A 56064-nucleotide genomic window follows, 5' to 3' on the forward strand; every position below is an offset into this window, starting at 1 on the left:
CAGGTATTTGAGAGACACGCCCTAGGAGCGCTCGGGGAACTTGCCCTCTTCGCTGATGCGCTTGTTCAACTCCCGCATGTATTCCTCTTCGTCGAAGTCGAGCGGAACTTCCCGTCCGGTCCAGCTGGAGAGGTGGATGGCGTTGGCCAGGCGGACGCCGTTGATGCCGTCCGAGCCCGGGGCCAGCAGCGGGGTGCCGTCAAGGATATTGGCCGCGAAGTTCTCCAGCACGCCTGCGTGCTGGCCGCCCCAGGCCGACTCGAACTCGATGACCTCGGTGCTGTAGTACTGCTCCGGCTTCAGCTGTCCCATAAAGAGCTTGCGGACGTCGTCCATGTCCATGGCGTCGCTGAGTTCACGCTCCGGCCGGGTCAGCCGGGTGACGGTGGCGGTCTTGGAATTTTCGACCACGATCTTGCCCTGGTCGCCGAGGATCTCGAACCTGTCGGTGCCCACGATGTCGTGCGTGGCCGTCACGAAAACGCCCGTGGCGCCGTCGCCGTAATCCACCACGGCGGTGACCTCATCCTCGACGGCGATGTCCCGGCGGAAGCCGTAGGCCACCTTGGAGTACACCGATTTGGGTGCCCCGCAGATCCACTGCCACAGGTCCAGCTGGTGCGGGGCCTGGTTGACCAGCACGCCGCCGCCTTCGCCGCCCCACGTGGCGCGCCACTCGCTGGAGTTGTAGTAGCCCTGCGGCCGCCACCAGTTGGTGATGATCCAGTTGGTCCGGCGGATGGCGCCGATCTCGCCGTTGTCGACGATTTCCTTGAGCTTCTTGTACAGCGGGTTGTTGCGCTGGTTGAACATGATGCCGAAGGAAAGCTCGGGTCTGGACGCCGCGAACTCGTTCAGTTCCTTCACCTGCTTGGTGTAGACACCCGCCGGCTTTTCCACTAGCGCGTGGATGTTGCGCTTGAGCGATTCGATGCCCATTTCGGGGTGGAGGTAGTGCGGTACACACGTGACCACGGCGTCGATGTCGCCGCTTTCGAGCATCGCGATGTAGTCGTCGTAGAAGGGCACGTCCGGATACGAGGCAGCCGCCAGTTCCTTTTTCGCAGGATCGATATCCGTGATGGCACCGATCTCCATGTTCGGGACGAGGCCGTCGGTGATGAACTTGGCGTAAGCGCCGCCCTGCTGCCCCAGGCCGATGATGCCCAGGCGTACTTTCTGACTCACAGTTGTTGATCCTTCGTCGTTGATTGAGCTTGTCGAAACCCGGTTGGAAGAAGCCGGCTAGAAGAGGTCGCCGTGGCCCATGGCCACGAGGTTGTCGTACGAGGTCTGCAGCGCGTCCCATACCGTGCGGCCGTACAGTTCGTCCTGCTCCACGAGGAGGTACCGGGCACCCGCGGCCTGGGCGGCAGGGATGATGGAGGGGAAGTCCAGGTTGCCCTCGCCTACTTCGGCGAACTGCACCACGTTCTTGAATTCCGCCATGAATCCAGCGAAATCGCCGGACTCCAGGAGGCTGAACGAGGATGCCGGCAGCTGTCCGATCCGGTAGTCCTTCAGGTGCACCATGGCGGTCCGTCCCGCGTACTTCTGCAGGGTCCGGACCGGGTCCAGGCCGCCGCGCTGGGCCCAGTGCACGTCGATTTCCATGCCCATGGCCGGCGAGTTGTCCGCGATGATGTCCAGCATGTACGCGCCGTCGAACTTGGCGAACTCGATGTGGTGGTTGTGGTAGTACAGGCTGATTCCGTGTTCCTGCAGCCGCTCGGCGTACCCGTTGGCCTGCTTCGCGAAATCGATCACGGCGTCAAGGGACTTCATGGCCCCGAACGGCAGCATCCCGATCCGCAGCAGCGATGTGTCCAGCCGTTTGGCATCGTCCACGATCTTGTCGAAGTTGTCCGCCAGAGATTCCACCGGCATTCCCTTGCGGCCCTCAATATTGACGGAGAGAGCGGCAATGTCCATGCCCAGTTCGGTGCGGGAACGTTCCAGCTCTGCCACGTTCCCGGGGGACATGGGAATCTGGGATATTTCGACGGCGTTGTAACCGATCGCGTTGACCTTGCGGAGCGTTTCAAACGCTCCCACGTCCGCGAAGCTGTCCTTGAGCATCATCGCTTGTACGCCTATTTTGGCCACTGGTTTCCTCCGTGGTGTTCCGGCCGGTGACGGCCATTGGGTGTGTGCTGGGGGCGGCCGCTAAGCCGCAGCGCCTGCCTGTTCAGTCTGTTGCCGCTGTGCTTCCAGCAGCTGGTGCCGTTCCGCCCGGCGCTGTTCCTGCCGGTCCGGATCCGGCACCGGGGATGCGAGCAGGAGCCGTTGGGTGTACGGGTGTTCGGGGTCGGTGGTGACGACGTCGGCGGGGCCCTGTTCCACAATCCCGCCCCGGTACATCACGGCCACGCGGTGGCTGATGTGCCGGACCACGTCCAGGTCATGCGAGACAAAGAGGTACGAAACCCCGGTGTCCTTCTGGATCTGCAGGAACAGGTCCAGGACGCGGGCCTGGGTGGAGAGGTCCAGCGCGCTGACCGGCTCATCGCAGACGATCAGTTTGGGGGACAAGGCCAGGGCCCGGGCAATCGCGACGCGCTGCCTCTGGCCGCCGCTGAACTCCCGCGGCAGCCGGTGGATCGCGTCAGTCGGCAGCCCCACCTGGTCCAGCAGTTCCTTGACGCGTTTTCTCGCGGCCGTGGCGTCCATGCCCTGCACGCCCAGCGGCTCGGCGAGGATGTCGCCGATTTCCAGTGCGGGATTCAGCGAGGTGTAGGGGTCCTGGAACACCACCTGCAGGTCCCGGCTCAGCGTGCGGCGCTCCCTGCGGCTGGCATTGCTGATGTCGTTGCTCTCGAAGATGATCCTGCCCTTGGTGACGGGGGCCAGGCCCAGGACAGCGCGGCCCAGCGTGGTCTTGCCGGAGCCGGACTCCCCCACCAGGCCGAGGGTTTCGCCCTGGCCGATGGTGATGTTGATGTCCGTCAGCGCCCGGAACGGCTTGGCGCGGAACCTCTTGCTGGGGTACTCCACCACCAGGTTCTCGACTGACAGCAGCGGGGTGTTCTGTACTGCGCTCATGCCACCGGTTCCTTTTCTGCGGCTGCATCCTGCCCTGCCGGAACAGTGCTTCCGGATTCGTGGGAAACGGGTCCCTCCGGCGGGGAAACCAGCATAGTCATGGGAGTCTTTCCTTCCAGCATGGAGCCCAGGAGGGTTTGGGTGTACTTCTCTTTCGGGTTGCGGAGGATCTCGCGGACTGTTCCTTCTTCCACGAGCCGGCCGTTCTGCATGACCACCACGCGGTCGCACAGATCGGCGACAACACCGAAGTTGTGGGTCACCAGGATGACGCCGATGTTCAGGCGCTGCTGAAGTTCACGCAACAGGTCCAGCACATCGGCCTGCACGGTGACATCCAGCGCCGTGGTGGGTTCGTCCGCGATCACCAGGTCCGGTTCGCAGCTGATGGCACCGGCAATCAGCACCCGCTGGGCCATGCCGCCGGAGACCTCATGCGGGTAGGCCTGGAAAGTCCGCTCCGGGTTGGCGATCCCGACGTCGGCCAGCAGCTTCAGTGCACGCTTCCTGGCCTCCGCCTTAGTAATGCCCAGGACGCGCACCATCGGCGTGACCAGCTGGTAGCCGATGGTGAAGGCGGGGTCCAGGTTGCTCATCGGTTCCTGCGGGATATAGGAGATGCGCTTGCCGCGCAGTTTGGACAGCCTGTTCTGGTTCACGCGGTCCTCACCCGGCGCCACGGTGTAGTTGCCGTCGAACTGGATGGAGCCTGCCACGATGCGGGCATTGTCCGGCAGCAGTCCCAGGATGGAGAACGCAGTCTGGGACTTGCCCGATCCCGATTCGCCCACGATGCCCAGGATCTCGCCGCGGTCCACGTGGAAGGAGACGTCGTCCACCACCTTCCTGACCGAACCGTCAGCCTGCGGGTAACCGACGCCGAGGTTGGTTACCTTCACGAGGTGGTGCTCGGTGCCGCTTTCCACGGCGGCCACGGACTTACGCGACTGGCGCGCGTTGGCAGGTTCCGCCGTCGTACTTCCTGTGGAAGTACCCGCAACAGGAGTCCGCTGACGGCGGTGCTTGATTTTTTCGCCGTCTTCCAGGGCATCGCGGACGGCGTTGCCCAGCAGGACCAAACCGCCGATGGTCAGCGCCATGGCAAGTGCCGGCCACAACAGCAGGCTGGGGGTCAGGTAGACGTTTTTGAAGCCTTCGGACAGCATCACGCCCCAGGTCGCCCTGGTGGGATCGCCCAGGCCCAAAAACTCCAGGCCGGACTGGATGGCGATGGCAACACCGGCGATAGCCGCGGTCTGGATGATGATGGGCGCGCGGACCACGGAGAAGATGTGGCGGGCGATGATGGTCCAGTCCGAAAGGCCCGAAACCCTTGCCGCGTCGACGTAGAGCTCGTTCCGCACCGACTGCACTGCGGTCCGGGTGAGCCGGAAGTAGGACGGGCTGATCAGGACGCCGAAGGCAATCATGGAGATCCACACCGACGGGCCGAAGGCTGCTCGGATGGTGAGGAGCACGATCAGGCCGGGCAGGCTCATCAGGATGCTGACCACCCAGTTCGACACAGCTTCGAACTTGCCTCCGTAGTAGCCGGCAATCAGGCCTGCGGGCAGGCCGATCGCGATGGCGACCCCGGCGCACAGCAACGCGGAAAGGAGCGTCAGTTGCGCACCGAAGAGCAGGCGGCTCCAGTTATCGCGGCCGGCGCTGTCAGTGCCCAGGATGTTGACTGAATCGGGTGCTGCGAGGGTCTTGGCGATGTTGGCGAAGTTCTCCTCGAAGGGCGCCAGGACGGGGGCGAAAATGGCCAGCAGCGCGATGCTCCCAAGGATCACAATTGACGCGATGCCGAGGGGGTTTTTGATGAGGCGGCGCATCACGGTGGAACGGACCACCGTGCCGCTCTGCCCGGAGGGAACCGGTGCTGCTATGGCCGCTGTTTCTACGGAATCGCTCATGACACACGCACTTTCGGGTTGAGCCAACCATTGAGGATGTCCACCAGGAGGTTCACCACGATGACCACCACCACGGTGTACATCACCACGCCCATCACCACGGGAAGGTCTGTTTGGCCGGTGGCCGTGACAGCGAGTGGTCCCATGCCTGGCAGGGCAAAGATCTGTTCGATGATCACCACGCCGCCGAGCATGCCGATCAGCTGCAGGCTCAATACGGTGAGGCCTGCGGGAGCCGCGCTGCGCAGCACATGCTTGAAGAGGATCTCCCGTTCCCCGATGCCGCGGCTGCGCAGCGTCCGGACGTAGTCGCGCTCGAGCTGCTTGATCACGGCGCTGCGGATCTGCTGGGCACCGCCGGTCACGCCGTTGATCAGCAAGGCGATCACGGGAAGGGTCATGGAGTACACCCAGGCCTCGGGACCCACGCCGGGAGAGATGGTGCTGGTGGCCGGGAAGAAGCCCAGCTGGATGGCCAGGAGCGTCACCAGGAACACACCGATCACGTATCCCGGGATGGAATCGCCAACGATGGCACCCACCTGGACTACCCGGTCCACCCAGCCGCGCTTGACCGCTGCGGCAACACCGATCAGTGTTGCGCAGATAGCGATCAGGATCATTGCGGCGAAAACCATGGTCATGGTCACGGGAATCCGGGTGGCCAGGGAATTGGCCACCGGTTCCGAGGTGAACCAGGATGCTCCCAGGTTTCCGCCCAGGGCGTCGCCCAGCCAGGCGAGGTAGCGGGTCACGAGGGGCTGGTCGAGTCCCAGCTCCTGCTCCTTCAGCGCCACCTGTTCAGGGGTGGCCTGGTCGCCCAGGATGTTCCGGGCGATGCTTCCGCTGGCGGTATACAGCAGGGTGAAGGTGAGTGCCGAGACAACGAGCAACACCACCAGCCCGCTGCCCAGCCTTCTTGCAATGAACCTGATCATGGTGTCCTACTTGGCAGGCGAGTAGTTGTAAATGGACGGGACGGCCTGCTGGACCTGCGGCGTCACGTTGACTTTGTCGTTGTGGTAGTACATCTGGTTCACGCGGAACAGCGGGGCGAACCACGCCTGCTCCACCACATACTTGTTGACTTCCTGGGCCAGCTTGCCGGCATCCTCACCGCCTGTGCGGACGGCCTGGATCTTGGCGTCGAGCTCGGGAGTGGCGTTCTTGAACGGGTTGTACAGGGCCTTGGTGGACACGATCTGGTCAATCGCCACCGTAGGCTCACCCTGGAACAGGTTGAAGAACAGGGCGTGGTACTTCTGGGCTGCAACGTCCGCCGTGAAGGTGTTGGTGATGGCTGCGCCCGGGTTCAGGGTGACACCGACATCTGCCAGCTGCTGCTTCAGGACGGAGATCAGGGTTTCGGCACCCGGGAGTGTGGGAACGTCGATGGTCACGTTGCCTTCAAAGCCGGATTCCTTCAGCAGCTGCTTGGCCTTGGCGGGATCGTAGCTGTAGTAGTTCTCCAGCTCTTCGCTCCAGGCGCCGCTGTCCTTGCCGAACGGCTGTGACGTGGGCGTGCCCTGGCCAAGCATGACCTGGTCCAGGATGGTCTTGCGGTCGAAGGCGTAGTTGATGGCCTGGCGGACCTTGACGTCGGCCAGGGCGGGGTTCTTGGTGCCGTCCCGGTCCAGCAGGAGCAGCCCGGACCAGTCAACCTGGTTGGTTTCCAGTTTCATCTTGGCGCCCTCGGCCTGCTTCCCGTTTTTGGGATCCAGGAGCGTGGCGTCAATCTGGCCGGAGACCAGGGCGTTGGTGCGCGCCGTCGGGTCGGTGAGGATCTTCAAGGTCAGCTTCTGGTACTTCTGGAGATCATTGTTCCAGTAGTCCTTGCGGGCATTAAAGACCGTCTGGCTGTCCTTGACCGTTGCAGCCTTGTCCATCACATACGGCCCGGACCCCACGGGCTCGGTTTTGATGGCGTCAGTGCCCAGGGCCTTGGGGCTACCCATGAGGCCCGCCGCCTGGCTCAGGAAATATTCGAGGGCAGGTTCCGCCGCGCTCAGGTTGATGTCGATCGTGTCCGCGTCCACCACGGCGACGTCGGAGACCGAGGCCAGCTGGGCCATCTGCGGGCCATTGGCCTTCTTGAAGTGGTCCAGGTTGGCCTTCGCAGCTTCCGCATCGAACTTGGCGCCGTCGCTGAAGGTAACGTCCGTCCGGAGGTCCACGGTGAGCTTGGTGTTGGTGTCGTTGTACTTCCACTCAGTAGCCAGCATGGGGCTGAGCTTGCCGTCAGGTTCGCGCAGGATCAGGCTGTCATACGCGGCCTGGTACGGCTGCAGGGCGTGGCCCACGTGGGCCTGTGCCGGATCCCAGGAGGTGATGTCCCGGAGCGTACCCAGCGTCAGCGCGGTGACGGTTTTCCCGCCGGCGGCGGTGGAACCTGCACCGGCGCTGCCGCCACCACAAGCGGTGAGTGCCAGCGAGGCGCTCAGTACAAGGGCGGCAGCTGCCGCCTTGGGACCTAACTTCATTGTCGGCTCCTTGAAACTTTTGTCGAACGAGGGAGTTGGAAAGGAAAGCATTGTGGCGTGGACCACATTTACCTTGTGACGTTCACAGTACGCATCGCAGCCATCTTTGGCAACCGGTTGTCTAAAATTGTTGCAAAGTGCACTACCCTCATCAGAAAGCTAGCAATAGCAATTGGATTTGCTGTAACAATCGGTTGCCAGCTATCGCTAGGAGACGCGGGTAACAGCGTCCGGATAGCTCTGCCGGTAGACGTCCTTGATGATGCGCAGGGACTTTTCAGCTTCCGCCGGACTGATCCAGAACGGCTCTGCGTCATCCAGCAGGCCGTAGAAATCGTTAATCAACAGCTCATGCGAGACGCCCCAGTAGGACCTGCCGCCCGTGTCGCTCCTGCGTTCGGGAATCACCTCCACCCGCCCGTTTCCGTAAGTGACGGTAAGGTCCCCGCGCAGGCTCAGGACGGCCTTTTCAGTGACCACTTCAAGGGTCACCGGCGCGTTGCAGGCATGGCCGAGCGTGGCGTAGAAAACGCTCCTGGCACCGCCGGCGTGTTCGGCAAGGAACTCCGCGGTGTCTTCCACCTCGATGGTCCCGCCCAGGAAGCGGGTGGCGGCATTACCTCGCACTTCAACGACGTCGCCCACCAGCCATTGCAGCAGGTCCACGGTGTGGATGGCCTGGTTCATCAGGAGCCCGCCCCCGCCGCCTTCCCAGGAACCGCGCCAGGGCCGGCCCCGGTAGTAGTCCGGCGAACGATGCCACATGACGCTTGCGGCCGCCCCCACCACCGCGCCGAGTTCACCGGTTGCGAGGAGGGAGTGCATGGCCTGGGATGTCGCGTTGTAGCGGTTCTGGAAGCAGACGGCGATTTTTGCCTTACCCTTGGATGCTGCGTCAACCAGGCGTCGCCCTTCCGCCAGCGTGTGGGCCAGCGGCTTTTCAACGATGACGTTAACGCCCTGCTCCAGGCAGTCAGCGGCGATCGAGGCGTGCTGGTTGTGCGGCGTGCAGATGTGCACCACCTCGGGCCGGACGGCGTCGAGCAGGCTTTGATGGTCAGTAAAGCCGGGCACACCGTAAAGTTCGGCGGCGGCAGCCAGCCGCTCGGAATGGGGGTCGCAGACGCCCACCAGCTCGGCGCCGTCGAGCTTTGCCACCGCCTCGAAGTGCACGGTGGAGACGTCGCCGCAGCCGATCACGGCAGCCCGGATGCTCAAGAGAGCTCAACCCCGTTTTTAGCAGCCAGTGCCCCGAAGGCGCGAGCAGCGACCCCGAAGGCCACCGGCCCGGAAAAGCCGCCGAGCTCGTGGGCGCTGGCAAGATGGGGCTCCAGGGAGGCGAAACCGCCGTACCCGTCGGCCTTGAGTGCGGCGATGGTGGCGTCCAGTTCGCCGTCGCCCTCACCGGAGGGAACCACTTCCCCCGTGGTGGACAGCGCATCCTTCACTTGGAAGTACTCAAGGTACGGGCGCAGCATGGCGTACCCGTCCGTGTACGGCTTCACGCCTACCTGCACAAAGTTGGCATTGTCCCAGGCAACGCGCAGGGCCGGGGAGTTGACGGACTCCATGATGTCCAGCACGCGATGCGGAGTGTCCCCGTAGATGTCCTTTTCGTTCTCATGCAGCAGCACGACGCCGGATTCCCCGGCGAATGCCGCCAGCGCACGCATGCGGACCAGGACGTCGTCGCGGATGTCCTCCGGACTTTGGCCGTCGGCCCGGTAGAAGGAGAAGATCCGGACGTACTTTGTGTCCAGACCATTCGCTACGGAGATGATCCGGCGCAGCCGCTCCAGTTCGTGCTCAACAGGCAGGCTCACATCCACCTTGCCAATGGGGCTGGCAACAGCCGAGACCTTCAGGCCCTTGGCGTCCAGGATGCCCTTGAGGTCTGTTACCTGGGACGGGGTCAATTCGGAGACGTTCGTTCCCCAGGCGCTCCTGACTTCGATATGGCTGGCACCCAGCGCCAAGAGCACCGCGGCCTGAATGGCGGGGTCAGGATCGATTTCGTCGCCGAATCCCGAGAGCTGCCAGGTTGTTTGTGGTGCGTGGGTCAACGGAATCTCCTTGCTAGGACCCCGCGGCAGGGCAGCCTTCGATTCCAGCTACGTCGCGTGGGTGACTTGGTTCACAGAAAAGGTACTCCCGAAAGTCTAGGCAGCCTGCCAACTTTTGACAACCGGTTGCCACATATTCGCAAACTGTGGCATCCTTGTTGATGAAGCTGTGGCAACGGTCACAGCTTCCCGTCATTCCGTTCAGAGAGGAGCGCCGATGGCGATGCAAGCAGCAGGAACAGACCGTCCTGCCACCATCCACGACATCGCCGCCCTGTGCGGTGTCGCCGCATCCACTGTTTCGCGCGCCCTGTCAACGCCGGACCGGGTGAATATCCGTACCCGCGAGCGCATCCAGGCGGCTGCGGCGGAGCTGAACTACCTGCCCAACAGCCAGGCGAAAGCGTTGAGTTCGGGGCGTACGGGAGCGGTGGGCGTGCTGGTTCCCGACATCACCAACCCGTTCTACTTTGACTTGATCCGGGGAACCCAGCTCCAGCTCAAGGCGGCGGGTTACACCCAGCTGCTGGTGGACACCGAGGAATCAGACGAGGTTGAGGCCAGCACGCTGGAACAGCTGCGGAAGACGGCCGACGGCGTCATCGTCGCAGCCTCCCGGCTCACCGATGACGCGCTGCTGGCAGCTGCCGGCAAGGCGCCCCTCGTGACCATTAATCGTGACGTGGCCGGTGTGCCCGCCGTCATCATTGATACCCCGTCCGCCACCAGCCAGGCGCTTGACCACCTGATTTCGCTCGGCCATACGCGCGTTGCCTACATCGCCGGGCCGTTGACGTCCCAATCCAGCGAACGGCGCTGGACTGCCTTGTCCGAGGCGGCCCAGGACCGTGGCGTGGAGGTGCGCAGCCTGGGTCCGTTTGCCCCCAAGACCCAATCCGGCGCGGCTGCCGCCGACGCCGCCGTACATAGTGGTGTCACTGCCTGTATTGCCTTTAACGACCTGATCGCCATCGGTATGCTCCAGCGCCTGCGCGAACGCGGCATCCGGGTACCGGAGGAGATGAGCATCGTAGGGTGCGATGACATTTTTGGCGCCGACTTCTGCAATCCCCCGTTGACCACCATGGCTTCACCGATTGAACAGGCCGGCCGGGTGGCAGTTTCCATGCTGCTGGCCAAACTGAATCCGCTGGCCGGAGGCGGCATCCGCACCCGTTCCGTGATGCCCACGCACCTGACTGTGCGGGGCTCCACGGCTGCGGCGCCCGCCCCATCGACTGCTCCGTAGCTGCCGTTTTCAAGGGTCTAAAAGGCAGGAGCGGAGCAGTCGATGAGTGCTGTTAGAGCCGGTCCGTTTTGTCCTCGCCCTTGTGGCCCGCTCCGCGAAGGTTCTCCTGGACTTTGCCGAACAGGTCCTTGATGGTGGACTCCGCATTGGTGATCACGTCCACCGGCACGTAGACATCGTGCGTGATCGGCAGATCGTATTCGTCCTTCAGGTGCGTGCCGTTTCCCACCCCGGTCAGGGACAGGTAGACCATGGCCTCGGTGCGGGCGATTCCGGCAAGCTTTCCAAAGACGGTGGTGAACTCGTTGGGCTGGAAGCTGATGGTCTGGCCGATATGGCTGCGGCCAAGTTCTCCAGCGGGAACAGCCTTTTCTGACTGGCTTCCGGTGTATTCCATAACTACTCCTCAGGGTCGCCTGGCATCTACGCCTGCAGTCTAGCGCCGCCCGAACGGCCCGGTACACCTCCCCACCGTGACGCGAAGTGTTGGAGCGCTGCACAAAGTCCGGGCGCCGGCCGTGGCCACTCCTCCATTGAGCGGCGCCGCCCCGGCCGGGTTTGATGGAGGGACCGGCACAACCGACCGGACCATCCGTGATCTTCAACCTCAGAAAGAAGCGTGACTTCGATGGCGAATCGCGTCAAAGGCCCGGGCAGCTGGGAAGACGTGCAGGTGGGCGAACCCGTGGAACTCAGCAGGGACGGCCGGACAACCTATGCGGGCCTGGTGGATGACCGCACCGCGGACGGCGAAGTCGTGTGGGTCACGACTCCCGTTGGCGGCCGCCGCCTCTTCCACATCTCCGACGGGTACGACCTCGCGGCAGCAGGGTCATAACGGGCTTGGGCGCAGCGCCGCGGGCTGCAAGACTGGGTGCCAGCCAGCAGTAACACCACCAGGAGCCTGCCAATGACCGCCCAGCACCTTCCTTCCGTCAACTCCAGCAGGCTCACCGAACTATTGGGCATAGACGTACCAGTGGTTCTCGGACCGTTCGGCGGCGTATCGTCGGTGGCCCTGACGGCGGCAGTGAGCGACGGCGGCGGGCTGGGTTCCTTCGGTCTGTACGGGTACGACGGCGGCGCCATCAGGAAGACGGCAGCCGACCTGCGGGAAGCAACGGCCAAGCCGTTCGCCCTCAACCTGTGGGTGCCCAACGGCACTGAAACGACATCCCTCCCGGCCGGGGAGTACGAAAAATACACCGCTGCCCTGAAGCCGTATTTCGAGGAACTGGGCATTCCGCTGCCCGCCATGCCGGGCCGGTACATGCCGGACTACGGCGAGCAGGTGGAGGCCGCGCTCGAGGCGCGTCCCGCCGTCGTCAGCTTTGTCTTCGGCGTGCCGGCGGCCGGCGTCGTGGAGGAAGCCCACCGCCGCGGCATCAAGGTCATGGGTACCGCCACCACCGTCGCCGAAGCAGTGGCGCTGGAGGCGGGCGGTGTTGATGCGGTGGTGGCCAGCGGGATGGAGTCCGGCGGCCACCGGGTGTCCTTCCTGAAGCCCGCCGAAGAATCGCTGGTGGGTACGTTCGCACTGGTCCCCCAGGTGGCCGACGCCGTGTCCGTCCCGGTGATCGCCGCCGGTGGCATCGCGGACCGCCGGGGTTTCGCTGCCGCCATGGTGCTGGGCGCTGATGGCGTGCAGGTGGGCACGGCGTTCCTGGCCACCCGTGAATCCGCCGCCGTGCCGGCCTACCGTGAGGTGCTGCACAGCCCCGCCGCCGCCCACACCGTGCTCACCCGCACCCTTAGCGGCCGGCTGGCCCGCGGCATACCCAACCGGATCATCACCGAGCTTGAAGAAGCCGGCACGGCGGCCCCGTTCCCGGTGCAGAACTGGCTGACCGGCCGGTTCCGGCCCCAGGCAGCCGCCCGGGGAAACACGGACCTGATGTCCCTGTGGGCCGGCCAGTCGGCGCCGCTGCTCCGGCACCACACCGCGGCAGAGGTGCTTGCCGGGCTGCTGGACGGAGCCTGACCAGGCCTGGATCACCGGTAGAATCTGAACGTTGTCCGACCCGCGCCGCCTGCCCGCGCCAGGTTCCGGAACCGGGAAGGGAGGGTCCGTGCGAACGCAGCGTCCCCGCGCGCCCTTCCATCTCCTCCGGGCATCCTCCGTAGCCGCCGTCATCCTCACGCTTGCCTCCGGCGCCCACCTTGCCGGCGGCGGACAACTGCCCGCCCCGGCCATCCTGCTCGCGGTCCTGGCACTGACAACACTCGGCAGCACTACGGCCACGCGCCTGCGGCTGGGGTTTCCCGCCTTGGCAGTCCTGCTGGGCGGCGGGCAGCTGGCGCTGCACGAGATGTTTACCGCTTTTGGTTCCCCCGGCGCCGCGGCTCCAGGTGCAGCATCGCCGCATACCGCACACCTGGCGGGTGCTGACGTGCTGGCCCCGGCGGCGGGCCACCTGCACCCAACGGACACCGCTTCCGGGCCCCTGATGCTGGCCGCACACACCCTGGCAACGCTGGCCTGCGCACTACTCCTGGCAAGAGGCGAGGCAGCCCTGTGGGCACTCGCCGCCTGGCTTAGGCCACTGGCTGCCCTCCCTTGCGCGGCGGTGATCGACGCCGTACCGCCCGCTTCCGTTTCCTTCCCCACCGCGGCGGCGCCACCGCGTCCCTGGCGGAACCTTCGGCAAGACAGCCGCCGCGGCCCGCCGCCCGCCGTCGTTCTTTTCCGCTAGAACCGCGCCGCACCCGCGGCGGCGTCACCCCATACTTTTGCGCGCCCGATTCCGGGCTCCGGAGGGCGCGCGCCGGAAAGGCAACCACATGAACACTTCAGTACTCCGCCGTACCCTGCAGGCAGCCGCCGCCACCGGAGGCGCTGCAGCCCTGCTGCTCGCCGTTGCCAGCGGGGCGTCGGCGCATGTCGGCGTGACGCCGGACAAGACCGAGGCCAACTCGTACGCCCTGCTCACCTTCGCGGTTCCGCACGGCTGTGACACCTCGGGCACCACGAAGGTGGCCATCACGCTGCCGCAGGAACTCAACGACGCCCAGCCCACGGTCAATCCCAACTGGACGGTGGAGAAGGTCACCGAACAGCTCGCCGGGCCGAAGAAACTGGCCGACGGCACGTCCATCACCAAGCGGACCAGCCAGATCGTCTACACCGCCAAAGCGCCGCTGGCCCATGAGCTGCGCGATGCCCTGGTGCTCTCCGTGAAGCTCCCGGACGCCGCCGGCAGCACACTGTACTTCCCTACCCTGCAGAGCTGCGAAACCGGGCAGACGGACTGGTCGGAGATCGCCAAGGACGGCGAGGACCCGCACTCGCTGAAGGCTCCGGCTCCCTCGATCACGGTCACCGCGCCAGCCGGCACGGGACACGGCGATACTGCTGCAGCGTCGGATGCACACAGCGCTTCCTTATCTGCCGAGCAAGCCGCGGTGACGGACAGCGGGGCGGACGCCCGCAGCTGGGCCGGCCTGGCGGCAGGCATCGGCGGCCTGGTGCTCGGCGGCGCGGCCTTCTTCCGCAGCGGACGCCGCAAGCCCGGGACGGACCGGGCAGCAAAGTAGGGCAATGACTTTGATGCCCGGATCATCACGATCCGGGCGTCAAATTGCCGCGCCACCTCGCCGCATCGTTGACGCGGCCCACCGCTGCCACGAAGGTGGTGCCATGAGGTCTCAGCGAATTTCACACGGGTTTGCCATTACGACGGCGGCTGCAGCCGCCGCACTGCTGCTCAGCGGGTGCGGCCCCAGCCAACCGCAATCATCAACGACGACACCACCGGGCACCGGTTCTGCCAGCCCCGGCGCAACGTCCGCTTCGCCCCGCCCGTCCGGTCCGACGTCGGACTCGCCGTCGGCGACCGCCCCGGCACCCGCGCCCCCGGCGGGACCGGCGCTGTGCAAGGCGGGCGGCCTCTCCGCCGCCACGGATGCATCCGGCGGCGGGGCCGCGGGAAGCGTCTACATGAAGCTCAACCTCACCAACACCGGTTCCGAACCCTGCCTGCTGCGGGGCTTCGCCGGCGTATCCCTGGCCGCCGATGCCGCCGGTGCCCCCATCGGAGCTCCCGCCACCCGCGACGAAAGCACCGCACCGGCCGACGTCCTGCTGGCACCCGGGCAAACCGGTTCAGCCGTCCTGCGCTACACCCAGGCCGGCAACTATCCCGACTGCGCCATGGTGGACGCCGCCGGCTACCGGATCTATCCGCCGGAGGACACGGCGTCGCTGTTCCTGCCCCAGCCCACCAAGGCCTGCAGCAACGCCGCAATCACCCTGCTCACCATCGGAGCGTTCCAGCCCGCCTAGCGGCTGGGAACTTTCGGCACAAACAACTGCAGGCGGTCCGGCAAGGTGCCGGGCCGCCTGCAGTTTGGTTGCGTTTGCTAGTGGGCGGTGGTGGTACGTCCGGCACGCGCGGTGCCGCGGGACAGTGCCACGCCCAGGCCGATCATGCCTACGCCCAGGACAAAGTGCAGCCAGTTGTCCGCCGTGTTCACCGGGACGAAGTTGGCCGGGGTGTCGTGGCCGATCAGCAGGCCGTAGAGCCAGAGGACAAGGTAGATGGCGCCACCGACGATCAGGTAGTTCCGCGACTGTCCGGCGTCGCGGGCCAGGGCGATGCCGGCTGCGCCAAACAGCAGGTGGACGATGTTGTGCAGTACTGACACCTGGAAGATACCCAGGAGCAGGGCCTCAGATTCATGGCCGGCGAACCCCAGGGTTTCGTATTTGGCGGTGATGCCGGGGATGAACCCCAGGACGCCCACCAGGAGGAACACCGCGCCCACTGCGAGCGCAGCTTTCTGGATGTTAGTACGGCCTACGGTGCGACCGTTCGGACTTGTGCTTGTCATGATCACTCCTGCTGTTGTCGTTCCGTTTACATCATGGCTGCCGGGTTGCGCCTGACCATAGACTTAAACACCGACATCATAAGTATACTTATCACCTACGCCACGCATAGATCACGGTCTATAACGGACCCATCACAAACGGCCCGCCAGGGCCCGGACCAAAGGCAGGCTGAACTGGGATGACGTCGATTTGGTTGGACAACCGGGAAGCATTCGCTTCGGATCCGTTCGAGCCGGGAGGCACCTACGACACCGTGGTGGCAGGGGCGGGGCTCACAGGCTTGGTCACGGCGTTGCTTCTGGCCCGGTCCGGACAGAACGTCCTGGTGCTGGAGGCGCGGTTCCCCGGTGCGGTAACTACCGGCAACACCACCGCCAAAGTGACGCTGCTTCAGGGCACTTTCCTGTCCCAGCTGGCCCGCCAGTACTCGCAGAAGCAGGTGCAGGCGTACGTGGACGGGAACCGCGAGGGCCAGGCCTGGCTTCTGCGGTACCTCGACGAGCACAGCGTGCCGTACCAGACACGGGATGCCTATACCTATGCAGCTTCCGCGCAGGGGACCGAGAAACTCCGGGAGGAGGTCAGCGCCGCCACCACCGCCGGGCTGGATGTGGAATACGTGCGCGACGCCGGCCTGCCCTTCCCCGTGCACGGCGCCATACGCCTTGCCGGCCAGGCGCAGATCCACCCTGTCGATGTGCTGGACACGCTGGTGGCCGACCTCCGCAGCCGCGGCGGATCCGTGGTGGGCGGGGTCCGGCTGCAGGACGTCACCGGCGGCCGCCCGGCCACTGTCCACACGGACCGCGGCACCGTCACCGCAAACAACGTGGTGCTCGCTACCGGCATCCCCGTCCTGGACCGCGGGTTGTACTTCGCCAAGCTCAAGCCCAGCCGGTCCTACGCGGCAGCATTGCAGCTGCAGGAGGACCAGGCCCCGCCCCCGGGCATGTACATTTCGGTGGAACAGCCCACCCATTCCTTGCGGGACTACGAGAAGGACAGCCGCCGGCTGTTGCTGGTGGGCGGGCACGGCCACCACGTGGGCCGGGCAAGGTCGGAAAAACACCACCTCGGCAGCCTCCTGGACTGGGCCGCCCAGCAGTACCCCGGCTCGCAAGTGACGCACACCTGGTCTGCGCAGGACTACATGGCCGTCAACCTGATGCCCTTCTTCGGCAAGCTGCCGCGGGGCAGAGGCCACGTCTACTTCGGCACGGGCTACAACAAGTGGGGCATGACCAACGCCGTCGCCGCGTCCTTGGGGATTGCCGCGGACATCCTGGGCGGGCAGGTGCCCTGGGCGGACACCATCCACCACCGCATCACGTCCCCCTCCGGCGCCTTCTCCGCCGTTTCCCTCAACGCCGGGGTGGCGGCCAAGCTGGCTTCCGGCTGGGGGCAGCTTGCCGCCGAAGGGCTCAAAACCGAAGGCGCCAAGGTGCTGAGGAAGGACAAGGACCAGCTGCCCGCACCGGCCGCCCCGGTTGTCCCGGACGAAGGGCAAGGGCAGGTGTACCGTGAGGGCAGCCGCCCGGTCGCCGCCTCCACCGTGGACGGAACCACCTGCAAGCTGTCCGCCGTCTGCACCCACCTGGGCGGCATCGTGCACTGGAACGACAACGAAAAGACCTGGGACTGCCCGCTCCACGGCTCCCGCTTCACCAATGAGGGAGTGCTCCTGGAGGGCCCTGCCACCAGGAACCTTCCCGCTGCAGGGAAGGCTTGAACGGCCGCCCGCGCCAAGGCCAGCCCAAGCCCGGGTGGGCTGTCAGTGGGTTAGGGCATGATGGAGGCATGCAGCAGGAACAGGGCTCCGCCCCGGGCGGGACGTCAGTCTCCACCACGGCCATGGGGCAGTTCAGCAGCCCCACGCGGGAGTGGTTCCTCGGTGCCTTTTCGGAGCCCACTCCCGCCCAGGACGGGGCGTGGCAGGCCATTTCGTCCGGCTCGCACGCCCTGGTGGTCGCACCCACCGGCTCGGGCAAAACCCTGGCTGCGTTCCTCTGGGCGCTGGACCGGCTGCTGGTGTCAGGATCCGCCGCGCCGGAAACCCCGGTTCCGGCGCCGGAGGCACCCGCCAAGGGAAGGCGTCCCCGGGCGCCCAAACGCAAAACCCGTGTCCTGTACATTTCACCCCTGAAAGCGCTCGGCGTGGACGTGGAGCGGAACCTGCGCTCCCCGCTCATCGGCATCACCCAGACCGCCAAGCGGCTCGGGCTGCCCGCCCCGCTGATCACCGTGGGCGTCCGGTCCGGGGACACCACCACGGCGGACCGGCGCGCCCTGCTGAGCAATCCGCCGGACATCCTGATCACCACGCCGGAATCACTGTTCCTGATGCTCACCTCCCGCGCCCGTGAAACGCTCACGGAGGTGGACACCATCATCATCGATGAAGTCCACGCGGTGGCCGGAACCAAGCGCGGCGCGCACCTGGCCGTCTCTCTGGAACGGCTGGATGCGCTGCTGCCCAAACCGGCACAGCGGATCGGGCTCTCCGCCACCGTTGAGCCCCGGGAACTGGTGGCCCAATTCCTGGCCGGCACCGCGCCGGTGGAAATCGTTGCCCCGCCGGCGAAGAAGAACTGGGACCTTACCGTTTCCGTCCCTGTCGAGGACATGTCAGACCTCCAGGGTGCTGCGGGGGCCTTCGATTCCGGTCCTGCGTCCGGGCTGCAGCCCCAGGCCTCCATCTGGCCGCACGTGGAGGAAAAGATCGTGGACCTGGTGCTGGCCAACCAGTCCACCATCGTTTTTGCCAACTCCCGCCGCCTGTCCGAAAGGCTCACGGCCCGGCTCAACGAAATCTACGCGGAACGGCAACTGGTGGCGGCCGGCGGCGGCTGGGACGATCCCGGGCCGCAGCAGGCCGGCGTTCCCGCCTCCACGGCCACTCCGGCGCACATGATGGCGCAGGCGGGAAGCTCGGCCGGTGCGGATCCGGTGCTGGCCCGCGCCCACCATGGTTCCGTCTCCAAGGACCAGCGGGCGCTGATCGAGGACGACCTCAAGTCCGGCCGGCTGCGCTGCGTTGTGGCCACCTCCTCACTGGAACTCGGCATCGACATGGGTGCCGTGGACCTGGTGGTGCAGGTGGAATCGCCGCCGTCCGTAGCCAGCGGGCTGCAGCGCGTGGGCCGCGCCGGCCACCAGGTAGGCGAAGTGTCCCAGGGTGTCCTCTTCCCGAAGCACCGGGCAGACCTGGTGCACACGGCCATCACCGTGGAGCGTATGCTGACGGGAAAAATCGAGCGGCTCAGCATTCCGGCCAACCCGCTGGACATCCTTGCCCAGCAGACCGTGGCCGCAACCGCCCTGGGCAGCATCGATGTTGAGGAGTGGTTCGCCACCGTCCGCCGTTCAGCCCCGTTCGCGTCCCTCCCCCGGTCAGCATTCGAGGCCACCCTGGACCTGCTGGCCGGCCGCTACCCGTCGGACGAGTTTGCCGAGCTGCGCCCCCGGATTATCTGGGACCGCAATGCGGGCACCATCGAAGGCAGGCCGGGGGCCCAACGTTTGGCGGTCACCTCGGGCGGCACCATTCCGGACCGCGGCCTCTTCGGCGTCTACATCATTGGCACCGAGGTGGAGGGAACCGCATCCCCTTCAACCGACGGTAAACCCGCGCCTGCGCCCAAGGGCGGCCGGCGGGTGGGCGAGCTGGACGAGGAGATGGTGTACGAATCACGTGTTGGCGACGTCTTCGCCCTGGGTGCCACCAGCTGGAAAATCGAGGACATCACCCATGACCGCGTGCTGGTCTCCCCCGCGTTCGGCCAGCCCGGAAAGCTGCCCTTCTGGAAAGGCGATTCCCTCGGCCGCCCCGTGGACCTGGGCCGCGCGCTGGGCGCGTTCGTCCGCGAACTGTCAGCGTCCGACGCCGGGCCTGCCACCGAGCGCTGCAAGGCCAGTGGCCTGGACGACTTCGCTGCCAACAACCTCATCCAATACCTCAGCGAGCAGAAATTGGCCACCGAGGTGGTCCCCAACGACACCACGCTGGTGGTGGAACGGTTCCACGACGAACTGGGCGACTGGCGGGTAATCCTGCACAGCCCCTTCGGCATGCCCGTCCACGCGCCCTGGGCGCTGGCGGTGGGCCAGCGGCTGCACCAGCGGTACGGCATGGACGGCTCGGCCATGGCGGCCGACGACGGCATCGTGCTGCGGGTGCCCATGATGGAGGACGAGCCGCCCGGCGCCGAACTGTTCCTGTTCGATCCGGAGGAACTGGAGCAGATCGTCACGGCGGAAGTGGGCGGCAGTGCGCTGTTCGCCTCCCGCTTCCGTGAGTGCGCGGCTCGCGCCTTGCTGCTGCCGCGGCAGACTCCCGGCAAGCGGCAGCCGCTGTGGCAGCAGCGGCAGAGGTCCGCCCAGTTGCTGGACGTGGCCCGGAAGTACCCCACGTTCCCCATCGTGCTGGAAACGGTGCGGGAATGCCTGCAGGACGTCTACGATCTGCCCGCGCTGAAGGACATTGCGGCGTCCGTGGAGCGGCGCGAGCTGCGGATCGTGCAGACCACCACCTCGCAGCCCTCACCGTTCGCCAAGTCCCTCCTGTTCGGATACGTTGCCCAGTTCCTGTACGAGGGTGATTCACCGCTCGCGGAGCGGCGGGCTGCGGCGCTGGCCCTGGACTCCACGCTCCTGAACGAGCTGCTGGGCCGGGTTGAACTGCGGGAGCTGCTGGACGCGAAGGTCATCGAGGCCACCGAGCGGGAGCTGCAGCGCCTGGCGCCGGACCGGCGTGCACGCGGGCTTGAGGGCGTGGCGGACCTGCTGCGGCTCCTCGGACCGCTGGCACCGGAGGAAGCCGCCGCGAGGCTGGAGCCGCCGGTGGGTGAGCCGGTCGAAACCGGGCCCGCCGAAACCCTGGTGGGTGAGCCGGTCGAACCCGGGCCCGCCGACATGGCTGAGCCCGTCGATACCATCCATGCCGGCACCGAAACAGCCACCGCCCATCTGGTGGCGCTGCAGCGGGCCAACCGCGCCATCAAGGTGAACATTGGCGGCGTGGAACGGTACGCGGCGGTTGAGGATGCCGCCCGCCTTCGTGATGCTATCGGCGTGCCCCTGCCCATGGGGGTCCCGCTGGCGTTCATCGAGCCCGTGGCTGATCCTTTGGGCGACCTGGTCTCCCGGTACGCCCGGACGCGCGGACCTTTCACGGCGTCCGAAGCGGCAGCACGCCTGGGCCTGGGGGTGGCCGTGGTAACCACCGCCTTGAAACGCCTCGCTGCGGACGGCCGGGTGGTGGAAGGCGAATTCCGGCCGCACGCCGTCGAAACAGCGGCACCCGACGTACCGGCCGTGGATGCACCAGCACCTGAGGCAGAGCAACCGGCCGCTCCAACCCCGGAAGCCCAGAGCCACCTCCCCGTCAGTGAATGGTGTGATGCGGAGGTGCTCCGCAAGCTGCGGCGGCGGTCGCTGGCTGCGCTCCGCGCCGAAGTGGAACCGGTGGACGCATCCGCCTATGGCCGGTTCCTGCCGGCCTGGCAGCACGTCCGGACCCCCGGCGGCGGCCGCGGCCAGCCGTCGCTGCGGGGACTGGACGGCATCGTTACCGCCATTGACCAGCTCTCCGGAGTGCCCGTTCCGGCCTCCGCCTGGGAACCCCTGGTCCTGGCCAGCCGCGTGTCCAACTACCAGCCCGCCATGCTCGACGAGCTGATGGCCGCCGGCGAGGTGCTCTGGTCCGGGGCGGGAGCCCTGCCGGGGAATGACGGCTGGATCAGCCTTCATCTGGCCGACTCGGCGGAGCTCACCCTGAATCCGGCCATCGATTACGAACCTGGCGACGCCCAGCTGCGCCTCCTGGAGCACCTGCGCACCAACGGCGGCGGTTACTTCTTCCGGCAACTGACGGACGTGGCCGGTGGCATGGACTCCGTCCTCAGCGATCAGGAAGTGGTGACTGCCCTGTGGGACCTGGCATGGGCGGGCCGGATCACCGGTGACACGTTCTCGCCGGTCCGGGCACTGATCGCCGGGGGCCACACCGCCCACCGGCAGGTTGCCCGCGCACCGCGTGCGCGGGCCCCGCGCCTGAGCCGGCTGGGCCGTTCCCATGGGACGGGACTGATGGGTTCTGCCGGTCCGGGCAGCGGCCGGTATGGCGGGACCACGGCAGCAGCAGCCACGCCTCCCATGGCGGCAGGCCGCTGGTCCGCACTTCCGCAGCCGGAGCTGGACGCCACGATCCACGCCCGCGCCACCGCTGAGCTTTTGCTGGACCGCTACGGTGTGGTCACCCGTGGTTCGGTGATGGCGGAACAGATCCTGGGCGGTTTCGGCCTGATGTACAAAGTCCTGGCCCGGCTGGAGGAAGCCGGTCGCTGCCGTCGCGGCTACTTCATCGAACACCTGGGCGCGGCCCAGTTCGCCGTTCCTGCCACGGTGGACCGGCTGCGGTCGTATTCGGAGGACACCCAGCTCGCCAAGCCGGAACCTGTTGCCCTCGCCCTGGCTGCCACCGATCCTGCCAACCCGTACGGCGCCGCCCTTCCGTGGCCCGCCCAGCACGACGACGCCGGAACCGGGCACCGGCCCGGGCGGAAGGCCGGTGCCCTGGTGGTGCTGGTGGACGGGGCACTGGTCCTCTATGTGGAACGGGGCGGCAAAACCCTGCTTGCCTTCAGCGACGACGAGGGCATCCTGGCCGCAGCGGGTTCCGCCCTGGCGGGCGTGGTGACGCGCGGCGCCGTGGACAAGTTGATCATGGAGAAAGTGAACGGCCACGAGATCCTGGATACGCCGGTCGCCGCCGCCCTCAGCGCCGCGGGCGCCTACTCCACACCCAAAGGATTGAGGATCCGTGCCTGAGGGGGATTCCGTCTGGCGGGCGGCCAACCAGCTGCATCAGGCCCTGGCCGGGCAGAAGCTGATTGCCTCGGACTTCCGTGTTCCCCGCTTCGCCACCCTGAACCTTGCCGGCTGGACCGTGGCCGAAGTGGTCCCCCGCGGCAAGCACCTGCTGATGCGGGTGGTGGGGCCGGAGGACAAAAAGCTCACCATCCACTCACACCTGAAAATGGAGGGCACCTGGCAGGTTTATCCGCCGGGCGGCAGGTGGCGGAAACCGGGCTATACCGCCCGCTGCGTGCTGCGCACCCCGGTAGCGGACGCCATCGGCTTTTCCCTGGGGATCGTTGAGGTCGTGGCCACGGCAGACGAAGACTCCATTGTCGGGTTCCTCGGCCCGGACCTGCTGGGCCCGGACTGGGACCTGGACGAAGCGGAGCGGCGGGTCCGGGCGGCCCCGGACGTCCCCATCGGGGTGGCACTCCTGGACCAGCGAAACCTGGCCGGGGTCGGCAACATCTACCGCTGCGAAACCTGCTTCCTGTCCGGCGTACATCCGGCGTCGCCCGTTTCCGCCGTGGAGGATGTCCGCACCCTGATGACCGACGCCAAGCAGCTGCTCGAAGTCAACCTGGGCCCGGGCCGCCGCGTCACTATCCTCAACCCCAAAGGGATGCCGGTGGGCAGGATGGCCGGGCGCCCGGGCTACTGGGTTTACCGCAGGGAGCACCAGCCCTGCCTCAAGTGCGGCACACCCATCCGGCGCGGCACCCTCGGCAAGCCCAACGGCGAGGAGGAACGGGACATCTACTTCTGCCCGCACTGCCAGCCGTTGCCAGGCTAAGCCCCGCTCTTGGCAGTCGAAGCAGCGCCGGCGGCAGCGGGCTTGCGCTCCCGCGCGTCGGGGTCAGCATCGGGGTCAGCGTCGGCATCGGCGGGCAGGGCCGCGGGCACCATAAACAACGGGAGCAGCAACTGGACCAGCGGGCCAATGGCCAGGGCGTAAATAACGGTGCCCACCCCCACGGACCCGCCCAGGAGCCAGCCTGCCCCGAGCACCACAACCTCAATCAGGGTCCGGGAAACCCTCACAGACCACCCGGTCCGCCGGGCCAGCCCGGTCATCAGTCCGTCCCGGGCACCGGGACCGAACCGGGCGCCGATGTAGCAGGCGGAGGCGATTCCGTTGAGCAGGACGGCGCCCGCCAGCATGCCGATCTGGCCGCCCAGGTGCGAGAACATCGGGATCAGGGCGAGGCCGATGTCCGCGAAGACGCCCACCAGCACGGCGTTGCACAGTGTACCGAACCCTGGCCGCTGCCGCAGCGGGATCCACAGGAGCAGCACCAGGAAGCTGACGATAATCACCACCACGCCGATGCTGAGCCCGGTCCTGCCGGCCACACCCTGGTGGAAGACATCCCACGGGTCCAGGCCGAGTCCGGCGCGGATAAACAGCGCAAGGGAAATGCCGTACATGGCGAGGCCGATAAAGAGCTGGACGAGTCTGCGGGTCAACATGCGCTTAACTCTGCCGGAGAACTGGCCTTGAAATACATAGCCAGTTTGAGATACTGGCCTGATGTCCCCGCTTACCGCTTCAGCCCTTGCCCGCCTCCTGGGCGCGTGGAACCTGGGCGCCTCGCCCGCCTACCGCGAGCTGGCCGACGTCGTACGCCTGCTGGTGCTGGACGGCAGGGTGGCGCTGGATACCGCACTGCCCAGTGAGCGTGCCCTGGCCGAAGCCCTGGCCGTCAGCCGGACCACCGTCACGGCGGCCTACGGCCTGCTCCGCGACCAGGGATTCCTCAGCAGCGGACAGGGCAGCAGGAGCCGGACCAGGATTCCGCGCCCGACGGCGGCAGGCATCACAGCGCTCAGCGGACCGCTGCCCGGTGGTTTGGATCCGGCAGGAACAGGACTTGCGGCTGCGGGGCTGGAACCGGGACTCGCCGCGCCCGGCCTGGCAGCACCGGCGGGACTGATCGACCTCGCGTATTCGTCGCTGCCGGCCAGCGGTGAACTCGTACACCGGGCGTTTGCCGCGGCCCTCACCGAGCTTCCCGCCCTGCTCCCCGGCTTCGGGTACGACGCGATGGGCTTGCTGCCCCTGCGGGAAGCGGTGGCAGCACGCTACTCAGCAGCCGGTGTACCCACCACGGCGGACCAGGTCCTGGTGACGTCCGGGGCACAGCACGCCCTGAACATCGTCCTCCGGGCCCTCACCGGCCGGCATGACAAGGTGCTGGTGGAGCACCCGAGCTACCCCAACGCCCTGGACGCGATCCGCGCGGCGGGTTGCCGTGCGGTTCCGGTGGCTTTCGCGGCGCCCGTCGTCACCAAACCGGAGGGCCGGACAACCGTTACCTGGGACCTGCCCGGACTCCAGGCCGCACTGGCGCAGCAGCGGCCCAAGCTGGCGTATCTGGTGCCGGACTTCCACAACCCGACGGGCCAGCTGATGCCCGACCTCCAGCGCCGCCAGCTGGTCCGGGCTGCCGCGGCGGCCGGGACCATCCTGGTGGCGGACGAGACCCTGCGGGAGCTGAATCTCGACGGCGCCGGCACCACCCCCATGGCTGCGTTCAGTCCCTCGGTGGTCACCATCGGCACGCTCAGCAAGTCCCACTGGGGCGGCCTGCGCACGGGGTGGATCCGCGCTTCGCAGGAGCTGGTCCAACAGTTCGCGGCGGCCCGGACGTCCCTGGATCTTGGCGGGCCGGTGATGGAACAACTGGCCGCCGCGCATCTGGTCCGGGCCATGGACGAGCCGCTCCACGCACGGCTTGCCGCCCTCCGGGACAACCGGGAAGCCCTGCTGGAACTCCTCGCCGGACACTTGCCGGAATGGGAAACGCTCTACCCCTCCGGCGGTTTGTCCGCGTGGTGCAAACTTCCGGCACCCATCAGCACTGCCCTGACGGTCATCGCCCCGGACTTTGGCATCCGGCTGGCGGCAGGGCCGCGGTTCGGGGTTGGCGGCGCGTTCGAACGCTACCTCCGGGTGCCGTTCACCCTGCCCCCGGAAAAGCTGGAAACCGCGGTCCTGGCGCTGCGGTCAGCCCAGGACAGGCTGGATGCTGCCCCACAGCTGCGGCGGAGCCTCAAGAACGCGCCCGCTGTTGCTATTGCCTGACGGGCGATGACTGCCTGCCAAACCGGCCCATCCGCTGCTTGGCGGTATTGGTCCCGGCCCCCACCGGAACATGGGCCGTGGCTTTGGCCAGCCCAAAAAGCGGCATCCCGTTGTAAATGACTTCAATCCCGGCGGCAGGCACCTGGTACGTCTCATGCCAGACGCCCACGTCGCCACTGCCTGCTGTCTCCTTCATAAACCGCCGCCACGGCTCCAGATGGGGGGACTCCCGGTCCGCGGCAAATTTCCGCAGGTGCTCCGGGCTTTCCCAGTAGCTGAGCAGCATGGTGGTCCGGCCGAACCACTGCTCGAACCCCAGCATCCCTGACGTGGGGTCCGCGGCCAGGTGCTGGAGCATCCGGGGCATGGCGCTTGCCACCTTGCCTACCGTTCCCAGCTTCCACCACCTGTTGGCCCGCATGCCGATCAGGAAGACAGTCACTGATTCCCGGCCGGGATCGGCGGTGAACCGGCCCGAAAAGACACTGTGCGCCATGGGAAGCTCCTTGGGTTGTGGCAAAACCGTTTTGTAACAGCGTTACGAAACAAGGTTATGAAACAATGAAGCCTATGGCAAGACCTGTAATCCATAACGACTCCCTGCGGCAGGAACTGCTGGCGGTGAGCGCCGAGCTAGTGGATCGGGACGGACCGGCCAAAGTGACCCTGCGCGATGTGGCGTCGGCAGCGGGGACCTCCACCACTGCCGTCTATTCCCTCTTCGGCGGCAAGTCCCAGCTCCTCACCGCGGTGGTGGACCACGGCTTCGAATCCTTCCGGGACTCACAGGTGGCCGCGGCCCCCGGGGGCCTTCAGGAACTCGGCATGGCCTACCGGGCCTGGGCGCTGGAGCACCGGGCGCTCTACCGGCTGATGTTCGGCGGGGCGCTGGCCGCGTACGTGGACTGCCAGCCGAGCCCGGAAGTAGCCGCCGGGGCCATGGAGCCGCTGATGGAAGCGGTGGCTTCCGCCCAGGCGGCCGGCACCCTGCGGAATGAACCGGTGGAAAGGGTGGCCGTCACCATCTGGGGCCAGGTGCACGGGCTGGTGAGCCTGGAGCTGGCGCAGGTGGGCCCGCCGGACGCCGACTGGGCCGCCGCCTACAACTCCGCCCTGGCCGCAGTGGCCCGCGGCTGGGCCGCCTGACCGCACCACTTTTCGACGCGCGTGTTCCTGCGCGACACGCAAAATACCTGGCGCGGCGGATATATCCGCAGCGCCAGGTATTTTGCGAGTCGATCTGTATTTTGCGCGTCGCTGCCCGGACAAGACGCATCACTGCCGAGCCAAAGCCGCTTAGGCGTACACCTTCTCCAGGAAGTTGCCCCAGGCCTTGGCGGTGGTTTCGGTGTCGCCGGACCCGCTGAAATCGTGGACGGTCATCCCCACTGGCGCACCAAAGGCGTTGCGGCCGAAGAACCGGTACAGTGCATCGGAAGTGCGGATCCCCAGGAAGTGCTCGTTGGAGAAGTCCACTTCACCGCTCAGCCGTCCCACGCCGTCGAGCTCCAGCTCCACCTGCGACCCCTGCCCTGACGATTCCACGCCCAGGGCCCGGCGCAGCTGGGCAAAACCGGCGGCAGCCTGCGATGCCGCGGGCGCCTGGATATCCGTGAAGACCACGGGGCGGCCGTCGAAGTACTGCAGGTACTGACCCAGGGTGTGCAGGTAGAACTCGGTGTGGCGGGAGGCGCCGTCGTACTGCTCGTCCCAGTTGTCCGCGAAGATGCCGCTGTGCACGTAGTGCAGCCGGGCGCGGCCGCCCTCGAGGGGCTCCAAAACGTGCTCGAGCTGGTTGAACCAGCCGTCCGGGCCGTCCATCCGGGACACGAGGTGGGTGGGGTATTCCTGGACCGTTTTGACGTCCGGCCACTGGTCCGTGGGGAACATCCAGGCCGGCGTCCCGGCAGTGACCGCCTCCCACACCCGCTCCGGCGTGCCGGGCAGCTCGGTGTCGTAGACGATTTCGAATTCGCGCTTGTCAGTCATTGTCCTGCTCCTTTGCTGTAGGGCTTTCCGGGCTTTCCGGAGTCTCCTTGGTTGTCTTGGGGGTGCTTGCCTTGAGGACGGGGTGCAGTGCCACCACCAGCCGGTGCCGCCTGCCGCCCGGCGCCCCGGCAGCCGGCCGGGCACCGCCGTCGTGATACTTATCCACCAGCCGCGTGACCGCCACGCCCAGCTCCTCAGCGAAGGCGGCGCGGTCAGCTGCGGTCCGGAAGGTGATCTCGCCGTCGATCGCGAAGGTGGCCAGCTTTTGCCGGGCAGCGGCGGCGCCGGCGATGAGCTTGCCCATCTCCTGGACCATCCGGCCGGCAAGCGCCAGCAGCCAGAAGGCGGAGAAGCGGTCTGAGAACCGGTGCGGATCCGGCGACACCGAGGACAGCGCCTGCGGGGAAATCAGGTAGGAGGCCGCGGTGGCCTGCAGCACCCGCTCGGTCACATTGCCCTTGCGCCGCTCCTCCACCAGCTCCACCAGGCCATGCCGCTCAAGCGCCTTGAGGTGGTAGTTGACCTTCTGCCGGGGCAGCCCCACCTTCACCGCGATCTGTGTGGCCGAGCCCGGATGGGACAGCTCATGAAGGATCCGCGTGCGCACAGGATCAAGGGAAGCTTCTGCCGCCGCCGGGTCCTCGATAACTGCTATGTCCAACATGCTTCAAGTGTGCCTACCGACAACTTTTATTGTCAAGAACTTTTTTATCATCGGTAAGGGAAGGCACAAAACCGGCTCCTGCAGCAGGGCCACGTAGAATTGTCCGGTGATGCAATCCCCCCTTCCCGTGCGCGACGGCGTTAATGCCACCCGTTTGCGCCTTCCGGGCGAGGGGCCCTGGGACACCGCGATGGACTACATGATGCACCGCTGGGGCCACATCGATCCGCAAGGCATCGAGGACAGGTTCGACGCCGGCGAGATCGTGGGCGAGGGCGGGATTCCCCTGGACCGGGGTACTCCCCTGACGGACCACACCTTCATCTGGTACTACCGGACGCTGCCGCCGGAGACCCGCATTCCCGTCGAGCTGGACATCCTGTACCAGGACGGGCACCTGCTGGTGGTGGACAAGCCGCACTTCCTGCCCACCACCCCGGGCGGGACCTACATCCAGGAATCCGCGCTGGTGCGCCTGCGCAACCAGCTGGACCTGCCGGACCTGATTCCCATGCACCGACTGGACCGCATGACCGCAGGGGTGCTGCTGTTCTCCACCAACCCGGCCACCCGCGGCAAGTACCAGGTCCTCTTTGAGAAGCGCCAGGTCCAGAAGGAGTACGAGTGCGTGTCGGCGGCCGAGCCCGCGGAGGGGTATCCCGCCGTCGAATTCCCCGTGGTGGTGCGCAACCGGATGACCAAGTCGCGCAGCTACCTGCTCGCCGAGGTCGTCGAGGGCGAACCCAACGCGGAGACGCGGATTGAGCAGCTGGCAACGTTCGACGCCGGCACCGCGCCGGGTGCCTCAGCCGGCGCCGTTGCTGGGCCGGGTAATGACGCCCGCCGCGCGCTGTACCGGCTGGAACCGCACACCGGAAAGACCCACCAGCTCCGGGTGCACATGGCCTCGCTGGGGCTCGGCATCATCAACGATGCCTTCTACCCGGACCTGCTGGACAAGGCTCCGGACGACTACAGCAAACCCCTGCAGCTTCTCGCCCGGGGGATCCGGTTTGTGGACCCTATCTCCGGAAAACCTGTCGAGTACCGCAGCCGGCTGCAGCTCAGCGGGGCCGCCGGCTCCTGATGCACTGAGGGGACCCCGTTGCGGGCAGTTCTGTGGTCAACCCCCGATCCCGGCAGCATGAATCTGCGGTACCTTGTGGCAATGGACTTTGGCAGCGCTGACACCTGGGGAACGGCGATCTATTTCTGGATCATCCCCATTGTGCTCGGCGATGCCATCTTCCCGCCCATCCCGTCCGAGATGGTGGTGATCACCGGCGGGGCGCTGTCCGCGGACGGCCGCGCCAACGTGTTCCTGGTTGCAGCTTTGTCCGCCCTGGCCTCCTGGCTCGGCGACATGGTGGTGTTCCAGCTGTTCCGGCGGCGGCTGAGCCACGTCCTCGACCGCTGGAAGTGGGGCCGCCGCGTCCACTCCGGAATTCACGACGCCCTCGCCAAAGCGGGACGCTCATCCACGTACGGCGCCATCATCGGGGCCCGGTTCATCCCCGGCGGACGGCTGGCCACCTCGGCTGCCGCGGGCATCGCCAACGTTTCGGTCCGCGGCTTCAGCCTATGTGCCGGGCTCGGGGCGCTCCTCTGGGCATGCTGGCTGGTGGGCCTGGGCTACTTCACCGGCTCGGCCACCCGACTGCCGTTCTGGGCCAGCTCGCTGATCGGGGTTGCGCTGGGGCTGGTGATCGGCATCGTCGTCGGAATTATCGTGACGCGCCGCCGCGGCAACCGGTCCCCCGTCGTCGAAGAACCCGAACAACCCCTGGCGTAGCGGACCTAGACGGGCGTCCAGCGGCCGCGGCTGCGCCGCAGGACCACAAGGGAACCTGTCAGCGCAACGCGTTCGACGGCGTCGCGCATCATGGCTGCCGACTCGACCGCCTGCCGGTTCTCGCCGCTGTATTCGGTTGCCTCCACAAGGAAGCGCAGGTTCAGCTGTGGCACTCCGCCTGCTATCTGCAGCTGGTTCGCCTCCACATGGTGCCGGGTACCCAACGCCTCCACTGCCGCGTCCATCACGGATTCGGGCGGGTTGCCGGGACGCAGGCCGGTGATCTTCAGGCGGGTCTGGAACGAAGGCATGCCTTCAACCATACCCAGACCCCCTCTCACTTAATGTCGGGAAATTCCTAACCCTCTCTCCTGAGGGAGAGAGGGTTAGGGGAAAAACCACATTAAGTGAGAGAGCGTTGGGGGTTATCCGGTATTGCGGAGGCCTGCTGCCACGCCGTTCACCGTGATCAGCATGGCCCGCTGGAGGCGTTCGTCGATCTCGCCCCCGCTGATGGTGCCGCTTTCGGCGCGGACGCGGCGCAGGAGTTCCACCTGCAGGTAGCTGATCGGATCGAGGTACTGGTCGCGGATCTCGAGGGAGCGCTTGAGCGTGGGCTGGGCGTCCAGGAGCAGCCGCTCGCCGGTGAGGTTCTGGACCTCGGCGACGGTTAGCTCGTACTCTTCCCGGATGGCGCGGAAGATGCGGTGCAGTTCCTCAGGGACCAGCGTGGACACGTAGTACCCGGCAATGTCCATGTCAGTTTTGGCGAGCGTCATTTCCACATTGGAGAGCACCGACCGGAAGAAGTGCCAGTTCTCCCACATGTCCACCAGCTGCGCGGAGTTGCCGGCTTCGCGGGCGGCCTTGAGCCCTGAGCCGACGCCGAACCAGCCGGGCACGATCTGCCGGGACTGGGTCCAGCCGAACACCCACGGGATGGCGCGCAGGCCGCCCAGCCCTGCACCGGAATCCGGGCGCTTTGAGGGGCGGGAGCCGATGTTCAGCGAGCCCAGCTGCTCCACCGGGGTGGAGGACATAAAGTACGCGGGCAGGTCCGGATCATCGATCAGCTTCCGGTACCGGTCAAACGCGGCATCGGAAATGGTTTCCATTACGTGCCCGTACCGTTCGCGCTGGTCCGCGGAGGTCCGCGGATCCCGGTGCAGGGCCGAACCCTGCAGCACGGCGGCGAGGGACAGCTCGAGGTTTTCGCGGGCCAGTTCGGGCAGCGAGTACTTGTCCGAGATGACTTCGCCCTGCTCAGTGAACTTGATTTCGCCTTCGAGCACACCGTTGGGCTGGGCCAGGATGGCGTCGTAGGTGGGTCCGCCGCCGCGGCCCACGGATCCGCCGCGCCCATGGAACAGGCGGACGCGGACGCCGTGCTTGGCAGCCACGTCCCGCAGCTTGCGCTGGGTCTTGTGGATCTCCCACTGGCTGGTCATCACACCGGATTCCTTGTTGGAGTCCGAGTAGCCCAGCATGATCTCCTGGACGTCCCCGCGCAGCCGCACAAGTTCGCGATAGGACGGGTCGGACAACAGCCGGTCCACGATCTCGGCCGAGGCGCGGAGCTCCTCCACCGTTTCCAGCAGCGGTGCGAACCCGATCTTCGCGTAGGGCTTCTCGCCGAAGAGGTTCACCAGGCCGGCTTCACGCGCCAGGACGGCGGCGGCCAGGACGTCATCCGCGCCGCGGGTCATGGAAATGATGTAGGTCTCGATGACGTCCGGGCCGTACGTGCGCAGGGCACGGCGGATTTCGCGGAAGACGTCGTATGTGCCGTCAGCGGCGCCGTCGAGCTTGATGGGGTGCCCGGACAGCGGACGGCGGGAGGCGAGCTCGGAGCCGAGCACCTCGAAGCGCTCCTCGCGGCTGAGTTCAGCGTAGCGGAGTCCGGGGCCACCGAGCCGGTCCATCAGCTGGCCCACGGCGTCGTGGTGGTGGTCGGCGTGTTCGCGGATGTCCAGGGTGGCCAGGTGCAGGCCGAAGGACGCGATGGCGCGGCGGACGCGTGCCAGGGCGCCGTCCGCAGCGAGCGACGCCGAGTGGTTGCGCAGCGAGAGTTCCAGCAGCTCGAGGTCGGCGAGGAGTTCTGCCGCGCCGTTGTAGTCCCGGCCGTGCTCGTGGTTGGAGTCTGCGGCGACGCGCTTGCCGGTGTTGATGAGCTTGGCCTTGATGCAGGTGAGCTTCAGCCGGTAGGGCTCCTGCGCGTTCAGTTCGAGGACCCGGCGGTCCAGGCCCGGCAGCTTCTTCAAGTCCTCGTCAATGGACTCGAGCAGTTGCTGGTCAGCCCCGGCGAGCGCCGTGGAGTTGGAGAGGATGGAGATCAGTTCGTCGATCATCGCGATGCTGATCCGGACCGCGTGCTGGCTCTGGATCTGCAGGATTTCCCGGGTCACGCCGGCGGTGACGTTGGGGTTCCCGTCGCGGTCGCCGCCGATCCAGGAACCAAACCGGATGGGCGCTTCCTTGGACGCCAGGCTGACGCCGTGTTCGCCCAGCAGTTCGGAGAATTCCGCCAGCATTTCGGGCATGGCGTCGGTGAGGATGCCGCCCAGGTAGTAGATGGCGTTCCGGGCCTCGTCCACCGGGGTGGGCCGGACCTGGCGGAGTTCGTCGGTCTGCCACATCTGGTCGATGATTTCAGCCAGCTGGCGGTCCTGGCGGCGGCGGGCGGTGGTGCCATCGGCGGTGGGCTGCGCCAGCACATCCGAAAGCTTGCGGATCTTGTCCAGCACCGAACGGCGGGAGGCCTCGGTGGGGTGGGCCGTGAAGATGGGCCGGACATCAAGCCCGTTCACTACTTCCTGGAGGACGCTGGGCCCCGCCTGGGCTGCGATCTCATTGACGGTTTTGGCCAGCCAGCCGTCCTTCTCGGCGCGCGTCCGCAGGCCCCGCACCCGGTGGACCTGCTCGGCGGCGTTGGCGAGGTGGAAGTAGAAAGCGAAGGCACGCACCAGGTCCGTGGCCTGCTCGATGGGCAGGGAGCCGAGGAGCTCGCGGACCTGGGCGACGACGTCGTGCGCGCTCCAGGGGCCGGTGGCATCGGCGCCGCCGCGGGCGGCTTCCTTGGATTCCTTGGTGAGGAGGCGGACCTGCTCCACGAGGTCCAGGAGCTCGGGCCCGTGCTGGCGGACCAGGGATTCGCCCAGCAGGGTAGAGACGCGGCGTACGTCTGCCCTCAGTTCGGAGGCAAGGTCTGTTTCGGGATGTGCAGCAGTGTGAGCCATGGAAGCAATCTTTCGAGGGTTTCGGACCGGGCTCGTACACTGCGCTGGATACTGTGAGCCACGTTACTAGCTAAAGATGCTACCCGCCCGGCGGCGTCACCGGGGAATCCGTCTCAGATAATGTCAGTTCCGGAACCGTAACCAACGTGCTGTTTCACGCCCTCAAGCTCCGCCCGCAGCTGTGCAAGCTCCTTCCTGGAAGCAGCAAATTCAGCCTTGCGGCGCCTGGTTTCCCAGGCATTGCCGATCAGAACGCACAGCCCGGCCGGTACAGCGGCAGCGAGGGCCCAGCCGGCCGCAACAAAAAAGTCCAGCGCCACCGGAAGCGCCGCACGGAAGTCCACAAAATCGTTGGCCACGCCGGTAACGCCGCTGATCGTCGCGTCCAGCGGTTCCAGGAACTGCCCCACCATGGGCGTTTCCGAGAGCGACGGCGGATCAAACCTGGCTTCCTGGTCGCCGCCCCACCGGCCTTCACCCAGATGGTTCAACACATAGATACCCGCGGCCAGGTTGGTTGCAATAAACACATGGACGCCCGCAAACAGGGCCAGGTCCGGACGCCAGGGCCGCCGCAACAGCAGCACCACCGCCGCGATAGCCAGAGCCACGATCCAGGTGAGGTGTTTGAGCCAGTCGCTGCTGACTCCCGCAAGCATGTCCACAGCATCCATTCAACAATGCAGACCACCTTGTTGCTTGAACCCGCCCCGGTCCGCGCCGGAATGAATACCGGCACGGCGCAGTTGTAGGCGGGGCACAACGAACCTCCGAAAGGGAACCATGAGCACTCTTCCAGCCGCCAAGGTGGAGCGCTGGCAGCGCTTCCGCGACAACCGGAACAAGGCCCTGGCCGCCCGCCACGGCTGGCTGACCCTTACCTCCTTCCAGTGGCTCGAAGACTCTCCGGCCGCCGTCGAACTGGTGCCCGGGCTCTGGTCCACGGACGGTACGACGGCGTCACTCACCGCAGTGCCTGAGGACGGGTTTTCGCTGGTGGGGACAGGGCAGCCGGTGGCCGGGACCATCACGGCGGCCCTCGCGGACGAGGAGTCCCTGATGTGGGTGCAGTTCGGCGGCGAGGACGGCGCCCGGGTGGTGGTTGAGCTGGCCATGCGGGGAGGCCGGTATGCCATTCGCACCCGGGATGCTGGCTCCCCCGTCTTCACGGAGTTCAGCGGCGTTCCCACCTACGGCTACAACCCGGACTGGGAAGTTGTTGGCAGGTTCGAGCCCTACCCTGAGCCTGTGGACGTGCCGATTGCCACGGCCAACCCCTTGGTGGACGGCATCCACCGGACGGTGGGCGAGGTGGTGTTTCGCGTGCCGGGCAGCCCGCATCAGATGCGGCTGCAGGCGGAGGAGGAAAAGCTCGGCGCCCTCACCGTCACATTCCATGACGAAACCAACGGCGAAACCACTGATGACCGGCGCAAGCTCGCCGTGCCCCGCCCGCGTCCGGACGGCTCCGTGGTCCTGGATTTTAACCGCGCCATCAACTACCCCAGCGCCTTCACCCCCTACGGGACCTGCCCCATGCCGGTGAGGAACAACTCGCTGGACGTGCGCGTGGAGGCGGGCGAGATGCAGCCGTATCCCGGTGAGGACTAGACGATCGCCGACACCCCGGTGACAGCCCGTCCCACGATCAGGGTGTTGATCTCGAAGGATCCCTCGTAGGTGTAAATGGCCTCCGCGTCCGAGAAGATCTTGGCCATCCGGTAGTCGGTGACAATGCCGTTTCCGCCCAGGATCGATCTGCCCAGCGCCACGGTTTCGCGCATCCGTGCGCTCAGGTAGGACTTGGCCAGCGCCACCTGCGGCATGTCCGCGGCGCCGTTGTCCTGCAGCCTGGCAAGCCCGGCCATCATGCCCATGCTCGCCACGGCGTTGCCGAGCATGGTGACCAGCTGCTGCTGGACCAGCTGGAACTGTGCCAGCGGCCGGCCGAACTGGTGGCGTTCCACGGCGTACTGCCGGGCGACGTCAAAGGCCGCCAGCTGCTGGCCCACCGTCTGCCAGGCCACCATGATGCGCGAGCCGCGCAGCAGCTCGTTGGTGTCTTCGAAGCTGCTGATGCCGGCGAATCGGTCCGCCTCTGCCACGCGGACGTTGTCAAAGACGATGTCCGCGTTCTGCACCGTGCGCAGCGCGATCTTGTTTTCGATCCTGGTCCGAGTGACCCCCGGCAGGGCGGCATCAACGATGAAACCGCGGACCGATCCGTCCGCCTCGTCCCGCGCCCAGACCAGCATGTAGTCGCAGAACGTCCCGTTGCCGATCCACCGCTTGGCACCGTTCAGCACCCAGGCGTCCCCGCCGTCGTCGGGCCTGCCGGTTGTGGAGGAAATCCGCCGGGCACGGGTCTCCATGCCGCCGGCAACGTCCGAACCATGATTTGGTTCGGTGAGGGCGAACGCGCCGGTGATGCGCAGACTGGAGGCGTCGTCCAGCAGCCGCTGCTTCTGCCCGGCGCTGCCGAAGGCGTAGAGCGACTCTACGAAGAGATCGTGGTGGACCAGGAAAAACGTGGCGATGGACGTGTCCACACGGGTCATCTCAGCGATCACCAGGCCGGCGAAGAGGTGGCTGTAGCCGCGCTGGGCGGGCGTGCTCAGCTGCAGGGCCGCGAGTTTGGGCAGGATGTGCGCGGGAAATTCGGCCTTGTTCCACCAGTCGCCGGCAAAAGGTGCGATCTCCGCGGCAAGGAACTCCCGCAGTTCGGCCAGCTTGTCCCGTTCCGCCTGAATCAGCAGGGATTCGACGGCGAAGAAATCCGCGTCCGGCAACGCCACGGTCCCGGCGGTGCTCATTTCGGTCCCATCCGGATGGCGCCGTCCAGCCGGATGGTCTCACCGTTGAGCATGGCGTTGTCCACGATGTGCGCCACGAGGTTGGCGTACTCGGCGGGTTTGCCCAGCCGGGAGGGGTGCGGCACCTGGACGCCCAGGGAATCCTGGGCTTCCTGCGGCAGCCCCGCCATCATAGGTGTTTCGAAAATTCCCGGCGCGATGGTGACCACCCGCACCAGCGAGCGCGCCAGCTCCCGCGCAACAGGCAGCGTCATCGCCGCTACAGCGCCCTTGGAAGCAGCGTAGGCGGGCTGGCCGATCTGCCCTTCAAAGGCAGCTACGGAAGCGGTGTTGATGATGACGCCCCGCTCTGGTCCGCCCAGCTCCGTGCTGGCCGGTTCATTGGCCACCATCGCCGCCGCCGCCAGCCGCAGGACATTGAAGGTGCCCACGAGGTTGACCTGGATGACCCGGTTGAACGCCTCCAGGGGAAGAACGCCATCCCGGCCCAGCACCTTGCCGGGGGTGGCCACGCCTGCGCAGTTCACCACGATGCGCAGCGGGCCCAGTGCCTGGGCGGCGTCGACGGCGGCCTGCACCTCCGCTTCACTGGTGACGTCCGCAGGCACAAAGACCGCTGACTGTCCCGTTGTGCCGCTGACCGCGTTTCCGGCGCTGGTATCGCGGCCGTTCAGTTCCGCGGCGAAGGCCCCGCCTGCAGAGGAAGGAAGGTCAACAAGCACCACTGACGCGCCGGCGTCAAACAGCCTGCGGGCAGTAGCTGCCCCCAAACCCGAGGCGCCTCCGGTGATCAACGCAACGCTGCCTGTGACGTCCATACATCCTCCTTGATGCGGGCCTGCTCCCGCAGAAGTCCGGGAAGCATTAGTTAGTGCATGTTAACTGAAAACTCTGTTTCCACGCAGTATCCGGTTTCCCCGGGCCCCGCCGCGGGGCCGGGTTAGGCTAAGAGCCATGACTTCCGGAGACGCTTCCCCTCCCGTTGACTGGAACGAAAGAGCCAACGGGGCCGCACGGTCAGTCACCGCACTTTTCGGCAGGAGGCTGTTCTTCCTGCCGGGCACCCACCTGGGCGAAATCCAGTGGCCCGCTCCCGGCTGGCGCGAAGACCTGAAGGGCAAGCTGCTCCGGCCGTGGCACTACTGGTGGCAGGCACACTATGTTGACTGCCTGGTGGATGCGGGCCGCCGGGAACTGGGCAACGGCGCCACGCGGGCGGCAAGGTTCGACGGCCCGGAACACCCCAGCGCCGGCAGGCTTGCCTCCCGGCTGGTCACGGGAATCCGGCTGCGCAACGCCCTGACGTTCGTGAACAACTACTACGACGACATGGCCTGGCTTGCCCTCGCCACCCTCCGGCTCGACGCACTTGCAGGCGAAACCCGCCGGCCAGGGCGGCGGCGCAACGAGGCCGTCCGCAAGACGCTCACCCTTCAGTTCGATGCCGCCTGCACTGATGATCTGGGCGGCGGCTCCTTCTGGAGCAAAAAGCGCGATTTCAAAAACACCCCCGCCACCGCCCCCGTAGCCCTCTTCTACGCCCGCACTGGGCAGCGCGCCAAGGCGCAGGCGTTGCTGGACTGGCTGGACGCGACCCTCTTCGACCGGGAGCTGGGCCTGTACCTCGACGGCGCCCGCCTGGGCCCGGACGGGAACGTGGTGATCGAGCGGTCCGTCTATACCTACAACCAGGGCCCGGTCCTTGGTGCGCTGCTTGAACTGGGCGGCGAAGCGAACCTGGCCCGGGCAGCCTCGCTGGTGGAGGCCGCAGACCGGCACCTGAGCGTTCCCGCAGTGAAGGACAACGGCACTGATTCAAGGATGGTCCTGCGCTGCGAGGGAACGGGCGACGGCGGCCTGTTCACCGGTATCCTGTGCCGTTACCTGGCGCTCGCAGCGGCGGATCTGCGGCTTCCCCAACGGACCCGGGCCACCGCCGCGAGGCTGGTCACCGGTACGGCGGAAGCCTTCTGGGCAGGAAGGCGGCCCACCGTCCGGGGTGACGGGCGCGGCCGCAGGAACGAAGCCGGCAGGTTCATTTTTCCTCTGCATGCAGCGGACCGGGGTGAGCTGGCCTCTGAGGCAGGTTCCGTCGTCGAACTCTCCACACAGTTACAGGCGTGGATGGCCATCGAGGCGGCCGCGTCCATGTCCGCCCTGGAATACGGTACGCAACAGTTCCTTAATTGATGTGACGCTTGTCACCTTAAGCGCTTTCCGGCTTTCGCCTTAGGTTTGCCTACCCTACAGTTCCTCAGGTGGGCACCCCTTCCCCAGGGCTCACACGGACCGCGGTCCACCCCTCATCTTTCCCAGAAAGCAGCGCCCTCAATGAAGATTCGCAACAGCGCCCTGGCCGGCATCGCACTCGCCGCCACCGCCGCACTCGGCCTGACTGCCTGCGCCGGCAGCGGCACGCCCGCCGCCACCGGTTCAGCTGCGGCCTCCGCCTCCACGGGGGCGGCATCCGGTGAGATCACGGTCTACAACGCCCAGCACGAGAGCCTGACCAAGGAATGGATCGACGCCTTCACGGCCGAGACGGGCGTGAAGGTGACCATGCGCCAGGGGTCGGACACCGAGCTGTCCAACCAGATCATCCAGGAGGGTGCGGCATCCCCGGCGGACGTGTTCCTCACGGAAAACTCCCCGGCGATGACCCAGGTTGAAAACGCAGACCTCTTCGCGGATGTGGACAAGGCCACCACGGAGCAGGTTCCGGAAGAATTCCGGCCCTCCACGGGCAAGTGGACGGGCATCGCCGCCCGTTCCACCGTCCTGGTGTACGACAAGGCCAAGCTGAGCGAGGACCAGCTGCCCAAGTCCATGCTTGACCTGGCCAAGCCCGAGTGGAAGGGCAAGTGGGCCGCTTCGCCCACCGGCGCCGACTTCCAGGCCATCGTTTCGGCTCTGCTGGAGCTCAAGGGCGAGGCCGCCACCGAAGAATGGCTGGCCGGCATGAAGGAAAACTTCAAGGCCTATAAGGGCAACAGCACCGCCATGAAGGCAGTCAACGCCGGTGAAGTGGACGCCGCCCTGATCTACCACTACTACTACTATGGCGACCAGGCGAAGACCGGCGAGAACTCCAAGAACGTCACGCCGTACTACTTCAAGAACCAGGATCCGGGCGCGTTTGTCTCCATCTCCGGCGGCGGCGTCCTGAAGACCTCCAAGAACGCCGCCGCCGCGCAGGCCTTCCTGAAGTTCATCACCGGCAAGAAGGGCCAGGAAGTCCTCCAGAAGGGCACCTCCTTCGAGTACGCCATCGCCTCGGATGTTCCGGCCAACGAGAAGCTGGTTCCCATCGCGGACCTGCAGGCACCCACGGTGGATCCCGCCAAGCTCAACTCGGAGAAGGTCACCGACCTGATGACCAAGGCAGGACTCCTGTAATTTCGTGACCTCCGATCTATCGGCTCCCCTTCAGGGGAGCACGACGACGGCGGGCCGGGGCAGCAGCCCCCGCCCGCCTTTCGGCGTTTCAGCGGTGTCCGTCCTGGCGGTGCTGATCGCCCTCTTTTCGCTCGTCCCCCTGGGGTACGTGGTGTACATGACGGTGGCAACCGGCTGGGACACCGCCGTCGGACTGATCTTCCGGCCGCGGGTGGCCGAGCTGCTGCTGAACACCCTCCTGCTCATGGCGGCCACCGTTCCCCTGTGCCTGGTACTGGGCGTGGCCGGCGCGTGGCTGGTTGAACGGACCACGCTGCGGGGACGCAAAATATGGGCGGTCCTGCTGGCAGCCCCGCTGGCGATTCCAGCCTTCGTCAACAGCTACGGCTGGGTATCCGCCGTTCCCTCGATGGGCGGCCTGGGCTCGGGCGTCCTGATTGCCACGCTGTCCTACTTCCCGCTGGTGTACATCCCGGCCGCCGCGTCCCTGAGCCGGCTGGACCCGGCCATCGAACAGTCCGCCGCTGCACTGGGGCTTGGCGCCTGGCGCACGTTCTTCCGGGTGGTGCTCCCCCAGCTCCGGATTGCCATGACCGGCGGGGCGCTGCTGGTGGGGCTGCACCTGCTGGCCGAATACGGCGCGTTCGCCATGATCCGGTTCGATACCTTCACCACCGCGATCATGACCCAGTACCAGTCCACGTTCAACGGGGCCGCCGGGAACATGCTGGCCAGCGTCCTGGTGTTCTTCTGCCTGCTCCTCCTCCTGGCCGAGGTCCGCAGCCGCGGCAGTGCCCGCTACGCCCGGATCGGCTCCGGTGCGCAGGCGAGGGCCCTCCGGCTGCCGCTGCACGGGTACCAGGTCCCGGCCCAGGCCTTCCTGCTGGTGCTGACCGCGCTGGCAGTGGGGCTGCCGCTGTACTTCGTGGTGCGGTGGATCGTGGCCGGCGGGGCCGGGGTGTGGGCCGCGGACGAGTTCCTTCCGGCTCTGCTGTCCACGCTGGGTTACGGCCTGGCGGGCGCGGTTGCCACCACGGTGGTGGCGTTTCCCATGGCCTACCTTGCTGTCCGGCATCCAGGCTGGTTCAGCAAATCCCTGGAGCTCTCCAACTACATCACCAGTTCGTTGCCTGGCATCGTGGTGGGGCTGGCCTTCGTGACCGTGAGCATCCGGGTGGTTCCGGGGTTGTACCAAACCGCGGGCGTGCTGGTGGCGGCCTACGTCCTGCTGTTCCTCCCCCGGGCGCTGGTGAACCTCCGTACCGGGCTGGCCCAGGCGCCCAAGGAACTTGATGAGGCCGCGCAGGCGCTGGGCAAGCCGCCGCTGCTGGCCTTCATCCGGGTCACCCTGCGGCTCACCGCTCCCGCGGCCGCAGGCGGGGCCGCCCTGGTTTTCCTGGCCATTACCAACGAACTCACCGCCACCCTGCTGCTGTCCCCCAACGGGACCCGCACGCTGGCCACCGAGTTCTGGAGCAAGAGCAGCGAGATCGACTACGCGGGAGCGGCTCCCTACGCCCTGCTGATGATCCTGCTGTCGGCCCCCATGACCTACCTCCTTTTCCAGCAGTCCAAGAAAGTAGCCGGACAGTGATCGAACAAGCGCCGATTGAGCGAGCCCCGATCCCGGAAGCCCCTATCGATCGGGCGCCCTCAAGGCTGCCGGAGCCGCGGGTCGCGCCCTCGGTGGCCACCTCCACGGACAGCCACCTGGTCATCGCGGACGTCACCCGGAACTTTGGCAGCCAGCCGGTTCTGAAAGGCGTCAATCTTTCCGTGGCCCGGGGTGGAACCACCGCCATTGTTGGTCCTTCCGGATCGGGGAAAACCACCCTGCTCCGGCTGATCGCCGGGTTTGACCATCCGGTCACCGGCAGCATCTCCCTCAACGGTGCCAAGGTGGCCGGGGACGGCGCCTGGGTGCCGGCGCACAAACGGCACATCGGATATGTAGCCCAGGACGGCGCCCTGTTCCCCCACCTCAGCGTGGGCAAAAACGTTGCCTTCGGGCTTGACCCGGCGAAGCTGCCCGGCGGGCGCAGGGCTGTGCAGGACCGCATCCGCGAACTGCTGGAGATGGTGTCCCTGGATCCGGACATGGCGAAGCGGCGTCCCCACCAGTTGTCAGGCGGCCAGCAGCAGCGCGTTGCCCTGGCCCGGGCCCTTGCGCGTGAGCCTGAACTGATGCTGCTGGACGAGCCGTTCTCCGCCCTCGACGCCGGCCTCCGTGTTGCCACCCGGCGGGCAGTGGCGAACGTCCTGAACCAGGCGGGCGTCACCACCATCCTGGTGACCCATGACCAGGCTGAAGCGTTGTCCTTTGCTGACCAGGTTGCAGTGATGCGCGGCGGAAAACTGGCGCAGATCGGCAACCCGTTTGTGGTGTACACCCGCCCCGCCGACCGCGCCACCGCCGAGTTCCTGGGCGACGCCGTTATCCTGGACGCCTGGATGGAGGGTTCGCTCGCCACGTGTTCACTGGGCGGCATCCCGGTCCGCAGGCCACCGGCGCAGGGCCGGGTGCAGCTGATGCTGCGGCCCGAACAGATCCGGATCGCCGAGGACGGCCCCATCCGCGGCGTAGTGGTGGATACCGACTACTTCGGCCCGGAAACCACCGTCCGGCTCAAGCTTGCTGTTCCACCGGAGCTCGCCGGCGGTTCAGACCACCGCTACCCGGGCGGCGGCGAAATCATCACTATCCGGCACTGGAACGCCTCCATCGCCCGGCCCGGCATGGAGCTCTGCCTTCGGGTGGTGGGCGAAGGCGTTGCATTCCCGATCGAACCTTGAGCCGGTCGAACCCTGAGCCGGCCGTGCCCGTCAGCGGATGCGCGCGAGCGGGGTGACGGAGCCGCTCGTAATATTCACGGTGCCGCCCGCTGCAGCGAGCCGCACGTCCTTGCCGCCCGACGGCGGGAAGACGAGCGAGGTGACGGTCTGCCTGCCGCCATCCACAAAAACCTCCACGGAGGACCGGTCCACGTACGCAGTCAGGCGGACGGAGCCACGTCCCGGTGCGCCCTCGGTTGCGGAGACTTGGCGGTAGGTTTCCTGCGCTGCGGCCTTGTCACCCGATGCGTCCGGGCGGGGACCGCTGGCAACCTCGTCTCCGTCCCGGGCAACAAAAGCCTTGCCCTCGGCAAAGTCATAGCCCACGGTGGCATATGCCTTCCCGCCGCTTTGCAGAAGGACCCGGGCTTCGCCGGTCCCGGATTCAAGCTTTTCGAGTTCCAGGTCAACCTTGAACGCTCCGCTGGCCGGAACTGGCAGGACCTCGCCGTCTTCTGCCAGCGGTCCCTCCGCGACTGGCTCTGCGGGGCCTTCCAACGATTCCAGGGCACGGGTGGGCGTGGACACCAAAGCCGGCCGGCCGCCGTCGGACTCCAGGCGGATGTCCCGCACCACAGAGGCAGCGCCGAACCAGTCCCTGGTGGGCAGCTCGCGGGCGTAGGCCCAGTTGTTCATCCAGCCGATGGCGTGCCGTGACGACTTGCGCTGCCCGTCGGTGAGCCGCGGGTCGTCCCAGGTGACGGCCGCGTAGAAGTCCGGCCCGGCGTCGAGCCACTGGTGCTCTCCGTCCGCCGCGAAGCCCTTGCCATCCCAGGTGCCCGTCCAGTAGGCCAGCCCGGTGGTGCGGCCTTCCGCGGCACCGTTGGCGCCGGCAGCCAGCACCCAGGTGCGCCGGGAGGGATCGCCGTCCACGTCCATTTGGAAGAAGTCGGGGCATTCCAGGATGCCCAGGCCCTCCCGGTCTAAGCCCGAGACATAGTTCCACCGCTTCAGGTCCTGCGATGTGTAAAAGCCGATCTTGTGGCCTTCGGCAAGCAGCATCAGCCACTGGTTGTTTGCCTCGTCGCGCACAATCCGCGGGTCCCGCCAATGCTCCGCGCCGGGGTTGTCCATCACCGGATTCCCGTCATAACTGGTGAAGCTATACCCGTTGTCCGTGGAGTAGAAAAGGGATTGGCGCTGGACGCCGTCGTCCTGCTGGGTAAGGATCGCCACTACCGCGCCTTTGCCAAAACCTGCCGTTCCTTCGGTGTCGACGACGGCAGACCCGGTTTCAATGTCCCCCAACCCGTTGCGGAACTTGGGGATGGCCACACCCTCGTTCTTCCAGTGGACCAGGTCGGTGCTGGTGGCGTGGAACCACTCGGTGCCGTTCCCCTCGGGGTAGTCGGCGTTGTAGAGGTAGTAGTAGTGCCACACTCCAGCCAGGAGAAAAGGGCGCTGCGGATCGTTCATCCACCGCTGCTCGGGGGTGAGGTGGTAGGCCGGGCGGTAGCCGGGATCGTCTTCCAGAGTTTCGAGTTGGGCCGCGTCCGGCGCCGGCCAGGTCCGCTGCACGCCCAGGTCGGTGAGCAAGGCGTCCCGGGCCTCGGAACTGATGCATTCCGGAAGCTGCACAGCCTCCGGATCCTGCCCCACGCCGTCGGCCTTGCTGCTGCGGAGGAACACCTGGCCCTCCACGCGAGCCCCGGCAAGCCAGCCGCCGCCGCACTCGATGCTGCGCACATCCTCCGCGCCCTCCGCCGATACGTCCTGGCCACGCTGGGTGAGCGACCGGTCTTCGCCCTTGAGCCACAGGGACGCGTAGGCGCCGGAACGGTCCTTCGCAGCGGTCTGGGCGGCTGCGACGCTGTCCAGGACACGCCGGGCCTTGGCGTCTGCTCCTGAACCGGCGTTGCCGGACAGGACCAGGGAGAGGACCACCACCAGGGCGGCAGCGGCCGCAGCGGCGGCCCACCATAAGTGGCGGCCCGGGAAAAATCGAGAGGGAATTCTGAAGGGTTTGCGGATCATGGGTATCGTTCCGTCGCCGAACACACAAATGCCGCCCCCGGATGAGGAGGCGGCATCAGCGCAAGTGAACCATCAACCCTACGCGTTCAAACGCCAGGACCCAATTACTGTTACATCCCGGCCGGACGCTTCTTCTGCGGGTACGGCGCCTCGCCGCGGGCCAGCATGTCCACGAACCCGGCAATTTTGCGTTCGCGGGTGGCAGCCTGTTTCACCGAATTGGTCCGGTAAATCAGGGCAAAGCGGTTGGTTTTGGTGAGGACATCGAACATCGCCTGGGCGGCCGGAACGGCAGCGATGGCGGCAGCCAGGTCCGCCGGGACTTCGGCCGTGGCCTGCCCGTCGTACGCTTTGTCCCAGCGGCCGTCTTCCTTGGCTGCGTTGACGGCGGCCCAGCCGGCCTCTGCCATCCTGCCCTCGGCGTCCAACCGGGCCACATGGCCCACGTTCCGGGCAGACCACGGGCTTTTGGGGCCCCGCGGCGTCATCCGTTGCAGGGAAGTTTCTGCATCCCGGCCCTTGCCCTGGCCATCGATCCAGCCGAAGCACAGCGCCTCGTCCAGCGCAGCCGCATAGTCCAGCGCCGTTACCTGCCCGCCCTTCTTGTGCAGCACCAGCCACACGCCGGGGCTGGTCCTGTGGTTTTCTTCCAGCCAGCCGCGCCAGGCGGCGGCGTCCGGCACCAGCAGTTCCTCGAGTTCAACAGCCATTTCCCTATTCTGCCCGCGGGCGGCGACGGCACAAGCCCCTCCCCGGCGGACACGGGCCGTGGCACCATGGGCTTAGGCCTGCTCAACCAAACAAAAGGAAAGATCATGCTGCGTGTCCGTCCGCTTCATTTCACGTCCAAGATCGATGTCTGGGAGCTGCTGCTCACCGAGTTGGGCATGGTCCGCAGCGAAAATGAGCCCGGGTGGCAGGTCTTTGACGCCGGTTCAGGCCGCCTTGCCCTCCATACCGTGCCGGACGGGTCAGCCGAGGACGGATCCACAGCATTCGCCGTGGAGGTGGGCGACCTTGCCGAATTCACCCGCCGGACCAATCTCTCGGCCCAGGACGATGGAACCGCTCCTGCGGAAATCATCACGGCGGATCACGGTGAAACCTGCCGGATCACCGCACCGGACGGCTTCACTTTCCTGGCCGACAAAGCCGCCCACATGGCCCAGTGCGCCGACGCTGACCCGGCCCTGGCCGTCGTCGGGGTCTGGTTTACGGAGGATACCGCCGCGGCAACCCGGACGCTGCGGCACATAGGCGCCCGTCCCCGCCCGGTGCCCGACGCGGACGAAACCGCCGACTTCACGGCCAAGAACGGAGGCGTGCTTTTGGTGCGCCCGGCCGCGGGTCCGTCCCGGCCCGGCATTGGTTTTGAGTACGACGGCGGCCTGGAACCACTGCGGGCACGCCTCGCCTCCGCTGGGTTCGAGGCAACGGTAACGGAGGAGGCCTTTGGCAGCACGCTCCACGTGGCCAACCCGGACGCCGGGTCCGGCGCGGCCCACGTGCCGGCTACGGTGTGGATCTCCGAGCACCGTCCCATGGGGTAGAACTTAAGCATGAACGTGCGCACACCTGACCCGAATCCCGGCTGGCTCTCCGAAGAAGACCTATTTGAGGCGCGCGGGCGGCTGCCCATGGTGTACGTGGAGGCTGTGCCGGTCCGGCTCGATCCGCTGGGTTTCGTCAACGAAGTGGGAACCCTGCTCCAGGCTGACGAGGACGGCACCATGGTCCGCTCGCTGGTGTCCGGGCGCGTCATCTACCGCGAGACCATCCGGGCCGCGCTTCTCCGGCACATGGAAAAAGACCTTGGTCCGCTGGCGTTCCCGCAACTGCCCATCAGCCCGGTCCCCTTCACGGTGGCCGAATACTTCCCTGCCCCGTCGCAGACCGGCTTCACCGATGAGCGGCAACACGCCGTGTCCCTGGCCTACGTGATCCCGGTGACCGGCGAATGCGAACCCCGCCAGGACGCCCTCGAACTGACCTGGATGACCCCCGAGGAAGTCCTGAGCCCCGGCGTGCAGATGGAATTTTCCGGCGGCCGCGGGGGCCTGATCCGCCAGGCCCTGGCCTTCGCGGGCGTGGGGTTCTGACACCCTCGGCTGCACCCGGCGTCCCCGACTTCGGGCGCCCTCCTTTGTAGACTGTAGGGCGGACCGCAAGAGAACTTAAGGACTCCCATGACCGAAACACCAGCCGCCCGGAACTACAGCGAACAGCAGGCTGGATCTCTGACCACCGGCAGCCACATCCTGCTGCCGGACGGTGAGCGGACAGCGGAAATCCGCCAGGTTGAGCTTGAACTGGACGATTTCGGCGCGCCCGCGCTGGTGCTGGCCAGCCTGTCCGGCGGCGGAACCTTGCGGATCGCCGTGGGCACGGCAGTGACGGTGCTGGACGGGGAGTCCGACGGCGTCACGCAGCTTCCGCTGGCCGCCATCCCTGCCGAGGCGGCCGGCACCGCCCCGGAAACAGGCCCGGTCAAGGTGGCCGGGCAGGAGCAGCCCGGCGAAGAGGCGGCTGCGGCACCTGCGGCTCCCGCCGTCGTCGTACCTCCCCTGCCTCCGGTTCCCCCGGCGGCAACCGGCCCCAGCGAGGAGGACCTCGCCCTGATCCCGGCACCGAAGGGCACCCCGGAATCAGTGGTGGAAGCCGCGGCGGACGCCCACCCGGACGCGGAAGGTGTGCTGCTGCTGGCCGACCGGCTGGCGAAAGGGGTCAACTTCAAGTCGGGCAGCTGCCTGAAGGACCTCAGCGACCTCGCCCACGAACTGTTCATCACGCTCAAGGACGCCGATGGTGCCCTGGCCGTCGCGGACCTGCTCAACGTCCTGCCCTATGACGGGAACCCCGGCCGCTGGGCATCCGTGGAAGCCTCCCTGGCGCTGTCCAGCTACATCTGCCGGCAAAACGGCCAGGAGGAGCGGGCCGAGGTCTACGAAAAGCTGATCCGCACCCCGGAAAACCAGGAAACGGACCCCTTCAAGGCCAGGATGGCCGCCAAGGTCCGGCAGCGCTCGCTCAACGAGCCCAACCTGTACGACAAGGAAATTTTCCGGTCCATCGACAACTCCAACCACGACGCCGAGCGGGAGTGGCGGCTCCTGCGGCTCGAATCCCTGCTGTTCCTGCGGGCGCACGGGGGCTCGGAAACGATCGGGGCGGGCGAGCTTGAACGCCGCATCAGCAACGAACTTGAGGCAGTCCGGGCCTGAAGTCCACAGCCAACAAATTACCCCTACCCGGCGCGGGGCGGGAGTTGTACATTCGGGGCTATGACTAACAATCTGAGCGTTGTGATCAATGCTGACGCGCCGCAGGTCTGGACGATGCTGCGCGAACCGTCCAAAGTGGCCCAATGGCACGGCTGGCAGGCCGAGGACCTGGACGCCGAGATCAAGCAGATCTACTTTTCCGGGGACGAAGAGGAAGCACCGGACCACACGAGCTTCACGGTCCACGGCGGCGACGTCTTCGAGCTCCACCCCGAGCCCAACGGGACCCGGGTCAGCATCACCCGCGCTGCGCTGGACCACAACTCGGAATGGGCCGCCTGGGACGAAGACATCACCCAGGGCTGGCTGACGTTCCTGCAGCAACTCCGCTTTGCGCTCGAACGGCACCCGCACGGGAAACGCCACACACTGTTCCTGCAGGTGCCCGGCGGTGCGGTTTCCGCCACTGAAAAACTCGGCCTCTCGGACGTTCCCGCCCCGGGCGCTGAGTACACGCTGACCTTGCCCACCGGCGAGGAGATCTCCGGGAAGGTCTGGTACCGGAGCAACCACCAGGTGGGGCTCACAGTCCACAGCTACGCGGAGCACGGGGACGGCCTGCTGATCGTGGCCGACCAGCCCAAGATCGAGGATGTCCGGCCCGACGGCGGCTCGCTGGTAATTATCTCCACCTACGGCCTGGGCGCCGGCCGGCTTGACGCGATCCGCTCGTCCTGGGACTCGTGGCGGGCTGAGAACTACCCCACAGCGGAACCGGTCAGCTGAGGGAACAGTCCCAATTGCTGGCACACTGGTACGGTGCCAGCCAACCCTGCTTCCGCTTCGTCCCCTTCTGCCCCGGCGGCTGCCCCCGCCGTGGAAACCGCACTGCACGGCGCGTTGTCCCGGCAGTCCGAGTTCGGCTTCCGGGTGGGCTCCCGCCTTGCGGAGGCGTGCCCTGCATCGGCCGCCCAGGTTGCGGACAACGGCGGTGAATTCCTGGGGCGCACCGGCACCATCACCACGCCCCATGGGGAAATCCGCACACCCGCGTTCATCGCCGTGGGGACAAAAGCCACGGTGAAAGCGGTGCTGCCCGAATCGATGGCTGACCTTGGTGCCCAGGCCCTCCTGGCCAACGCCTACCACCTCTACCTGCAGCCGGGCGCGGACATTCTCGATGAAGCCGGCGGGCTGGGTGCCTTTATGAACTGGACCGGGCCCACGTTCACGGACTCCGGTGGATTCCAGGTGATGAGCCTGGGCTCGGGGTTCAAGAAGGTCATTGACATGAAGACTGTTTCTTCCGCGGACGCGGCTGTTCCCGATGACGCCGTTGCCCCCGGCAAGGAGCGCCTGGCGCATATCGACGACGACGGCGTCTGGTTCAAATCGCACCTGAACGGGGATAAACACCGCTTCTCCCCCGAGATCTCCATGCAGGTCCAGCACCGGATCGGCGCGGACATCATGTTCGCCTTTGACGAGCTGACCACCCTGCAGAATTCCCGCGGCTACCAGGAGGAGTCGCTGGAGCGCACGCGGCTGTGGGCGGAGCGGTGCATCACGGAGCATTTCCGGCTGACCGGGTCGCGGGCGGGGAAGCCGTACCAGGCGTTGTTCGGCGTGATCCAGGGCGCCCAGTACGAGGACCTGCGCCGGAAGGCCTGCCGGGACCTCGGCGCCATGCCGTTCGACGGTTTCGGCATCGGCGGGGCCTTGGAAAAGGAGAACCTGGGCACGATTGTCCGCTGGTGCAACGAGGAACTGCCCGAGGACAAACCGCGCCACCTGCTGGGCATCTCCGAGCCGGACGACATCTTCACGGCCATCGAAAACGGCGCCGACACCTTCGACTGCGTCTCCCCCACCCGCGTCGCCAGGAACTCCGCGTTCTACACGCCGCAGGGCCGGTTCAACCTTTCGGGCGCCAAGTACAAACGCGATTTCGGCCCGCTCCAGGACGGCTGCGACTGCTACACCTGCACCCACTACTCGAGGGCCTACATCCACCACCTGTTCAAGGCCAAGGAGATGCTTTCCGCCACCCTGATCTCCATCCACAATGAGCGCTTCGTGGTGAAGATGGTGGACGATGCCCGGCTGGCCATCGAAGCAGGCACCTTCTTCGAGTTCAAGGCCGAAACCCTGGGCCAGTATTACTCCTGACCAGGTTCCTGGGACGGCTCCGATATCCTGAGCCCATGCCCATCGAGATCCCTGCCGCAGCAGGCACCGCCGAAGCCCTGGTGGCCCGCCCGTCCACCGGCACCGGCCCGTTTCCCGGCGTCATCCTCTACATGGATGCGTTCGGCCTCCGCCCCCGCATCCAGGACATGGCCCAGCGGGTGGCCGATTGGGGCTACATCGTCCTGGCGCCGAACGTCTTCTACCGCGAAGGCAAGGCCGCCGAGCTTGCTCCCGCCACTGACATGACCACGCCGGAGGGCAGGGAAACCGCCGGCAAGGCCGCCTTCCCGCGGGTGGGGCGCCTCACTGCGGACAAGGCCATGGCCGACATCGATGCGTGGGTCAAGGCGCTCGGCGGGCTCGACGGCGTCACGCCCGGCCCGATCGGCGCCTTCGGCTACTGCATGGGGGCCAGGCTTGCCGTCCGCACCGCCGCGGCGCGGCCGGATGTGGTGGCAGCCTGCGCTGGATTCCATGGCGGCGGACTCGCCACCGACGCCCCGGACAGCCCCCATCTCGGCCTTGCCCGGGCCCGCGCCCGTTTTGTTTTCGGCCACGCGGACCACGACCCGGGCATGACTCCCGACGCCGTCGCCGGGCTGGGCGGGGCGCTCCAGTCCGCTGGCCTTCAGGCGTCGAACGAGATCTACCCCGGAGCATCGCACGGCTACTCGATGGCCGACACCTCGGCCTTCCATGCCGAGGCCACGGAGCGTCACTTCCGGGAGCTGCGGGCGCTGCTCGACGCCACCCTCAAGGGCTAGCTAAGCGCCGTAGCTCGGTTCGCGCTTCTTGACCCAGCCGATCACCAGGGACGTGACCGGCACAAAAATGAACTCCACCAGGGTCTTGTACACGAAGCCCACCACCACGTAGTTCACAAACGTGCCGAATTCAGTGATGCCGATGACGGAGGCGGCGATGCTGCAGAAGATCAGGGTGTCCACGAACTCGCCCGCACCTGAGGAACCCATCAACCGCGCCCACAGGGACTTTTCCCCCGAGCGGGCCTTCATCTTCACCAGGATCCAGGAGTTGATGGTCTGCCCGGCGAGGAAGGCCAGCAGGGAAGCCAGCACAATCTGGGGTACCGGGCCCAGGGCGCCTTCCAGCGCCGCCTGCTTGGCGGTCCCGTACTCGTCGCCGAAGCCGGGCAGGGCGATGATCACCCAGTAGCAGAGGGACGCGAAGACTGACAGCGCGAACGTGGTGAAGATGGCTTTGCGCGCCACTTTGAAACCGTAGACCTCGCTGATGACGTCGCCCAGGATGTACGCCAGCGGGAACAGGAAGAAGCCGCCATCGGTGATGATGGGCCCGATTGCCACGCCTTTAGAAGCGCCGATGTTGGACAGGATCAGCACTACGGCCATCACCGCCAGCATGATCCCGAAGTACGGGGAACCGATGGAAGCGAACCTGGCGCCGCTGCCGGTGGGAGTGGTTTCGGGCACGGCGTTCTGGCCTGGGGCTGAGGGCATGGAGAGTCCGTTCATAGTGGTTCGCTCGGGGCCGGGAAAGAATCCGGGCGGCCGGCTGTATTAGCACTGTCCGTCCCATTGTCCCATTGAACGGGTACTGTCAGGGGCGCTGTCCAGGCACACAAAGCGGACGGCCGACGCCGGATGGCAGGATGGTGCCATGACTTCCGTTGCCACCGATGTCCAGTCCCCCGCAGCTGCACCCGCCGTCGTCCTGACCATCGCCGGTTCCGAAGCTACCGGCGGTGCCGGCGCGCAGGCTGATCTGAAGACCTTCCAGGAGCTGGGGGTCTTCGGCATTGCCAACCTGACCTGCATCGTGTCCTTCAACCCGAACGACAGCTGGAACCACCGCTTCGTGCCGGTGGACCAGCAGGTGATCGCCGACCAGCTGGAGGCGACGACGGCGGCCTACGGTCCGTCGTCGGGCGCACCGTCCGTGCTGGACACGGTGAAGATCGGCATGCTGGGCAGCCCGGCCACCATCAGCACCGTGGCGGGTGCCCTCGGGGGCGGCCGGTTCCGCAATGTGGTGCTGGACCCGGTGCTGATCTGCAAGGGCCAGGAGCCGGGACACGCCCTGGACACCGATCAGGCGCTGAAGGCGCAGATCCTTCCGCTGGCCACCTTCGTGACGCCGAACCACTTTGAGGCGGAGTCCCTCTCCGGCCTGGAGATCACGGACGTGGAGTCCCTCAAGGCAGCAGCCGTCCGCATCCATGAGCTGAGCGGCGCCGCAGTTCTCGCCAAGGGCGGGGTGCGGCTGGCAGGCCCGGACGCCGTCGACGTTTTCTACGACGGTGAAACGCTTGAGGTGCTGCGCGCGGAGAAGGTGGGCGAGGTGGCGGTGTCCGGAGCAGGGTGCTCCCTTGCTGCCGCGGTCACCGCCGAACTGGCCAAGGGCGCGGCGCCGCTGGAGGCTGCACGGACTGCGAAGGCCTTCGTCACCGCCGGGATCCGGAACCGCGTGGCCTCGGGTGCACCGTTCGATGCCCTGTGGCAGGGCGGCCCGCGCTAGCTTCCCCGCAGCCCGCTTCACTGCCTGTTTTACTGCCGGGCCGCAGGCAGCATCAGCGGGGGTCGGTGACCCTCCCCATAAACAGCGGCAAGCCAGTCTCCGTGTGGACGATCTGGTAGTGGAACGGCCGGTCAAAGGCGATGGACCTGTCGGGCTGGGCCGGGCCGCTGCTCACCATACCGTTGATCTGGGTGACGGCTGCCGCTATGGTCCCCTTTTCCGCGACTGTGATGTTCGCGTCCTGCGCAGCCTCGGTCAGCACCATGCCCGGCTGGATGGCATCAAAATCCGTCGTTGTTTCCAAGGTTTTGCGGAGGCCCAGTTGCTCGAGCACCGCCCGCACATCAAAGCTGCTCTTGTGGTCCCAGGCGGGCAGTGCCAGTTCGACGGGTTCCGGGTCTGCGGCCTCCAGGGCAGGTGCCACGCCGGCCAGCATGTCCGCCTGGACGGCGGCAGCACCGCCGTCGGAATCTTCCGCAGGAAGCACCAGCCGCATCACAAACCCTGCGCCGTACGGCAGGTCCACTGCCTGCCAGCCCGGGCCCTCGGCGTATGCCATCTGCTGCACGGCGTGCATTGTGGGCACATTGGCGGTTCCCTGCGGCGTTGCGAACGGCCGGTCCGACGTAGCCTCAGCCTCGAACGGGGTATCCCAGGCTCCGGCAAAATAGACGGTGTTGAGGAGGCTGAAGGTGTTCCTGGTGTCGTATCGGGCGGGCGCCTTCTCGATCCGGCCGCCGGTGTTCCTGGTGACCCAGGCGTCCATCGCCGGCTTCGTGGCCGCCTCGTCACCGAAGTCCACCGGGTACACGCCGGTCCCGTAGTGCTTCGCGAGGGTCTTCAGGTAGTCCTCGCCCGTGGGAACGTTCCGGTCCACAAACAACCCGTTCGCGGTATGCACCAGCGGTTTGGCGGGCGGGTTCTCCTCGTCAACGGAGCCGGGGTCGCCGTCGTAGTCTTCCAAGGCGGCGAGCAATCCGTTCATGGCCTCGTCCCGGCCGTCAGCCGGAAGGCCGAGCATGGCATCCATCTCTGCGGCGGCGTCCCCGGTTGCTCCTGAGCGCAGCATGGCCAGGGCAATCAGCAGGCTGCCGGGCGAGGCAACCACGTTGCCTTCTCCCCCGCCGGCCAGGAGGGCATCACCCAGCGTGAAGGCGGAATTCCGGAAGGCGGCAAGTTCTTCGCTCAAGGCTGCGCTGTCCACAGCAACCCGTTCAACGCCCTCGGCCGTGAGCATCTGCGGCGGCGCCGGCGCAGCACACCCAGCCATGGCCAGCACTGCGCCCACCGCGATTGTCCGCTGAAAATGCTTCACGGCTGTTGCCTCCCCCGGCGTCACCAGGCGGAAACCCGCCTGCTTCCAGTGAAACAGCGGTGCCGGCAGCGGACCATGCCTGTACGGTCACGCTTTGCACTCATTTAGGTCTCGCCACCCGCGACGCCCCCACAGGACGCTCTATCACTTAACGCGGGAAAACCCGCAACGCTCCATCACTTTCCTGAAGAGAGTGATAGAGCGTTCGGGTATTTCCTGCAGGAACTGATAGAGCGTCCTGGTGTGGTGGGCGTACGACGGCGGGCGGCCACCCGCCGTCGTACCCTCCTTTGTTCCTTCTGCCGGCGTCAGACGCCCACCGGGTCCTTTTCCTTGTCGCCGTCCTTGGATGCCTGGACCCAGGCGTGGCCCTGTTCGCGGTCCAGGTGGGTAGCTTTTTTGTTCTTCAGGGCGAAGATATACACCAGCAGGGACACGGCAATCGCCACGGTGACGTAGGTGAAGAAGAGGTCCTCCCGCCCGGCTTTCTGGAACGCCGCGCCGATCAGCGGGACGGTGCCGCCGAAGAGCGAGTTGGCGATGGCGTAGCCCAGGCCCACGCCAAGGGCGCGGATGGAGGCCGGGAAGAGTTCGGCCTTCACCAGTGCGTTGATGGAGGTGTAGCCGCCCACGATCAACAGGCCGCCCATCATGAGGAGGAACGCGGTGAACGGATCCTTGGTCCCGGCAAGGGTGGAGAGCAGCGGCCAGGTGAACAGGACGCCGGTGATGCCGAACCACAGCAGCAGCGGCTTGCGGCCCACCTTGTCCGAGATGATGCCGTAAACCGGCTGAAGGAGCATAAAGATGAACAGTGCCCAGAAGTTGATCACGGAGGTGTCCGTCTTGGCGATGCCCGAGGTATCGTTCATGAACTTCAGGATGAAGTTGGTGTACGTGTAGAACGCCACGGTGCCGCCCAGAGTGACGCCGATGCAGATCAGCAGCGGCTTCCAATACTGGGTGAACAGCAGTTTCATGGTGCCCGGCTGGGCTCCGCCCGCCGCCGGCGCCTTGGCAGCCTGGATCTGCTCGGCCGAGACAGTTTCTTCCATGGAGCGCCGCAGCCACAGGACCACCAGCGCGGCGACGCCGCCGATGGCGAACGGGATGCGCCAGCCCCACTCGGTGAGGTCGCCCTTGGGCATGGCGTTCTGCAGGATCACCAGGACCAGCAGCGCCAGCATCTGGCCGCCCACCAGGGTGACGTACTGGAAGCTGGAGAAGAATCCGCGGCGCTTGCTGGTGGCGGCCTCTGACATGTACGTGGCGCTGGTGCCGTACTCGCCACCCACGGAGAACCCCTGGATCACCCTGATGAGGACCAGCAGGATCATCGCCCAAAGCCCGATCACATCCTGGGTGGGGAGGACGGCGATGGCGAAGGAACCGGCAGACATCAGGGTCACGCTGAGCGTCAATGCTGCCTTGCGGCCCTTGCGGTCCGCGTACCGGCCGAAGAACCAGGCGCCGATGGGGCGCATGAGGAAGGACGTGGAGAAAACGGCCATGGCTTCAAGGCCGGCCTGGAGTTCATCCTTGGAGTTGAAGAAGTGCGCCTGGAAGTAGGCGGCGAAGACTGTGTAGACGTAGAGGTCGTACCACTCCACCAGGTTGCCGGCGGAGCCCTTCAGAATGTTGCCCACGGCGCGCCGGGTCTGTGCCGACTCGCTGACTGCTGCGCTTTGCTGGCTGCTCATCGCTGAACCTTCCTTGGCTGCGCGGTCCCCGCTGTCCGCTCCGGCCTGATTTTTGTGCTGTCCACGGCAGCGTTGCTCATGGTTTCCTCCTTGAGGTTGTTCGTCCCCTCGTAACGCTTGAGGACCTCGTCCAAGCTATGCGTGAGCCACGGCACAGCCCAAGCGAAAACGGAATTCCTAACACTTCCTTAGGTATTCATTCCGGTTGCGGTTGTGCGGGATCGGTTGCCGGTTGTGCCGGGACGGTCCCGCGTACGCGGCGGAGAACCGGCGGAAGGGGTAATCTGCCAAGGGCGGGCAGAATGGTCCGGGGTCCGCGACGCCGCGCCGCTCGACCTCGCCGCTCGACCTCGCCGCTCGAAAGGGAACAGGAACTGGCTATGGACGTGCTCATCGTCGAGGACGACGACGCCATGGCATCCGCCCTCGAAGCGGCGGTGGTTTCTGCCGGGCACAAGTCCAGCAGGGTTTCCCGCGGCGCGGACGCGCTCCTTGAGCACCGGCGGTTCGGAGTCATTTTGCTGGACCTCGGACTCCCGGACATGGACGGCCTCGAGGTGCTGCGGAAGCTCCGCCGGGTGACTCCTGTCCCCATACTGATCCTCACCGCGCGGGACGATGAACGCAGCGTGGTGCTGGGCCTGCGCTCCGGAGCCGACGACTACCTGGTCAAACCGGTCAAGCTGGTGGAGCTGCTCGCCCGGATCGAGGCGGTGACCCGCCGGGCCGCAAGGTCCCAGGACACCCGGCAGCGCCTCATCACGCTGGGGGAACTGGAAGTGGACCTCGAACGCCGCGTGGCTGTCCGCGCCAAGGAAGACCTTCCCCTGACGGCCACGGAATTCGACCTGCTCGCGCTCCTGGCCAGCCATGCAGGTTCAGTGGTGACCCGGGAGCAGATCCTGGACTCGCTGTG

The 56064-nt window shown here is 66.5% G+C and carries 50 protein-coding genes (1 of these 50 only partly in view); 26 read left to right on the plus strand and 24 right to left on the minus strand.

Annotation, left to right across the window (positions count from 1 at the left end; all coding sequences use genetic code 11):
- Positions 1-21: 21 nt before the first annotated feature.
- The 8 genes from ARTSIC4J27_RS17035 to ARTSIC4J27_RS17070 all read right to left on the minus strand — a co-directional run bounded on the left by ARTSIC4J27_RS17035 (position 22) and on the right by ARTSIC4J27_RS17070 (position 9504).
- Positions 22-1188, minus strand: coding sequence for a Gfo/Idh/MocA family protein (locus ARTSIC4J27_RS17035; RefSeq protein ID WP_050056397.1), 1167 nt, complete (start codon positions 1186-1188; stop codon positions 22-24).
- Positions 1189-1245: 57 nt separating this feature from the next.
- On the minus strand, positions 1246-2106 hold the full coding sequence (locus tag ARTSIC4J27_RS17040; protein WP_235436740.1) for a sugar phosphate isomerase/epimerase family protein: 861 nt from the start codon (positions 2104-2106) through the stop codon (positions 1246-1248).
- Positions 2107-2166: 60 nt separating this feature from the next.
- Positions 2167-3042, minus strand: a complete 876-nt coding sequence (locus tag ARTSIC4J27_RS17045) for an ATP-binding cassette domain-containing protein (RefSeq protein ID WP_050056399.1) — start codon at positions 3040-3042, stop codon at positions 2167-2169.
- Positions 3039-4961, minus strand: coding sequence for a dipeptide/oligopeptide/nickel ABC transporter permease/ATP-binding protein (locus ARTSIC4J27_RS17050; RefSeq protein ID WP_050056400.1), 1923 nt, complete (start codon positions 4959-4961; stop codon positions 3039-3041). The genes ARTSIC4J27_RS17045 and ARTSIC4J27_RS17050 overlap by 4 nt, the downstream gene beginning before the upstream one ends.
- Positions 4958-5899, minus strand: a complete 942-nt coding sequence (locus ARTSIC4J27_RS17055) for an ABC transporter permease (RefSeq protein WP_050056401.1) — start codon at positions 5897-5899, stop codon at positions 4958-4960. Before ARTSIC4J27_RS17055 ends, ARTSIC4J27_RS17050 begins: the two co-directional genes overlap by 4 nt.
- A gap of 6 nt (positions 5900-5905) precedes the next feature.
- Complete coding sequence (locus ARTSIC4J27_RS17060) at positions 5906-7441, minus strand: ABC transporter substrate-binding protein (RefSeq protein ID WP_050056402.1); 1536 nt, start codon at positions 7439-7441, stop codon at positions 5906-5908.
- Between the two features lie 207 nt (positions 7442-7648).
- Entirely contained in the window at positions 7649-8659 is a 1011-nt protein-coding gene (locus tag ARTSIC4J27_RS17065) for a Gfo/Idh/MocA family protein (protein ID WP_050056403.1), read from the minus strand.
- Positions 8656-9504 carry a sugar phosphate isomerase/epimerase family protein gene (locus tag ARTSIC4J27_RS17070; protein ID WP_050056404.1) on the minus strand — a complete coding sequence of 283 codons (849 nt, stop codon included), beginning with the start codon at positions 9502-9504 and terminating at the stop codon, positions 8656-8658. Before ARTSIC4J27_RS17070 ends, ARTSIC4J27_RS17065 begins: the two co-directional genes overlap by 4 nt.
- Before the next feature lie 223 nt (positions 9505-9727).
- Here ARTSIC4J27_RS17070 and ARTSIC4J27_RS17075 point away from each other — a divergent pair, with 223 nt between their 5' ends.
- Positions 9728-10753: a LacI family DNA-binding transcriptional regulator gene (locus ARTSIC4J27_RS17075; RefSeq protein WP_152683925.1), complete on the plus strand. Its 1026-nt coding sequence runs from the start codon at positions 9728-9730 to the stop codon at positions 10751-10753.
- Positions 10754-10805: 52 nt separating this feature from the next.
- On the opposite strand, the gene ARTSIC4J27_RS17080 is transcribed toward ARTSIC4J27_RS17075, so the two are convergent.
- A complete protein-coding gene (locus ARTSIC4J27_RS17080) occupies positions 10806-11150 on the minus strand; it encodes a hypothetical protein (RefSeq protein WP_050056406.1) in 345 nt (114 codons plus the stop codon).
- A 231-nt stretch (positions 11151-11381) separates the two neighbouring features.
- Between ARTSIC4J27_RS17080 and ARTSIC4J27_RS17085 the strand changes: the two genes are divergently transcribed.
- From ARTSIC4J27_RS17085 to ARTSIC4J27_RS23040, 5 genes are all read left to right on the plus strand, one after another.
- Positions 11382-11591, plus strand: coding sequence for a hypothetical protein (locus ARTSIC4J27_RS17085; RefSeq protein ID WP_050056407.1), 210 nt, complete (start codon positions 11382-11384; stop codon positions 11589-11591).
- A gap of 72 nt (positions 11592-11663) precedes the next feature.
- Positions 11664-12734 (plus strand): NAD(P)H-dependent flavin oxidoreductase, encoded by a 1071-nt coding sequence (locus tag ARTSIC4J27_RS17090; RefSeq protein ID WP_050056408.1) that lies wholly within the window; start codon positions 11664-11666, stop codon positions 12732-12734.
- Positions 12735-12822: 88 nt separating this feature from the next.
- A complete protein-coding gene (locus ARTSIC4J27_RS17095) occupies positions 12823-13446 on the plus strand; it encodes a hypothetical protein (RefSeq protein WP_050056409.1) in 624 nt (207 codons plus the stop codon).
- An 88-nt stretch (positions 13447-13534) separates the two neighbouring features.
- Positions 13535-14287, plus strand: a complete 753-nt coding sequence (locus tag ARTSIC4J27_RS17100; RefSeq protein WP_050056410.1) for a YcnI family copper-binding membrane protein — start codon at positions 13535-13537, stop codon at positions 14285-14287.
- 103 nt (positions 14288-14390) lie between these two features.
- Entirely contained in the window at positions 14391-15035 is a 645-nt protein-coding gene (locus ARTSIC4J27_RS23040; RefSeq protein WP_200900851.1) for a DUF4232 domain-containing protein, read from the plus strand.
- Between the two features lie 77 nt (positions 15036-15112).
- Here the strand turns inward: ARTSIC4J27_RS23040 and ARTSIC4J27_RS17110 are convergent, their stop codons facing one another.
- The gene (locus tag ARTSIC4J27_RS17110) at positions 15113-15583 is read right to left on the minus strand and encodes a DUF4383 domain-containing protein (RefSeq protein WP_050056412.1); all 471 of its coding nucleotides are present in this window, start codon (positions 15581-15583) and stop codon (positions 15113-15115) included.
- 179 nt (positions 15584-15762) lie between these two features.
- Here ARTSIC4J27_RS17110 and ARTSIC4J27_RS17115 point away from each other — a divergent pair, with 179 nt between their 5' ends.
- From ARTSIC4J27_RS17115 to ARTSIC4J27_RS17125, 3 genes are all read left to right on the plus strand, one after another.
- Positions 15763-17313: an FAD-dependent oxidoreductase gene (locus ARTSIC4J27_RS17115; protein WP_050056413.1), complete on the plus strand. Its 1551-nt coding sequence runs from the start codon at positions 15763-15765 to the stop codon at positions 17311-17313.
- 68 nt (positions 17314-17381) lie between these two features.
- Complete coding sequence (locus ARTSIC4J27_RS17120) at positions 17382-22412, plus strand: Lhr family ATP-dependent helicase (RefSeq protein ID WP_050056414.1); 5031 nt, start codon at positions 17382-17384, stop codon at positions 22410-22412.
- Positions 22405-23235, plus strand: coding sequence for an Fpg/Nei family DNA glycosylase (locus tag ARTSIC4J27_RS17125; RefSeq protein WP_050056415.1), 831 nt, complete (start codon positions 22405-22407; stop codon positions 23233-23235). Before ARTSIC4J27_RS17120 ends, ARTSIC4J27_RS17125 begins: the two co-directional genes overlap by 8 nt.
- Here ARTSIC4J27_RS17125 and yczE read toward each other — a convergent pair.
- Positions 23232-23912 carry a membrane protein YczE gene (gene yczE, locus ARTSIC4J27_RS17130; protein ID WP_050056416.1) on the minus strand — a complete coding sequence of 227 codons (681 nt, stop codon included), beginning with the start codon at positions 23910-23912 and terminating at the stop codon, positions 23232-23234. The two genes, ARTSIC4J27_RS17125 and yczE, sit on opposite strands and share 4 nt — an antisense overlap.
- Before the next feature lie 61 nt (positions 23913-23973).
- Between yczE and yczR the strand changes: the two genes are divergently transcribed.
- Positions 23974-25527: a MocR-like transcription factor YczR gene (gene yczR / locus ARTSIC4J27_RS17135; RefSeq protein WP_050056417.1), complete on the plus strand. Its 1554-nt coding sequence runs from the start codon at positions 23974-23976 to the stop codon at positions 25525-25527.
- On the opposite strand, the gene ARTSIC4J27_RS17140 is transcribed toward yczR, so the two are convergent.
- Positions 25517-26023 carry a DUF4188 domain-containing protein gene (locus tag ARTSIC4J27_RS17140; protein WP_050056418.1) on the minus strand — a complete coding sequence of 169 codons (507 nt, stop codon included), beginning with the start codon at positions 26021-26023 and terminating at the stop codon, positions 25517-25519. The genes yczR and ARTSIC4J27_RS17140 overlap by 11 nt on opposite strands.
- A gap of 74 nt (positions 26024-26097) precedes the next feature.
- Between ARTSIC4J27_RS17140 and ARTSIC4J27_RS17145 the strand changes: the two genes are divergently transcribed.
- Positions 26098-26673 carry a TetR/AcrR family transcriptional regulator gene (locus ARTSIC4J27_RS17145; protein ID WP_235436741.1) on the plus strand — a complete coding sequence of 192 codons (576 nt, stop codon included), beginning with the start codon at positions 26098-26100 and terminating at the stop codon, positions 26671-26673.
- Between the two features lie 150 nt (positions 26674-26823).
- On the opposite strand, the gene ARTSIC4J27_RS17150 is transcribed toward ARTSIC4J27_RS17145, so the two are convergent.
- A complete protein-coding gene (locus tag ARTSIC4J27_RS17150) occupies positions 26824-27516 on the minus strand; it encodes an SRPBCC family protein (RefSeq protein ID WP_050056420.1) in 693 nt (230 codons plus the stop codon).
- Positions 27509-28180 (minus strand): winged helix-turn-helix domain-containing protein, encoded by a 672-nt coding sequence (locus ARTSIC4J27_RS17155; protein ID WP_050056421.1) that lies wholly within the window; start codon positions 28178-28180, stop codon positions 27509-27511. Before ARTSIC4J27_RS17155 ends, ARTSIC4J27_RS17150 begins: the two co-directional genes overlap by 8 nt.
- A 109-nt stretch (positions 28181-28289) precedes the next feature.
- Between ARTSIC4J27_RS17155 and ARTSIC4J27_RS17160 the strand changes: the two genes are divergently transcribed.
- Positions 28290-29267 (plus strand): RluA family pseudouridine synthase, encoded by a 978-nt coding sequence (locus tag ARTSIC4J27_RS17160; protein WP_050056422.1) that lies wholly within the window; start codon positions 28290-28292, stop codon positions 29265-29267.
- Positions 29268-29348: 81 nt separating this feature from the next.
- Positions 29349-29972, plus strand: coding sequence for a DedA family protein (locus ARTSIC4J27_RS17165; RefSeq protein WP_050056423.1), 624 nt, complete (start codon positions 29349-29351; stop codon positions 29970-29972).
- 5 nt (positions 29973-29977) lie between these two features.
- Here ARTSIC4J27_RS17165 and ARTSIC4J27_RS17170 read toward each other — a convergent pair whose 3' ends face one another.
- The 3 genes from ARTSIC4J27_RS17170 to ARTSIC4J27_RS17180 form a co-directional block, all read right to left on the minus strand.
- A complete protein-coding gene (locus ARTSIC4J27_RS17170) occupies positions 29978-30283 on the minus strand; it encodes a hypothetical protein (RefSeq protein WP_050056920.1) in 306 nt (101 codons plus the stop codon).
- A 114-nt stretch (positions 30284-30397) separates the two neighbouring features.
- On the minus strand, positions 30398-33208 hold the full coding sequence (gene ppc, locus ARTSIC4J27_RS17175; RefSeq protein WP_050056424.1) for a phosphoenolpyruvate carboxylase: 2811 nt from the start codon (positions 33206-33208) through the stop codon (positions 30398-30400).
- Positions 33209-33321: 113 nt separating this feature from the next.
- The gene (locus ARTSIC4J27_RS17180; protein ID WP_235436742.1) at positions 33322-33882 is read right to left on the minus strand and encodes a hypothetical protein; all 561 of its coding nucleotides are present in this window, start codon (positions 33880-33882) and stop codon (positions 33322-33324) included.
- A gap of 109 nt (positions 33883-33991) precedes the next feature.
- On the opposite strand from ARTSIC4J27_RS17180, the gene ARTSIC4J27_RS17185 reads away from it, so the two are divergent.
- Positions 33992-34819 carry a DUF1684 domain-containing protein gene (locus ARTSIC4J27_RS17185; RefSeq protein ID WP_050056425.1) on the plus strand — a complete coding sequence of 276 codons (828 nt, stop codon included), beginning with the start codon at positions 33992-33994 and terminating at the stop codon, positions 34817-34819.
- On the opposite strand, the gene ARTSIC4J27_RS17190 is transcribed toward ARTSIC4J27_RS17185, so the two are convergent.
- Positions 34816-36021 carry an acyl-CoA dehydrogenase family protein gene (locus ARTSIC4J27_RS17190; RefSeq protein WP_050056426.1) on the minus strand — a complete coding sequence of 402 codons (1206 nt, stop codon included), beginning with the start codon at positions 36019-36021 and terminating at the stop codon, positions 34816-34818. The genes ARTSIC4J27_RS17185 and ARTSIC4J27_RS17190 overlap by 4 nt on opposite strands.
- Positions 36018-36839, minus strand: coding sequence for an SDR family NAD(P)-dependent oxidoreductase (locus ARTSIC4J27_RS17195; protein WP_050056427.1), 822 nt, complete (start codon positions 36837-36839; stop codon positions 36018-36020). The genes ARTSIC4J27_RS17190 and ARTSIC4J27_RS17195 overlap by 4 nt, the downstream gene beginning before the upstream one ends.
- Positions 36840-36975: 136 nt before the next feature.
- Here ARTSIC4J27_RS17195 and ARTSIC4J27_RS17200 point away from each other — a divergent pair, with 136 nt between their 5' ends.
- The 4 genes from ARTSIC4J27_RS17200 (at position 36976) to ARTSIC4J27_RS17215 (ending at position 42210) form a co-directional block, all read left to right on the plus strand.
- A complete protein-coding gene (locus ARTSIC4J27_RS17200; RefSeq protein ID WP_050056428.1) occupies positions 36976-38211 on the plus strand; it encodes a glycoside hydrolase family 76 protein in 1236 nt (411 codons plus the stop codon).
- A 141-nt stretch (positions 38212-38352) separates the two neighbouring features.
- A complete protein-coding gene (locus ARTSIC4J27_RS17205; protein ID WP_050056429.1) occupies positions 38353-39417 on the plus strand; it encodes an iron ABC transporter substrate-binding protein in 1065 nt (354 codons plus the stop codon).
- A 4-nt stretch (positions 39418-39421) separates the two neighbouring features.
- Complete coding sequence (locus ARTSIC4J27_RS17210) at positions 39422-41011, plus strand: ABC transporter permease (protein ID WP_200900852.1); 1590 nt, start codon at positions 39422-39424, stop codon at positions 41009-41011.
- A gap of 65 nt (positions 41012-41076) precedes the next feature.
- Positions 41077-42210, plus strand: a complete 1134-nt coding sequence (locus ARTSIC4J27_RS17215) for an ABC transporter ATP-binding protein (protein WP_200900860.1) — start codon at positions 41077-41079, stop codon at positions 42208-42210.
- 30 nt (positions 42211-42240) lie between these two features.
- Here ARTSIC4J27_RS17215 and ARTSIC4J27_RS17220 read toward each other — a convergent pair whose 3' ends face one another.
- Positions 42241-44223 carry a glycoside hydrolase family 32 protein gene (locus ARTSIC4J27_RS17220; protein ID WP_050056431.1) on the minus strand — a complete coding sequence of 661 codons (1983 nt, stop codon included), beginning with the start codon at positions 44221-44223 and terminating at the stop codon, positions 42241-42243.
- Positions 44224-44333: 110 nt separating this feature from the next.
- Complete coding sequence (locus ARTSIC4J27_RS17225; protein ID WP_050056432.1) at positions 44334-44933, minus strand: YdeI/OmpD-associated family protein; 600 nt, start codon at positions 44931-44933, stop codon at positions 44334-44336.
- A 105-nt stretch (positions 44934-45038) separates the two neighbouring features.
- On the opposite strand from ARTSIC4J27_RS17225, the gene ARTSIC4J27_RS17230 reads away from it, so the two are divergent.
- From ARTSIC4J27_RS17230 to ARTSIC4J27_RS17255, 6 genes are all read left to right on the plus strand, one after another.
- On the plus strand, positions 45039-45773 hold the full coding sequence (locus tag ARTSIC4J27_RS17230; protein WP_050056433.1) for a hypothetical protein: 735 nt from the start codon (positions 45039-45041) through the stop codon (positions 45771-45773).
- Between the two features lie 9 nt (positions 45774-45782).
- Positions 45783-46322 carry an NUDIX hydrolase family protein gene (locus tag ARTSIC4J27_RS17235; protein WP_050056434.1) on the plus strand — a complete coding sequence of 180 codons (540 nt, stop codon included), beginning with the start codon at positions 45783-45785 and terminating at the stop codon, positions 46320-46322.
- A gap of 87 nt (positions 46323-46409) precedes the next feature.
- Positions 46410-47444 (plus strand): DUF6707 family protein, encoded by a 1035-nt coding sequence (locus tag ARTSIC4J27_RS17240; protein WP_050056435.1) that lies wholly within the window; start codon positions 46410-46412, stop codon positions 47442-47444.
- A 60-nt stretch (positions 47445-47504) separates the two neighbouring features.
- Complete coding sequence (locus ARTSIC4J27_RS17245) at positions 47505-48230, plus strand: SRPBCC family protein (protein ID WP_050056436.1); 726 nt, start codon at positions 47505-47507, stop codon at positions 48228-48230.
- 33 nt (positions 48231-48263) lie between these two features.
- Positions 48264-49613 carry a tRNA guanosine(34) transglycosylase Tgt gene (gene tgt / locus ARTSIC4J27_RS17250; RefSeq protein ID WP_050056437.1) on the plus strand — a complete coding sequence of 450 codons (1350 nt, stop codon included), beginning with the start codon at positions 48264-48266 and terminating at the stop codon, positions 49611-49613.
- Between the two features lie 35 nt (positions 49614-49648).
- Positions 49649-50398 carry a dienelactone hydrolase family protein gene (locus ARTSIC4J27_RS17255; protein ID WP_050056438.1) on the plus strand — a complete coding sequence of 250 codons (750 nt, stop codon included), beginning with the start codon at positions 49649-49651 and terminating at the stop codon, positions 50396-50398.
- Here the strand turns inward: ARTSIC4J27_RS17255 and ARTSIC4J27_RS17260 are convergent, their stop codons facing one another.
- Entirely contained in the window at positions 50399-51115 is a 717-nt protein-coding gene (locus tag ARTSIC4J27_RS17260) for a queuosine precursor transporter (protein ID WP_050056923.1), read from the minus strand.
- A gap of 160 nt (positions 51116-51275) precedes the next feature.
- On the opposite strand from ARTSIC4J27_RS17260, the gene ARTSIC4J27_RS17265 reads away from it, so the two are divergent.
- Positions 51276-52133 carry a hydroxymethylpyrimidine/phosphomethylpyrimidine kinase gene (locus ARTSIC4J27_RS17265; protein WP_050056439.1) on the plus strand — a complete coding sequence of 286 codons (858 nt, stop codon included), beginning with the start codon at positions 51276-51278 and terminating at the stop codon, positions 52131-52133.
- A 52-nt stretch (positions 52134-52185) separates the two neighbouring features.
- Here the strand turns inward: ARTSIC4J27_RS17265 and ARTSIC4J27_RS17270 are convergent, their stop codons facing one another.
- Positions 52186-53448 carry a serpin family protein gene (locus ARTSIC4J27_RS17270; RefSeq protein WP_407681138.1) on the minus strand — a complete coding sequence of 421 codons (1263 nt, stop codon included), beginning with the start codon at positions 53446-53448 and terminating at the stop codon, positions 52186-52188.
- Positions 53449-53756: 308 nt separating this feature from the next.
- A complete protein-coding gene (locus tag ARTSIC4J27_RS17275; RefSeq protein WP_050056440.1) occupies positions 53757-55148 on the minus strand; it encodes an MFS transporter in 1392 nt (463 codons plus the stop codon).
- 380 nt (positions 55149-55528) lie between these two features.
- Between ARTSIC4J27_RS17275 and ARTSIC4J27_RS17280 the strand changes: the two genes are divergently transcribed.
- Positions 55529-56064 carry the 5' portion of a response regulator transcription factor gene (locus tag ARTSIC4J27_RS17280; RefSeq protein ID WP_050056441.1) on the plus strand. It continues 133 nt past the right edge of the window, so the window shows 536 of its 669 coding nt (coding positions 1-536); the start codon lies at positions 55529-55531; the stop codon falls past the right edge of the window.

The sequence above is a fragment of the Pseudarthrobacter siccitolerans genome (assembly GCF_001046895.1).
Lineage (GTDB): Bacteria > Actinomycetota > Actinomycetes > Actinomycetales > Micrococcaceae > Arthrobacter > Arthrobacter siccitolerans.

Bases quoted from the DNA above. Each gene is read 5' to 3' on its own strand.
- ARTSIC4J27_RS17195 (WP_050056427.1), bottom strand. From the start codon at position 36,839: ATGGACGTCACAGGCAGCGTTGCGTTGATCACCGGAGGCGCCTCGGGT.
- ARTSIC4J27_RS17255 (WP_050056438.1), top strand. From the start codon at position 49,649: ATGCCCATCGAGATCCCTGCCGCAGCAGGCACCGCCGAAGCCCTGGTG.
- ppc (WP_050056424.1), bottom strand. From the start codon at position 33,208: ATGGCTCACACTGCTGCACATCCCGAAACAGACCTTGCCTCCGAACTG.
- ARTSIC4J27_RS17100 (WP_050056410.1), top strand. From the start codon at position 13,535: ATGAACACTTCAGTACTCCGCCGTACCCTGCAGGCAGCCGCCGCCACC.
- ARTSIC4J27_RS17225 (WP_050056432.1), bottom strand. From the start codon at position 44,933: ATGGCTGTTGAACTCGAGGAACTGCTGGTGCCGGACGCCGCCGCCTGG.
- ARTSIC4J27_RS17170 (WP_050056920.1), bottom strand. From the start codon at position 30,283: ATGCCTTCGTTCCAGACCCGCCTGAAGATCACCGGCCTGCGTCCCGGC.
- ARTSIC4J27_RS17090 (WP_050056408.1), top strand. From the start codon at position 11,664: ATGACCGCCCAGCACCTTCCTTCCGTCAACTCCAGCAGGCTCACCGAA.
- ARTSIC4J27_RS17155 (WP_050056421.1), bottom strand. From the start codon at position 28,180: ATGTTGGACATAGCAGTTATCGAGGACCCGGCGGCGGCAGAAGCTTCC.
- ARTSIC4J27_RS17055 (WP_050056401.1), bottom strand. From the start codon at position 5,899: ATGATCAGGTTCATTGCAAGAAGGCTGGGCAGCGGGCTGGTGGTGTTG.
- ARTSIC4J27_RS17060 (WP_050056402.1), bottom strand. From the start codon at position 7,441: ATGAAGTTAGGTCCCAAGGCGGCAGCTGCCGCCCTTGTACTGAGCGCC.
- ARTSIC4J27_RS17220 (WP_050056431.1), bottom strand. From the start codon at position 44,223: ATGATCCGCAAACCCTTCAGAATTCCCTCTCGATTTTTCCCGGGCCGC.
- ARTSIC4J27_RS17190 (WP_050056426.1), bottom strand. From the start codon at position 36,021: ATGAGCACCGCCGGGACCGTGGCGTTGCCGGACGCGGATTTCTTCGCC.
- ARTSIC4J27_RS17230 (WP_050056433.1), top strand. From the start codon at position 45,039: ATGCTGCGTGTCCGTCCGCTTCATTTCACGTCCAAGATCGATGTCTGG.
- ARTSIC4J27_RS23040 (WP_200900851.1), top strand. From the start codon at position 14,391: ATGAGGTCTCAGCGAATTTCACACGGGTTTGCCATTACGACGGCGGCT.
- ARTSIC4J27_RS17240 (WP_050056435.1), top strand. From the start codon at position 46,410: ATGACCGAAACACCAGCCGCCCGGAACTACAGCGAACAGCAGGCTGGA.
- ARTSIC4J27_RS17075 (WP_152683925.1), top strand. From the start codon at position 9,728: ATGCAAGCAGCAGGAACAGACCGTCCTGCCACCATCCACGACATCGCC.
- ARTSIC4J27_RS17275 (WP_050056440.1), bottom strand. From the start codon at position 55,148: ATGAGCAGCCAGCAAAGCGCAGCAGTCAGCGAGTCGGCACAGACCCGG.
- ARTSIC4J27_RS17260 (WP_050056923.1), bottom strand. From the start codon at position 51,115: ATGCCCTCAGCCCCAGGCCAGAACGCCGTGCCCGAAACCACTCCCACC.
- ARTSIC4J27_RS17185 (WP_050056425.1), top strand. From the start codon at position 33,992: ATGAGCACTCTTCCAGCCGCCAAGGTGGAGCGCTGGCAGCGCTTCCGC.
- ARTSIC4J27_RS17050 (WP_050056400.1), bottom strand. From the start codon at position 4,961: ATGAGCGATTCCGTAGAAACAGCGGCCATAGCAGCACCGGTTCCCTCC.
- ARTSIC4J27_RS17160 (WP_050056422.1), top strand. From the start codon at position 28,290: ATGCAATCCCCCCTTCCCGTGCGCGACGGCGTTAATGCCACCCGTTTG.
- yczR (WP_050056417.1), top strand. From the start codon at position 23,974: ATGTCCCCGCTTACCGCTTCAGCCCTTGCCCGCCTCCTGGGCGCGTGG.
- ARTSIC4J27_RS17205 (WP_050056429.1), top strand. From the start codon at position 38,353: ATGAAGATTCGCAACAGCGCCCTGGCCGGCATCGCACTCGCCGCCACC.
- ARTSIC4J27_RS17265 (WP_050056439.1), top strand. From the start codon at position 51,276: ATGACTTCCGTTGCCACCGATGTCCAGTCCCCCGCAGCTGCACCCGCC.
- ARTSIC4J27_RS17200 (WP_050056428.1), top strand. From the start codon at position 36,976: ATGACTTCCGGAGACGCTTCCCCTCCCGTTGACTGGAACGAAAGAGCC.
- ARTSIC4J27_RS17140 (WP_050056418.1), bottom strand. From the start codon at position 26,023: ATGGCGCACAGTGTCTTTTCGGGCCGGTTCACCGCCGATCCCGGCCGG.
- yczE (WP_050056416.1), bottom strand. From the start codon at position 23,912: ATGTTGACCCGCAGACTCGTCCAGCTCTTTATCGGCCTCGCCATGTAC.
- ARTSIC4J27_RS17150 (WP_050056420.1), bottom strand. From the start codon at position 27,516: ATGACTGACAAGCGCGAATTCGAAATCGTCTACGACACCGAGCTGCCC.
- ARTSIC4J27_RS17110 (WP_050056412.1), bottom strand. From the start codon at position 15,583: ATGACAAGCACAAGTCCGAACGGTCGCACCGTAGGCCGTACTAACATC.
- ARTSIC4J27_RS17115 (WP_050056413.1), top strand. From the start codon at position 15,763: ATGACGTCGATTTGGTTGGACAACCGGGAAGCATTCGCTTCGGATCCG.
- ARTSIC4J27_RS17120 (WP_050056414.1), top strand. From the start codon at position 17,382: ATGCAGCAGGAACAGGGCTCCGCCCCGGGCGGGACGTCAGTCTCCACC.
- ARTSIC4J27_RS17235 (WP_050056434.1), top strand. From the start codon at position 45,783: ATGAACGTGCGCACACCTGACCCGAATCCCGGCTGGCTCTCCGAAGAA.
- ARTSIC4J27_RS17085 (WP_050056407.1), top strand. From the start codon at position 11,382: ATGGCGAATCGCGTCAAAGGCCCGGGCAGCTGGGAAGACGTGCAGGTG.
- ARTSIC4J27_RS17080 (WP_050056406.1), bottom strand. From the start codon at position 11,150: ATGGAATACACCGGAAGCCAGTCAGAAAAGGCTGTTCCCGCTGGAGAA.
- ARTSIC4J27_RS17245 (WP_050056436.1), top strand. From the start codon at position 47,505: ATGACTAACAATCTGAGCGTTGTGATCAATGCTGACGCGCCGCAGGTC.
- ARTSIC4J27_RS17180 (WP_235436742.1), bottom strand. From the start codon at position 33,882: ATGGATGCTGTGGACATGCTTGCGGGAGTCAGCAGCGACTGGCTCAAA.
- ARTSIC4J27_RS17165 (WP_050056423.1), top strand. From the start codon at position 29,349: ATGGACTTTGGCAGCGCTGACACCTGGGGAACGGCGATCTATTTCTGG.
- ARTSIC4J27_RS17145 (WP_235436741.1), top strand. From the start codon at position 26,098: ATGGCAAGACCTGTAATCCATAACGACTCCCTGCGGCAGGAACTGCTG.
- ARTSIC4J27_RS17045 (WP_050056399.1), bottom strand. From the start codon at position 3,042: ATGAGCGCAGTACAGAACACCCCGCTGCTGTCAGTCGAGAACCTGGTG.